Origin of the sequence: Formivibrio citricus, from assembly GCF_900115065.1 — a bacterium.
Classification (GTDB): Bacteria; Pseudomonadota; Gammaproteobacteria; order Burkholderiales; family Chitinibacteraceae; genus Formivibrio; species Formivibrio citricus.
The window spans coordinates 1-57553 of record NZ_FOVE01000021.1; the positions used below are offsets into that span (position 1 = coordinate 1).

Annotated in this window: 55 protein-coding genes (1 of these 55 cut by a window edge); 25 read left to right on the plus strand and 30 right to left on the minus strand. The window is 56.3% G+C overall.

Annotated features, from left to right (window positions below; genetic code table 11):
- From BMZ36_RS12300 to rpmH, 8 genes are all read right to left on the minus strand, one after another.
- Positions 1-260 (minus strand): hypothetical protein (locus BMZ36_RS12300; RefSeq protein ID WP_143086054.1); only part of this gene is annotated, 260 nt, incomplete at its 3' end.
- 126 nt (positions 261-386) lie between these two features.
- On the minus strand, positions 387-1724 hold the full coding sequence (locus BMZ36_RS12305) for an ATP-binding protein (protein ID WP_091197045.1): 1338 nt from the start codon (positions 1722-1724) through the stop codon (positions 387-389).
- Positions 1721-2440: a winged helix-turn-helix domain-containing protein gene (locus BMZ36_RS12310; RefSeq protein ID WP_091197051.1), complete on the minus strand. Its 720-nt coding sequence runs from the start codon at positions 2438-2440 to the stop codon at positions 1721-1723. Before BMZ36_RS12310 ends, BMZ36_RS12305 begins: the two co-directional genes overlap by 4 nt.
- 2 nt (positions 2441-2442) lie before the next feature.
- Entirely contained in the window at positions 2443-3777 is a 1335-nt protein-coding gene (mnmE, locus tag BMZ36_RS12315; RefSeq protein ID WP_091197054.1) for a tRNA uridine-5-carboxymethylaminomethyl(34) synthesis GTPase MnmE, read from the minus strand.
- Between the two features lie 75 nt (positions 3778-3852).
- Positions 3853-5526: a membrane protein insertase YidC gene (yidC, locus tag BMZ36_RS12320; RefSeq protein ID WP_091197058.1), complete on the minus strand. Its 1674-nt coding sequence runs from the start codon at positions 5524-5526 to the stop codon at positions 3853-3855.
- Between the two features lie 17 nt (positions 5527-5543).
- Complete coding sequence (yidD, locus tag BMZ36_RS12325) at positions 5544-5753, minus strand: membrane protein insertion efficiency factor YidD (protein WP_091197062.1); 210 nt, start codon at positions 5751-5753, stop codon at positions 5544-5546.
- On the minus strand, positions 5741-6067 hold the full coding sequence (gene rnpA, locus BMZ36_RS12330; protein WP_091197066.1) for a ribonuclease P protein component: 327 nt from the start codon (positions 6065-6067) through the stop codon (positions 5741-5743). The genes yidD and rnpA overlap by 13 nt, the downstream gene beginning before the upstream one ends.
- A gap of 70 nt (positions 6068-6137) precedes the next feature.
- The gene (rpmH, locus tag BMZ36_RS12335) at positions 6138-6272 is read right to left on the minus strand and encodes a 50S ribosomal protein L34 (protein ID WP_091197070.1); all 135 of its coding nucleotides are present in this window, start codon (positions 6270-6272) and stop codon (positions 6138-6140) included.
- 225 nt (positions 6273-6497) lie between these two features.
- Here rpmH and dnaA point away from each other — a divergent pair, with 225 nt between their 5' ends.
- From dnaA to BMZ36_RS14405, 4 genes are all read left to right on the plus strand, one after another.
- Positions 6498-7895 (plus strand): chromosomal replication initiator protein DnaA, encoded by a 1398-nt coding sequence (gene dnaA / locus BMZ36_RS12340; RefSeq protein WP_091197074.1) that lies wholly within the window; start codon positions 6498-6500, stop codon positions 7893-7895.
- Positions 7896-7975: 80 nt separating this feature from the next.
- Positions 7976-9082 carry a DNA polymerase III subunit beta gene (dnaN, locus tag BMZ36_RS12345; protein ID WP_091197077.1) on the plus strand — a complete coding sequence of 369 codons (1107 nt, stop codon included), beginning with the start codon at positions 7976-7978 and terminating at the stop codon, positions 9080-9082.
- Positions 9083-9168: 86 nt separating this feature from the next.
- The gene (gene gyrB / locus BMZ36_RS12350; RefSeq protein ID WP_091197081.1) at positions 9169-11664 is read left to right on the plus strand and encodes a DNA topoisomerase (ATP-hydrolyzing) subunit B; all 2496 of its coding nucleotides are present in this window, start codon (positions 9169-9171) and stop codon (positions 11662-11664) included.
- Between the two features lie 820 nt (positions 11665-12484).
- Complete coding sequence (locus BMZ36_RS14405) at positions 12485-13159, plus strand: hypothetical protein (protein ID WP_143086055.1); 675 nt, start codon at positions 12485-12487, stop codon at positions 13157-13159.
- 168 nt (positions 13160-13327) lie between these two features.
- Here the strand turns inward: BMZ36_RS14405 and BMZ36_RS14410 are convergent, their stop codons facing one another.
- Positions 13328-13465: a hypothetical protein gene (locus BMZ36_RS14410; protein WP_218142733.1), complete on the minus strand. Its 138-nt coding sequence runs from the start codon at positions 13463-13465 to the stop codon at positions 13328-13330.
- Positions 13466-13657: 192 nt separating this feature from the next.
- On the opposite strand from BMZ36_RS14410, the gene BMZ36_RS12360 reads away from it, so the two are divergent.
- From BMZ36_RS12360 to BMZ36_RS12390, 7 genes are all read left to right on the plus strand, one after another.
- On the plus strand, positions 13658-13882 hold the full coding sequence (locus BMZ36_RS12360) for a DUF2188 domain-containing protein (RefSeq protein WP_091197090.1): 225 nt from the start codon (positions 13658-13660) through the stop codon (positions 13880-13882).
- 6 nt (positions 13883-13888) lie between these two features.
- Positions 13889-14890 carry a CBASS cGAMP-activated phospholipase gene (locus BMZ36_RS12365; protein ID WP_091197093.1) on the plus strand — a complete coding sequence of 334 codons (1002 nt, stop codon included), beginning with the start codon at positions 13889-13891 and terminating at the stop codon, positions 14888-14890.
- Positions 14884-16026: a CBASS cGAMP synthase gene (locus tag BMZ36_RS12370; RefSeq protein ID WP_091197098.1), complete on the plus strand. Its 1143-nt coding sequence runs from the start codon at positions 14884-14886 to the stop codon at positions 16024-16026. The genes BMZ36_RS12365 and BMZ36_RS12370 overlap by 7 nt, the downstream gene beginning before the upstream one ends.
- On the plus strand, positions 16023-17654 hold the full coding sequence (locus tag BMZ36_RS12375; RefSeq protein WP_091197101.1) for a ThiF family adenylyltransferase: 1632 nt from the start codon (positions 16023-16025) through the stop codon (positions 17652-17654). The genes BMZ36_RS12370 and BMZ36_RS12375 overlap by 4 nt, the downstream gene beginning before the upstream one ends.
- Positions 17655-17698: 44 nt before the next feature.
- On the plus strand, positions 17699-18202 hold the full coding sequence (locus BMZ36_RS12380) for a Mov34/MPN/PAD-1 family protein (RefSeq protein WP_281242253.1): 504 nt from the start codon (positions 17699-17701) through the stop codon (positions 18200-18202).
- Between the two features lie 235 nt (positions 18203-18437).
- Complete coding sequence (locus BMZ36_RS12385) at positions 18438-19529, plus strand: hypothetical protein (protein WP_091197112.1); 1092 nt, start codon at positions 18438-18440, stop codon at positions 19527-19529.
- 14 nt (positions 19530-19543) lie between these two features.
- Positions 19544-20410, plus strand: a complete 867-nt coding sequence (locus tag BMZ36_RS12390) for a hypothetical protein (RefSeq protein ID WP_091197116.1) — start codon at positions 19544-19546, stop codon at positions 20408-20410.
- A 66-nt stretch (positions 20411-20476) separates the two neighbouring features.
- On the opposite strand, the gene BMZ36_RS12395 is transcribed toward BMZ36_RS12390, so the two are convergent.
- From BMZ36_RS12395 to BMZ36_RS12415, 5 genes are all read right to left on the minus strand, one after another.
- The gene (locus BMZ36_RS12395) at positions 20477-21013 is read right to left on the minus strand and encodes a 3'-5' exonuclease family protein (RefSeq protein ID WP_091197121.1); all 537 of its coding nucleotides are present in this window, start codon (positions 21011-21013) and stop codon (positions 20477-20479) included.
- A 37-nt stretch (positions 21014-21050) separates the two neighbouring features.
- Positions 21051-21797, minus strand: a complete 747-nt coding sequence (locus BMZ36_RS12400; RefSeq protein WP_091197125.1) for a metallophosphoesterase — start codon at positions 21795-21797, stop codon at positions 21051-21053.
- 2 nt (positions 21798-21799) lie between these two features.
- Complete coding sequence (locus BMZ36_RS12405; RefSeq protein WP_143086056.1) at positions 21800-22288, minus strand: hypothetical protein; 489 nt, start codon at positions 22286-22288, stop codon at positions 21800-21802.
- A gap of 116 nt (positions 22289-22404) precedes the next feature.
- Positions 22405-22869 (minus strand): hypothetical protein, encoded by a 465-nt coding sequence (locus tag BMZ36_RS12410; RefSeq protein WP_143086057.1) that lies wholly within the window; start codon positions 22867-22869, stop codon positions 22405-22407.
- Positions 22870-22962: 93 nt separating this feature from the next.
- Complete coding sequence (locus tag BMZ36_RS12415) at positions 22963-23367, minus strand: outer membrane protein assembly factor BamE domain-containing protein (protein WP_218142732.1); 405 nt, start codon at positions 23365-23367, stop codon at positions 22963-22965.
- A 99-nt stretch (positions 23368-23466) separates the two neighbouring features.
- On the opposite strand from BMZ36_RS12415, the gene BMZ36_RS12420 reads away from it, so the two are divergent.
- The 9 genes from BMZ36_RS12420 to BMZ36_RS12460 all read left to right on the plus strand — a co-directional run bounded on the left by BMZ36_RS12420 (position 23467) and on the right by BMZ36_RS12460 (position 32216).
- Complete coding sequence (locus BMZ36_RS12420; RefSeq protein WP_091197138.1) at positions 23467-23742, plus strand: hypothetical protein; 276 nt, start codon at positions 23467-23469, stop codon at positions 23740-23742.
- Positions 23743-24165: 423 nt separating this feature from the next.
- Entirely contained in the window at positions 24166-24555 is a 390-nt protein-coding gene (locus BMZ36_RS12425) for a helix-turn-helix domain-containing protein (protein WP_091197141.1), read from the plus strand.
- 350 nt (positions 24556-24905) lie between these two features.
- On the plus strand, positions 24906-25466 hold the full coding sequence (locus BMZ36_RS12430) for a TnsA endonuclease N-terminal domain-containing protein (protein WP_177187881.1): 561 nt from the start codon (positions 24906-24908) through the stop codon (positions 25464-25466).
- The gene (locus BMZ36_RS12435; protein ID WP_091197148.1) at positions 25447-27396 is read left to right on the plus strand and encodes a TnsB C-terminal domain-containing protein; all 1950 of its coding nucleotides are present in this window, start codon (positions 25447-25449) and stop codon (positions 27394-27396) included. Before BMZ36_RS12430 ends, BMZ36_RS12435 begins: the two co-directional genes overlap by 20 nt.
- Positions 27397-27398: 2 nt before the next feature.
- The gene (locus BMZ36_RS12440) at positions 27399-28436 is read left to right on the plus strand and encodes a TniB family NTP-binding protein (protein WP_091197152.1); all 1038 of its coding nucleotides are present in this window, start codon (positions 27399-27401) and stop codon (positions 28434-28436) included.
- Entirely contained in the window at positions 28433-30409 is a 1977-nt protein-coding gene (locus BMZ36_RS12445; RefSeq protein WP_091197158.1) for a TniQ family protein, read from the plus strand. The genes BMZ36_RS12440 and BMZ36_RS12445 overlap by 4 nt, the downstream gene beginning before the upstream one ends.
- 516 nt (positions 30410-30925) lie before the next feature.
- Positions 30926-31267 (plus strand): DUF7079 family protein, encoded by a 342-nt coding sequence (locus tag BMZ36_RS12450; RefSeq protein ID WP_091197162.1) that lies wholly within the window; start codon positions 30926-30928, stop codon positions 31265-31267.
- Positions 31268-31345: 78 nt separating this feature from the next.
- Entirely contained in the window at positions 31346-31729 is a 384-nt protein-coding gene (locus tag BMZ36_RS12455) for a hypothetical protein (protein WP_091197166.1), read from the plus strand.
- A 115-nt stretch (positions 31730-31844) separates the two neighbouring features.
- Positions 31845-32216 (plus strand): hypothetical protein, encoded by a 372-nt coding sequence (locus tag BMZ36_RS12460; protein WP_091197170.1) that lies wholly within the window; start codon positions 31845-31847, stop codon positions 32214-32216.
- Positions 32217-32417: 201 nt separating this feature from the next.
- Here the strand turns inward: BMZ36_RS12460 and BMZ36_RS12465 are convergent, their stop codons facing one another.
- The 4 genes from BMZ36_RS12465 to BMZ36_RS12480 form a co-directional block, all read right to left on the minus strand.
- Positions 32418-33728 (minus strand): type II toxin-antitoxin system HipA family toxin, encoded by a 1311-nt coding sequence (locus BMZ36_RS12465; RefSeq protein WP_091197175.1) that lies wholly within the window; start codon positions 33726-33728, stop codon positions 32418-32420.
- Entirely contained in the window at positions 33725-34057 is a 333-nt protein-coding gene (locus BMZ36_RS12470; RefSeq protein WP_091197180.1) for a helix-turn-helix domain-containing protein, read from the minus strand. The genes BMZ36_RS12465 and BMZ36_RS12470 overlap by 4 nt, the downstream gene beginning before the upstream one ends.
- Before the next feature lie 239 nt (positions 34058-34296).
- Positions 34297-37089 (minus strand): bifunctional diguanylate cyclase/phosphodiesterase, encoded by a 2793-nt coding sequence (locus tag BMZ36_RS12475; protein WP_091197183.1) that lies wholly within the window; start codon positions 37087-37089, stop codon positions 34297-34299.
- 239 nt (positions 37090-37328) lie between these two features.
- Positions 37329-38657, minus strand: a complete 1329-nt coding sequence (locus tag BMZ36_RS12480) for a ferredoxin reductase family protein (protein ID WP_091197186.1) — start codon at positions 38655-38657, stop codon at positions 37329-37331.
- 357 nt (positions 38658-39014) lie between these two features.
- On the opposite strand from BMZ36_RS12480, the gene BMZ36_RS12485 reads away from it, so the two are divergent.
- The 5 genes from BMZ36_RS12485 (at position 39015) to BMZ36_RS12505 (ending at position 43762) form a co-directional block, all read left to right on the plus strand.
- Positions 39015-40166, plus strand: coding sequence for an ABC transporter substrate-binding protein (locus tag BMZ36_RS12485; protein WP_091197190.1), 1152 nt, complete (start codon positions 39015-39017; stop codon positions 40164-40166).
- 142 nt (positions 40167-40308) lie between these two features.
- A complete protein-coding gene (locus BMZ36_RS12490) occupies positions 40309-41202 on the plus strand; it encodes a branched-chain amino acid ABC transporter permease (protein ID WP_091197195.1) in 894 nt (297 codons plus the stop codon).
- Positions 41202-42290 (plus strand): branched-chain amino acid ABC transporter permease, encoded by a 1089-nt coding sequence (locus BMZ36_RS12495; RefSeq protein WP_091197200.1) that lies wholly within the window; start codon positions 41202-41204, stop codon positions 42288-42290. Before BMZ36_RS12490 ends, BMZ36_RS12495 begins: the two co-directional genes overlap by 1 nt.
- On the plus strand, positions 42290-43054 hold the full coding sequence (locus BMZ36_RS12500) for an ABC transporter ATP-binding protein (RefSeq protein ID WP_091197204.1): 765 nt from the start codon (positions 42290-42292) through the stop codon (positions 43052-43054). Before BMZ36_RS12495 ends, BMZ36_RS12500 begins: the two co-directional genes overlap by 1 nt.
- On the plus strand, positions 43055-43762 hold the full coding sequence (locus BMZ36_RS12505; RefSeq protein ID WP_091197206.1) for an ABC transporter ATP-binding protein: 708 nt from the start codon (positions 43055-43057) through the stop codon (positions 43760-43762).
- Between the two features lie 87 nt (positions 43763-43849).
- Here the strand turns inward: BMZ36_RS12505 and BMZ36_RS14415 are convergent, their stop codons facing one another.
- The 12 genes from BMZ36_RS14415 to BMZ36_RS12565 form a co-directional block, all read right to left on the minus strand.
- Positions 43850-44134 carry a hypothetical protein gene (locus BMZ36_RS14415; RefSeq protein ID WP_143086058.1) on the minus strand — a complete coding sequence of 95 codons (285 nt, stop codon included), beginning with the start codon at positions 44132-44134 and terminating at the stop codon, positions 43850-43852.
- Between the two features lie 51 nt (positions 44135-44185).
- Positions 44186-44923: a hypothetical protein gene (locus BMZ36_RS12510; RefSeq protein WP_143086059.1), complete on the minus strand. Its 738-nt coding sequence runs from the start codon at positions 44921-44923 to the stop codon at positions 44186-44188.
- Between the two features lie 26 nt (positions 44924-44949).
- Positions 44950-45489, minus strand: coding sequence for a hypothetical protein (locus BMZ36_RS12515; protein ID WP_143086060.1), 540 nt, complete (start codon positions 45487-45489; stop codon positions 44950-44952).
- 1 nt (position 45490) lies between these two features.
- A complete protein-coding gene (locus tag BMZ36_RS12520) occupies positions 45491-46117 on the minus strand; it encodes a hypothetical protein (RefSeq protein ID WP_143086061.1) in 627 nt (208 codons plus the stop codon).
- Positions 46118-46734: 617 nt separating this feature from the next.
- Positions 46735-47817 carry a hypothetical protein gene (locus BMZ36_RS12530; RefSeq protein ID WP_091197223.1) on the minus strand — a complete coding sequence of 361 codons (1083 nt, stop codon included), beginning with the start codon at positions 47815-47817 and terminating at the stop codon, positions 46735-46737.
- Positions 47814-48380, minus strand: coding sequence for a sigma-70 family RNA polymerase sigma factor (locus BMZ36_RS12535; protein WP_091197226.1), 567 nt, complete (start codon positions 48378-48380; stop codon positions 47814-47816). Before BMZ36_RS12535 ends, BMZ36_RS12530 begins: the two co-directional genes overlap by 4 nt.
- Positions 48381-48419: 39 nt before the next feature.
- Complete coding sequence (locus BMZ36_RS12540; RefSeq protein WP_091197230.1) at positions 48420-50090, minus strand: vWA domain-containing protein; 1671 nt, start codon at positions 50088-50090, stop codon at positions 48420-48422.
- A 621-nt stretch (positions 50091-50711) separates the two neighbouring features.
- Positions 50712-51923: an MFS transporter gene (locus BMZ36_RS12545; RefSeq protein WP_091197235.1), complete on the minus strand. Its 1212-nt coding sequence runs from the start codon at positions 51921-51923 to the stop codon at positions 50712-50714.
- Between the two features lie 193 nt (positions 51924-52116).
- Positions 52117-53508 (minus strand): class II fumarate hydratase, encoded by a 1392-nt coding sequence (gene fumC, locus BMZ36_RS12550; protein WP_091197237.1) that lies wholly within the window; start codon positions 53506-53508, stop codon positions 52117-52119.
- Between the two features lie 363 nt (positions 53509-53871).
- Positions 53872-54771 (minus strand): LysR family transcriptional regulator, encoded by a 900-nt coding sequence (locus BMZ36_RS12555; protein ID WP_091197241.1) that lies wholly within the window; start codon positions 54769-54771, stop codon positions 53872-53874.
- A 354-nt stretch (positions 54772-55125) separates the two neighbouring features.
- Positions 55126-55983: a fumarylacetoacetate hydrolase family protein gene (locus tag BMZ36_RS12560; RefSeq protein ID WP_091197245.1), complete on the minus strand. Its 858-nt coding sequence runs from the start codon at positions 55981-55983 to the stop codon at positions 55126-55128.
- Between the two features lie 294 nt (positions 55984-56277).
- Positions 56278-57553: the 3' portion of a pyruvate carboxylase subunit B gene (locus tag BMZ36_RS12565; protein WP_091197247.1), read on the minus strand. The gene runs 74 nt beyond the window's last position; the window shows 1276 of its 1350 coding nt (coding positions 75-1350); its start codon lies beyond the right edge, outside the window; the stop codon is at positions 56278-56280.

A 57553-nucleotide genomic window follows, 5' to 3' on the forward strand; every position in this document is an offset into this window, starting at 1 on the left:
GCGGAAGCCTTCTTGGACTTCTTGGCAGCCTTCTTGGCTTTCTTGGCCGGCTTGGAAGCAGCGGTGGAAGCCTTTTCAGCTTGAGCCTTCTTGGCTACAGCCTTGGAAGCGGTTGCGGACGCCTTGGTCTTCTTGGCGGCCTTCTTCTCAACCTTAACAGCCTTCACGTTGGAAGCCGGAGCGGAAGCCGGAGCAGCAACGGAGAAAGCGGCTGCGGAGGCGAACACACCAGCGACAATCGCGGCGATCAGTTTTTTCATGCTATTTGTCTCCAAAAGAGAGAACACAGAAATTGTGCGTAGCTGGATTATCACGACTACAAGGGCAAGATTCGATGCGGTGATGGTTGCGACGTGTAACGCAATGTACGTATCGCATATTCCCAGTCAGGCCGACATGGGGCGCGCATCGCGCAACGCGGTTGGCCAACGCAGGCTAATGCGCGCCCCGCCTAACGGAGAATCTGCAATCAAAGCGCTCCCGCCATGGGTGCGCATCACAAGGGAAACGATCGCCAACCCCAAGCCGAACCCGCCCGTACGGCGATTCCGGCTCACTTCCAGCCGCTCAAATGGCTGCAGCAAGCGCGCTCGCTCGCTTTCGGGGATGCCCGGACCACTGTCGTCGACATGAAGGGTAGCCCAGCCCCCCTCCCACGTCAGCGTAAGGTGCACCACCACGCCCTCGCCACCATAGCGCAGTGCGTTGCTCATCAGGTTACCCAAGGCACGGCCAAGGTAGAAACTGTCCGCATCCATGACAGGATACTCCAGCCCCGATTGATTGATTACCGCCACCGGGCCAGACTTGAAGTTGAACTCACCGACCTGATGCTGCAACCATGCAACAATTTCCATCGGCTGGCACTCGACCCGCATTTCCGGCTTGTCCAGGCTATTCATGGTCAGCCATTCTTCGATCAGTTCATCGATCTGGTTCAGATCGCGCCCGATGGCATTCAACGTAGCCTCCACGTCACCTCCGCCCCTGATGATTTCAAGGCGGTACCGCAACCTGGCCAGCGGCGTGCGCAAATCGTGGGAAACCGCATCGATCATCGCCTTGCGCGACGAAGTCAACTCCTGCACGTCATGCGCCATGCGGTTGAATGCTGCACCCAGCAGCGCCAGCGCCGAGGTTTGTGGCAAATCCACGCGGGCGCCGAAATCCCCTTCGCCCAGCTTCCGCCCCTGATTGGAGAGCAACAACAAGTCCTGCCACAATGGCCGCAGCCACAGCCAGGCCGGCAAGCCCAGCGAGAGGCACATCAGGAACAAGGCCAGCATGTCCTCGGCATTGATACGATCGGTTCGCGCCAGGAAAGGGATCGGGCCCAGCACCACCATCATCCCGGTGTCATGGATACGATGCAGGTACAGGTCCTCCTCGTACAGCATGATGATGTCGCCTTCGAGCAACCCCTTCTGGTTGACCGGCGACAGTATGTAGCTATCCAGCGGATCAATCTGCACCGGTACCGGCACCTTGCCGGCAATGCGCTGGACTTCGTCATGCCAGAGCGAGTTCGGAATATCGCCAAGCTCACTTTCGATGACTGAAATCGTTGCAGCGAAAATATCGCTCAGATAGCGTTGGTTACCCCGGTCCACCACACGCTTGTAAGCCGCGCCGATCAGAACGGCGGCCACAAGGAAACAGATCGCGACAGTGAAATAAAACCGGATGAAAACCTGCCGCATGCCGCTGTTGCTGAACGGCGTCATTCCTGCCACCAGACATCGGTCGCGAACAAATAGCCGCGGTGCCGGATCGTCTTGATCTTGCGGGGATCTTCAGGATCGTCGCCGAGTTTTTTCCTCAGTCTGGAAATGGCCACATCCATGCTGCGATCCAGGCCGTCGTAATCAATCCCGCGCAGTTTTCTCAGCAAATGATCGCGGGAAAGGATTTCGCCGGCATGGCTGGACAATTCCCACAGCAAATCGAAATCTCCGGTCGACAGATGCAGCGGCTCGCCCCGGTAGTTGGCCGTGCGGTTGCGTGAGTCGATCACGAGCTTGCCAAAATTGAGCGTCGATTTTTCCGCCGGTTTCGCAGCCGGCTGCACCGGTGCGGCCAATCCCTGGCGCAACTGCGCCCGAATCCGCGCCAGCAGCACGGACGGCGGCGTGGTCTTGACCACGTAATCGCTGGCGCCGATCTCGAACCCCAGAATCTGGTTCATGTCGCTGTTGAGCGAGGTCAGCAGGATGATCGGGGCAAAATAGAACTCGCGCAGCTCACGACAAACGGTCAAGCCGTCCTTGCCCGGCAACATGATGTCGAGCAGCACCAGCGCGGGGGGATTGGCGCGCACCGCTTCGACGACACCGATCCCGTCTCGCATCACTTCAACCGTGAACTCGAACGAACGCAGGAAACCGCCGATCAGTTCGGCCAGCTCCGGGTCATCTTCAACAAACAGAATCCGATTCGACATGATTATTTTCCGATGCAAAAACGACTGAATATGACGCCCAGCAGATCGTCCGGCGTGAATTCTCCGGTGATCTCGCCCAGCACATTCTGCGCCAGACGCAACTCTTCGGCCATGATTTCGATTTGCCGGTAGGCCGACAAGGCTGTCCCCAGGTGCACGGCAGCCCGGCGAATGGCATCAAGATGGCGCTCTCGGGCGATGAATGTGCCTTCATCCGCGCCATGCCATCCCACGCGCTCAAGCAGACACTCGCGCAATTGCGGCAATCCCGCTCCGGACTGGGCAGACACATGGAGCTCGCCCATCCCGATCCGGCCGGGATTTTCGCCGGTCAGATCGATCTTGTTGTATACGTGCAAGACCGGCAAGCCGTGTGGCAAGCGCGCCAGGATGGCTTCGTCGTGCGCCGTGACACCTTCACGGGAATCCAGCAGCAAGAGGGCCAGATCGGCCTTTTCCACTGCGCGCCACGTGCGCTCAATCCCGATCTGCTCAACCCGGTCTTCGGTCTCGCGCAGTCCGGCGGTGTCGATCACATGCACAGGCACGCCATCAAGCAGGATCAGCTCGCGTACCGTATCGCGCGTGGTGCCCGCGATCTCGGTCACGATGGCAACTTCTTCGCCGGCCAGCGCGTTCATGAGGCTGGATTTACCCACGTTGGGCTGACCGATAAGCACCACGTGCATGCCCTCGCGCAGCAGCTTGCCTTGCGTGGCCGTATCCAGCACCCGGCTCAGTTGCGCCTGCAGTCCGGTCAGTTGTCCGTGCGCGTCCGCAGCTTCCAAAAAATCGATTTCTTCCTCGGGAAAATCCAGCGTGGCCTCGACCAGCATCCGCAGGTTGATCAGCCCGTCGACCAGCGCGTGAATTTCGCGGGAAAAGGCACCATCGAGCGACTTGAGCGCGGAACGCGCGGCAGCTTCGGATTGCGCATCGATCAGGTCGGCTACGGCTTCAGCCTGCGCCAGATCAAGTTTGCCGTTGAGGAAGGCACGCTTGGTAAATTCACCGGGCTCGGCGTGCCGCGCACCCAGCTCGACACAGCGCGCCAGCAGCATTTTCATGACCACCGGGCCGCCATGCCCCTGCAGCTCAAGCACATCTTCGCCGGTAAAGGAGTGAGGGGCAGGAAAATACAGGGCCAGCCCTTCATCGAGTACCGAACCGTCCGCCGCACGGAAGCGCGCGAAATGTGCATGCCTGGGCAGGAGATCCCGGCCGACAAGCCCGGCAATCAGCGGGGCAATATTTTTGCCCGACACGCGAATCACGCCGACCCCTCCGCGTCCGGGGGCGGTTGCAATCGCCGCAATGGAATCTGGGTAGTAAAGCATAGTCGTCATTGTGCCAAGGGAAGGCCAAAAGAAAAACTGCCGCCCACAGGCGGCAGTTTCAGGAGAGTTCGCAGATCAGGATTTGAGCGAAGCCACGCCTTCCTTGTCAGCGGTCCTGTTGATCATCCACTGCTGGACGATCGACAGCGTGTTGTTGACGATCCAGTAAAGGACCAGGCCTGCCGGGAAAGTCAGGAACATGATGCTGAATACCAGCGGCATTGCCTTCATGATCTTGGCCTGCACCGGATCGGGTGGCGGCGGGGACATGAGCGACTGGACATACATCGAAATCGCCATCAGGATCGGCAGGACGTAGTACGGGTCGCGCACCGAAAGGTCCGTGATCCAGCCCAGCCACGGTGCCTGACGCAGCTCGACCGAAGCCAGCAACGCCCAGTACAGCGCAATGAACACCGGAATCTGCACCAGGATCGGCAGGCAGCCGCCCAACGGATTGATTTTCTCGGTCTTGTACAGCTCCATCATGGCCTGCTGCAACTTGACACGGTCGTCACCGCAACGTTCCTTGAGCTGCTCCATGCGCGGCTGGATCAAGCGCATCTTGGCCATGGAACGGTAGCTGGCTGCCGACAGCGGGTAAAACGCGGCCTTGATCAGGACGGTCAGCACGATGATCGCCCAGCCCCAGTTGCCAAGCACCTGGTGAAGCATGTCCAGCAACATGAAGAGCGGCGAAGCAATGACAGTCACCCAACCGTAGTCCTTGACCAGATCCAGACCCGGCGCAACGTTCTTGATCACGCGGGTTTCTTCCGGACCGAGGAAAAGCGGCATTGTGGCTTCAGACTTGGCGCCGGCGGCCACCTGGGGCAAATCGACGATCACGCCCGCAGAATACAACCCTTCCGGCAGCTTCTTCAGTTCGTAACGGCACTCCTGAACAGCGCAAGCCGAAGCGCCCTGCACGGGAGACACCACCCAGGCCGTAGCGAAATAGTGCTGCAGCATCGCCACCCAGCCATCCTTGGACTGCTGGACATACTTGGCCTTCTTCTTGTCGATATCAGCGAATTCGACTTTCTGGAACTTGCCTTCGGAGGTATAAACAGCCGGTCCGGTAAAGGTACTGGAACCAAACGTACCGCCATCGGTCGTCACGCCATCTCGCAGGAAACGATAATAGGCGCTGGCGCTGACCGGTTTGTCGGAAGCATTGGCAATTTCATACTTCACGTCGACCACATAGCTGCCGCGCTTGAACAGATAGGTCTTGGCGACCTTCACGCCATCCGGGCCGGCGGCTTCCAGGCGCACTGCGAGTTCGTTCTGGCCTTCAGCCAACTGGTAGGCCGTTTTCGCAGCCTTGAACTCGGTCTTGTGTGAGGGCAAGCCATCGCCGATCAGGCCGGTTTGCGCCACATAAGTGCGCTGGCCATCATCCTGCAGCAGGACAAAATTCTTGCCCGGCTCGCCCGATGCACCATGCTTGAGCAGTTCAACGCGCCGCAGGTCGGCGCCGTTGCTGTCGATTTCCGCTGCGAACAGGTCGGTTTTGACGCTCACCCGCTGGCCGCGAGCCAGCGCCGCCCCGTCCTGAACTGCCAGCTTGGCCGAAGCATCGCTCGCACCGCCCTGCACGGCAGGTGCCGACGCGGTAACCGGAGCGGGTGTTTTGGCTCTGGTCGCGCGCTCCGGGAAGACCGTGTTCATCACGTATTCCCAGCCGAAGAACATCGCCACCGCAATGAGGGCGAAGAAAATCAATCGTTTCTTTTCTGTATCCATCTCGAACTCGCAAGGGTTCAGGGAACCGGGTCATAACCGGAACCACCCCAAGGATGGCAACGGCTCAAACGCCGGATTGTAAGCCACAGACCTTTCCAAGCGCCATACCGATCAACGGCTTCAAGCGCATATTGCGAACAGGTCGGGACAAAACGGCAGCGGGGCCCCAGCATGGGGCTGATGACCCACTGATAGAACTTGATAAAAAACTTGATCAGGTACGACATTTGCCAGACCTGTTCAGGAGAACCAGCAAGGCAGCGCGGGCTTGCGCGCGCTCACCGGGCGCAATCGGACGCCGCGCACGCACGACAATATCGAGGCCAACCAAACCTTCCGGATGGGTCCGGAAGGTTTCGCGAACCAGGCGCTTGATGGCATTGCGCCCCACGGCCCGACGGTCGACCTTTTTGCCGACCACCACACCCAAGCGGGCATGCGGCAAGCCGTTGGGCGCGGACAACACCTGAAACCACGCATCGCCGCGCGAGCAACGCAAACTAAAAACGGATGAAAAATCATCCGTTTTCAGCAAACGCATCCCCCGCGGAAAACGATAGCAGGGCGCGTCATTCACAACTTCACTCCCGGTCAAGCCGGTTGCATCGCGATCAGAGGGCGATGCGCTTGCGGCCGCACGCACGGCGTGCGTTCAGCACCTGGCGACCACCACGGGTCTTCATGCGAGCGCGGAAACCATGGGTACGCTTGCGACGGATAACGGAAGGCTGGTAAGTACGCTTCATGATCAATCCCTAAATCTGTATAAAGCTGTTGAGCTGAGAAACGCGCAATTACGCCAGTTAACGAACGCCATGTCAACCCCGACAACACAAAAACACACTCGACTTAATTTGTACAAACGCCCGGCAAGCTGTGGATAAGTTGCACGGCTCAGGGTAGAATGGCTGGCCCTGATTCCTGAAGAGTTAGCGCCAGGCGGTGTTCACGAACCGCTTGATCCAACTACCATGCCCGATATGGAAAACCTCTGGCCCTACTGCCTGCAAGAACTGGAAAAAAGCCTCGGCGCCAGCCAGTTCAACATCTGGATCAAGCCGCTCGCAGCCGAAGCCAGCAGCGACGTACTCACGATTGCCGCCCCCAACCCGGTATTCCTCGACTTCATCCGTGACCGCTATCTCGGCATCATCGAGCAAGCTGCCGCAGCGTATTGCACCGACACTCCGCCGCAAATCCATCTGAAGATCGGCACGGCAAAACGCCCCCCGGCGCCCAAGGCGACTCCGGCAAAAACCGCTGCGCCCGCACAGGCGAATGCCCCGCAACCGGCCGGCGAGAACAAGCCCGCCGAAAGCCGCTTCAGCCGCGGCGCAGCCAACCACGAGACCACACGCCTCAACCCGCTGTTCACGTTCGACACGCTCGTGACCGGCAAGGCCAACCAGCTTGCCCGTGCGGCGGCCGAACAGGTCGCCCGCCATCCCGGCTCCGGCTACAACCCGCTGTTCGTCTACGGCGGCGTCGGCTTGGGCAAGACCCACTTGATCCAGTCGATCGGCAACTTCGTCCACCAGCACAACCCGGAAGCCCGCATCCGCTACATCCAGGCCGAGAAATACATCCAGGACGTGGTGCGCGCCTACCAGCACAAGGGCTTCGACGAATTCAAGCGCTACTATCATTCTCTGGATGTGTTGCTGGTTGATGACATCCAGTTTTTCGTCGGCAAGGACAAAACGCAGGAAGAGTTTTTCTATCTCTTCAATACGCTGGTCGAAGCCGGCAAGCAGATCATCCTGACCTCCGACCGCATCCCCAGCGACATCGACGGCCTGCTGGAGCGCCTGAAATCGCGCTTCTCATGGGGCCTGACCGTCGCCATCGAGCCGCCGGAGCTGGAAATGCGCGTCGCCATTCTGCTGAAGAAAGCCGATGCGCTGCATTTCCACCTCGACGCCAACGTCGCCTTCTTCATCGCCAAGAGCATCCGCTCCAATGTGCGCGAACTCGAAGGCGCGCTGAACCGCGTCATCGCCTACGCACGCTTCACCAACCAGCAGATCAGCATCGAAACCGCGCGCGATGCGCTGCGCGACATCCTCGCTGCCGGCAACCGTCTGGTATCGGTCGAGAACATCCAGAAGACCGTGGCCGATTACTACAAGATCAAGGTCGCGGACATGCACTCCAAGAAGCGCACGCGCGAAATCGCCCGCCCGCGCCAGATCGCCATGGCGCTGACCAAGGAACTGACGCAGATGTCGCTACCCGCAATCGGCGACGCCTTCGGCGGTCGCGACCACACCACCGTTTTGCACGCCTGCCGCACCATCGAAGAAATGCGCCAGAACGATCAGGAAATCGGCACGCAGTACGCCTACCTCCTGCAGATGCTGCGCGGTTGACATCAGGCTTTCCAACACTCCAAACCTGCCTGCGAATCAGGTAGAATTGCCCTCTCAAGAAAACCACCGGAAAAGGCACCATGCAACAGCTCCAAGCAGAACGCGATGCATTGCTGAAACCCCTTGCCACCGTCACCGGCATTGTCGAGCGCAGGCATACCCTGCCCATCCTCTCCAATGTCCTGATCCGCAAGACCGACGACAAACTGACCTTCACCGGCACCGATCTGGAAATCCAGATCACCAGCCAGCAAGCCGAGGGTTTTTCCGGCGGCGAATTTGCGATTACCGTCGCAGCCAAGAAGATTTCCGACATCCTGCGCGCCATTCCCGACAAGACCGTGGTGACGCTTGAAGAAACCGGCGGACGCCTGACGGTCAAGGCCGGCAAGAGCCGCTTCCAGTTGCAGACGCTGCCGGCCGCCGACTTCCCGCAGCTTGCCGTGGACAACACGCTGCGCGCCACCGTGAAGCTGCCGCAAGGCCAGCTCAAGGCGCTGCTCTCCCGCGTGCAGTACGCCATGGCCCACCAGGACATCCGTTACTACCTCAACGGCCTGCTGCTCGTCACCGAAGGCAACCAGCTCAAGCTCGTCGCCACCGACGGCCACCGTCTGGCCTTCGCCTCGGCCGAACTTTCCACGAGCTTCGAGAAGAACGAAGTCATCCTGCCGCGCAAGACCGTGCTGGAACTCTACAAGGCACTGGCCGATTCCGACGAAGAAGTCACCATCGACATCGCCGGCAATCAGGTCAAGTTCAGCTTCGGCGCCGTGGTCATCCACTCCAAGGTCGTCGACGGCAAGTTCCCGGACTATAACCGCGTAATCCCGGTCGCCAACGACAAGCTGCTGGAAATCGAGCGCCAGTTGCTGCTCGCCGCCATGCAGCGCGCAGCCATCCTGTCGAACGAGAAATTCCGCGGCGTGCGCCTCGTGCTCACCCAGGGCCTGCTCAAGATCATCTGCAACAACAACGAGCAGGAAGAAGCCCAGGAAGAGCTGGAAGTCAGCTACGACAATTCCCCGCTCGACGTCGGCTTCAACATCCAGTACCTGCTCGACATCCTGACCAACACCAGCGTGGAAACCCTGCACTTCTCGTTCGGCGAGCTGGGCTCCAGCGTGCTGGTCACCATTCCGGGCAACGAACACTTCAAGTACGTCGTGATGCCGATGCGCATCTGACAAACGCGTGAATACGCAAGGTCGGGGCCTCCCCGACCTTTTGTGCTTTCTGGCACACCCCTGTTTACACGAGATACGGCAAGAAAATGAGCGAACACGATCTGCCCCAAAACGATTCCGCACAGAACGGTAACGACTACGACGAATCCTCGATCCAGCAACTGGAAGGCCTGGAAGCGGTGCGCAAGCGCCCCGGCATGTACATCGGCGATACCTCGGACGGCACCGGCCTGCACCACATGGTGTTCGAAGTGGTCGACAACGCCATCGACGAAGCGCTGGCGGGGCATTGCGACGACATCGTCGTGACGATCCATGCCGACAACTCGATCTCGGTCACCGACAACGGTCGCGGCATCCCGGTGGGCATCAAGTTCGACGACAAGCACGAACCCAAGCGCTCCGCAGCCGAAATCGTCATGTGCGTGCTGCACGCGGGCGGCAAGTTCAACCAGAACAGCTACAAGGTATCCGGCGGCCTGCACGGCGTGGGCGTATCGTGCGTGAACGCGCTTTCGAAATGGCTGCGCCTCATCATCCGCCGCGACGGCAAGAAATATTTCCTGGAATTCAACCAGGGCAAGGTACCCAACCGCGAAATCGAGATCCAGAACGGCGTGGAAGTCTCGCCGCTCAAGGTACTGGGCACCACCGAAAAACGCGGCACCGAAGTGCATTTCATGGCCGACGAAGAAATCTTCGGCAACATCGAATGGCATTTCGAAATCTTCGCCAAGCGCCTGCGCGAGCTCTCCTTCCTCAACAACGGCGTGAAGATTCGCCTGCTCGACCAGCGCACCGGCAAGGAAGAAAACTTCGCCTTCTCCGGCGGCGTAAAGGGCTTTGTCGATTACATCAACCGCAGCAAGTCCGTCCTGCACCCGACCGTGTTCTACGCCGCCGGCACCACGCTGGTCACCACCGGCCAGGTACAGAACGTCGAGCTCACGGTTGAAGTTGCCATGCAGTGGAACGACAGCTACCAGGAACAGGTGCTGTGCTTCACCAACAACATCCCGCAATCGGATGGCGGCACCCACCTCACCGGCCTGCGCGCCGCGATGACGCGCGTCATCAACAAGTACATCGAAGAAAACGAGATCGCCAAGAAGGCCAAGGTCGAAATCAGCGGCGACGACATGCGCGAAGGCCTGGCCTGCGTGCTGTCGGTGAAGATGCCCGATCCGAAGTTCGCCTCGCAGACCAAGATGAAGCTGGTCTCCGGCGAAGCCCGCCCGGCCGTGGAAGAAGTCGTCGCCGGCAAACTCGCCGAATTCCTGCTCGAACACCCGAACGACGCCAAGACCATCTGCGGCAAGATCGTCGAAGCCTCGCGCGCCCGCGAAGCCGCCCGCAAGGCCCGCGAACTCACGCGCCGCAAGGGCGTACTCGACGGGCTGGGCCTGCCCGGCAAACTCGCCGACTGCCAGGAAAAAGACCCGGCGCTCTCCGAACTCTACCTGGTCGAGGGCGATTCCGCCGGCGGCTCCGCCAAGCAGGGCCGCGACCGCAAGTTCCAGGCCATCCTGCCGCTCAAGGGCAAGATTCTCAACGTCGAACGCGCACGTTTCGACAAAATGCTCTCCAGCCAGGAAGTCGGCACGCTGATCACCGCGCTCGGCTGCGGCATCGGCAAGGACGAATTCAACCTGGAAAAGCTGCGCTACCACCGCATCATCATCATGACCGACGCGGACGTGGACGGCTCGCACATCCGCACCCTGCTGCTCACCTTCTTCTACCGCCAGATGCCCGAGCTCGTCGAGCGCGGCTACATCTACATCGCCCAGCCACCGCTGTACAAGGTCAAGCAGGGCAAGAACGAAGCCTACCTGAAGGACGACCAGGAACTGAAGCAACACCTGCTGCGCGCCGCGCTGGCCAATGCCGAGCTGCTACCCGGCAACGGCAAGCCCGGCATCAGCGGCGAAACGCTGGAAACCCTGGCCCGCCAGTACTTCATCGCCGAAGCCGTGATCGAACGCGAAAGCCGCTTCCTCGACCCGATGATCCTCAACGCGCTGCTGGGCATGCCGGCACTGAACCTGGTCAACCTCGCCGCCGCACAGGAAAGCGCAGACAGCCTCGCCAAGGCCGTCAACAACCCGGCCTTCACCTTCATTGCCGAAGAGAACGAAGGCGTTTGCCAGATCAAGATCGAGCGCCACCTGCACGGCGTGGTCAGCATGCAGTACATCGACGAGGAATTCCTGATCTCCGGCGACTACGCGCAGATCCGCAAGACCGCCGACCTGCTGATCGGCCTGCTCGAAGCCGACGCCACCGTGCGCCGGGGCGAAAACACCATGCCGGTACGCACCTTCAAGGACGCCATCGAATGGCTGTTCAACGAAGTCCGCCGCAACATGTACATCCAGCGCTACAAAGGCCTGGGCGAAATGAACCCCGAGCAGCTCTGGGAAACCACCATGGACATCACCGTGCGCCGGCTGCTGAAGGTGAACATCGAAGACGCCATCGCCGCCGATGAAATCTTCACCACCCTCATGGGCGACCAGGTCGAACCCCGCCGCCACTTCATCGAGCAGAACGCGCTGGTGGCGCGGAATTTGGATGTTTGAGGTGTCGGATGTGTAGGATCCCATTGAAGTCTAGATTTTTCTCAAAAGTCTAGATTTCATGGGAATTCGCCACCTTCATCATACGCATCACACCAAGCCCCGCAAGGGGCTTTTTTTGCCAAAGCGGCCTGTCAGCATGCTGGAAATCAACGCCTGGTTTACACAGGATTTCGGACAAACCTGCTGAATACAAAGCGGACGAAAGCCACTTGATGCAATTGCCCTGCGACAGCGAAAACAAGATAATTCATATTGGTTACGTAACTGATACGTACAAATACCCTCCGAGGGCAACGATTGATAGGTCTCGTCAATGAAGCGCCTGTCATCGGGCAAGTAGAATCGCCAAGGTTATTATGTCTGATCTGACTCCCCCGTTTTTATGCATAGAGCTTCTACGTCATCTAACCAAGGAGGTAGAAGACGACTTCTCCGGGGTGGGGTTTATCTGCTATCGCGATCTCTCATGCCTACCACACCTTGCGCTAAGTATTCCGCAAAACGCGACTTGCGCTCTTCCTATCGTAGGGGTGAGCCCCATCGGGTCTTTCCTTGCAAATGCGTCTCGTGCGTCATCGCCGCTTCACGATGGATTTCACCTCATCTCCATTCAGAAATTTGCGCTGACACACATTTGTCATTTCATATCCCCCGGAATACCACTAGACCAATCGGGTCTACTATTTGCCGCCGGGGCAAGGCACATGTCTGCGCAACTAGCCTCGATGGCTCAAGGCATAGAGGCTGCGGCTTTGATAACAAAGGATGGCACAGGTGTCATCTATGAAGCCGGCATCAAAGTATTCGAGGAGAAGTTGCAATGATTCCTTTAAGTATCACTTCGTCTGACTTGGCGCGGCTTGCGAAACTCTCCGTTGCCTTGGGAACCATTGCAGCTGCCTTTGTCGTGGCAGTTCGGTGGAATACGTTTCAACTCTCTCCTGTTTCTGTGCTTGGACAAGCGCTATCTGCAGCTTTTTCCGCTCCGGCACTGGGTATATTGGTAGTACGCAAGATTAATTGGAGATATCCGTGGATTTCGAAGCTCATGGGTCGCCGAATGGTTCACGGACTATGGTGGGGAGAACTTAACTCTGACTATATTGAGACTCCAGGCGCCTCTACACTGCCTCCAATTCCGATTGCCTTCGTCATCAGGCAGACTTATCTGACATTGTCCATCAAGTCCTACACGTCAGCTATACCAGGAGAGTCGATCCTTGAAACGCTCCATGCTCATCCGGTGACAGGGGATGCGAACCTGCGTTATGCCTATCAAATGACCAGAAGGGCTAACGCGGAGAACAAAGCCACCCTCGGGTACGGGGATTTGGTACTTGGAAGTGAAGACAAGGAGCTTTGTGGCGATTATTGGACGAACTCCCCGTCTTCTGGGCGTATACGCCTTACCTTGCTAACACGGGATTGCGACGATGTTCGCTCGTTCACTGATGCTCAAAGGATTAATGATCGTCTGAAGGCGGTATCGGTTTAAGCATAAGAGCCGAGCCAAGGAAGTCCTGAATAAGTCACCAACCAAGCTCTCCATTACTCGTTTTGCTTAAAATTCGGGCCATTTATGCGGCAAATCGTCTCCGATTTTGCCCAAATAGCCAGGGATCCCGGCCTCCTGGCGGATTTATCCCAAGCCAGTAGTCGATGCCTAGCCGGCATTTTTCTCCAGCCCGCGATACCGCACCTTCACATACCCAAACTGACCCTTCTCCACCCGGAACTGGTGCTCGACCTTCACCCGCACACTCGCGAGCAGCTGGTTGAACTGCGACTCATCGTCAGTCAATGACCTAAATCCATTTTACGGTTAAATACAATATGTAGTGGTTGACATATAAATTTACACACCATATAGTAATTTAGCACTCCATGCATTAGAGTGCTAAAACTTGCTATTACTATCGCAAAAACGGTGGGGAGCCATTGACTACCCAGCAGAGTGGCAGGATTCCATTGGCTATATTCAAGGAGATTCACCATGGCAGGTAAGAATCAGCATGTGGTTCCTCACCAAGATCGTTGGGCCGTCAAGGGGGCCGGCAATCGGCGTGCAACCTCCGTGCACAACTCCCAGCAGCAGGCCATTGACGCAGCAAGGAACATTGCACGCAACCAGCAGTCCGAACTCGTCATCCATAGTCAGGATGGCCGTATCCGCGAAAAGGATAGCCACGGCACCGACTACTTTCCGCCGAAGGGGTGAAATGCCTTGACCTGCATCCCTACTTACCATGTGCTTGCCCTGTCAGGAGGCGGCTACCGCGCTTTGTACACTGCAACGGTTCTTGCCGAACTCGAAGCTGTACTGGGCCGCCCTATCGCTTCGCACTTCGACTTGATTTGCGGCACATCCGCAGGAGGGATGCTGGCTTTGGGGCTGGCTGCGGAAATTCCGGCTCAGGAACTCAAAGCGCTGTTTGAAGAAGAAGGCAGCCGTATCTTTGGTTGTCGCGGTCTGGTGCGACGACTTCTGGGATTCTGGCTGACCGCAAAACATGACTCAGCTGGATTACGAGAAGTTCTGACGGAGCGCTTCAAGGGGATCACTATAGGCGATCTGAAGCATCGTGTTCTTGTGCCTACAGTCAACTACTCGACGGGTCTCGGGCAGTTTTTCAAGACCCCACACCATCCGAGCTTTGAACGAGATCACAGGATGAAGATCGTGGACGTGGCGTTGGCGACGGCTGCTGCGCCTGTTTATTTCCCTCTGGCACGCAACGACCGCGGCGTCTTCGCAGACGGGGGATTGGTAGGCAACGCCCCAGGCTTATTCGGTTTACATGAAGTCAAGACCTTCCTGGCGCCGGATCAAGCTGCGCTGATTCGGGTTCTCGCCATCGGCACGATGACCATTGGTGCGACCATTCGCGGTGACGCCAGCCTTGACCGAGGATTTGGCAAGTGGCGCGGAGGGCTCTTCGACCTGGTGATCTCCGCTCAGGAATCGTCCGTGGACTACATGCTGCGGCAGTCTTTGGGGCGTAACTATTTCCAGATCGACGATAAGGCGACACCCGATCAGAGTAAGGACGTGAAAGCGCTGGACAGAGTTTCCATCGGCGCCACGAATACGCTCAAGGATCGCGGCATCCACGCGGCGCAGCGAGCACTTGGCGATCCACTCTTCCAGCCGTTTCGTGCGCACCAGGCCGGCGCCCCCATCTTCTATCACGGCCCCAACAAGAATGTTCTGGAGGCCACATGCTGAATCTGAGCCCGCTTTTCTTTACCACTGCCGATGACGAATCGTGCATGCATGACGAGCTCGATCTGACACCTGAACAACGCGCCTTGATCGCCAGCGCACGCACCGACGTCAGGAATTGCCTACGTACAGGCATCCCCCGCGTGCTGAGGGAAAGCGGCTACGCCGAGGGTGTGCCGCAGCCGCGCTTCTTCACGCAAGGCTCGTGGGCATACAAAACGCTGAACTCGCCAGCTCAACGCCCACAGCAGGCGGACGTGGATGATGGTTGCTATCTACCATTGAGTTTTGTCTCGCAGACGAAGCGCCCCAGCACCGCAACAACAGTGTTCTTTGCCGCGGCGGAAGAAGCCTTGAAGCCGCTGGTCAAGGAAAAGCAGTGGACACTTGTCACCGACAAGCCGACGTGCATCCGCATCGTTATTGCCGCATATGCCCACATTGATATTCCTCTGTACGCCATTCCTGACGAAGAATTTGTCATGCTCGCAAAGGCTTCAATGGAGCAATATGGCTACGACTCGCTGACGGAAGCGGTGAGGTTGGCAGAGCGGGATGCTTGGACAGCGCTGCCCGCTGACGAGGTGCTCCTGGCCCACCGTGAATGCAACTGGATGCGCTCTGATCCCAGACCTGTGAAGGAGTGGTTTCTGGGCGAAGTAGAGGCAAAAGGGGAGCAGTTTCGCCGCGTGGTTCGTTACTTGAAGGCACTCCGCGATTGGCGATGGTCCAGCGGCGGGCCTGCTTCGATCTTGCTAATGACCGCAGCGGCCCCGCTCTTCGAAAAACGCGATCGGCGCGACGATCTTGCCTTGCTGGATGTTGTCGCATTGCTGCCGGCCCGGCTGCGAGCAGGAGTGAATAATCCCGTGGATGAGTCCGAGTCGCTTACTGAGCGGCTTGGTGAAGCGGGTGTCGAAGAAGCGGCGAAGGCGTTCGAAGAATTTGAAAAAGTTCTTCGTGCTGCCACTGATGCCGGCAGCCCTTCACAGGCTTGCATCTGGATGCAAGATGAGTTTGGTCCTCGCTTCCCGAACGCCCCGGATCGGGTCAAGATGGCATCCGTCGCCGACACCATTGCTGCGACCCCAGCCATGGCCGGCCCGAGCGAGCTTATCGGGCGAACGAAAGCTGGATGAGCAGCGCCGCGGGGATCACAGACGTAATTGAAGCCTTCAAGCAGCGAGGCTTTGAGTTCGTTGGCAAGACGGATGACGGCTGGTTCAAGCTTCTCGGGCAGTTGATCCCACCGCAAGCGAAAAAGGGCTGTCCGTGCGAAGTCCAACTGGACCCTACTTTCTTTGACTTTCCTCGCATCCGGCTGCTGGAAATCCCTTCTGAGCTGCCAGCAGCGGTTCCTCATCTTAGCGCAGATGGCGGCCTTTGTTATCTAGCCAAGGGCACCGTCGTTCTAGACATTTACGATCCTGTCGGACAATCGCTCGCATGCCTACATCGCGCGGCTGCTGTGTTCGGGCAGATCATGAAGGGAGAGATGATCGAAGACCTCGCGGAAGAGTTCTTCGCTTATTGGCACGGCTGGCATTGTTTTGTGGATATGCAAGGTGAGGATTTAGGGCAACAAAATTGCATAGTCGGGCAGTCCAATGGAAACACTTTTTGGTTCATTACCGATAATGAAAATCGAACAACTGAGAAGCTGAAGTCGCTCGGCTATCAAATCACCGATAGAACGGTACTGACTTATCGGGTAAAAACCGGTGTTCAACCACGCCCTTTGACCCGCAAGTGGCCTCCTAAAACAGTTGGGGATATCTTGGCGTGGCAAAACACCCTTGATCCTCGGTGCCGTCTTAAGATTCACCAACGCATCAAGGAAGGGGAACGAAAAAAGGCCAGCGGCGTTATGATCGTCATCGAATCCCCGTTGATGACGTATGGCTTTGTAGTTCTCTATAACCGTCAACGTCCGGCTCAAAAAAGCAAGCTTGCTGATCGCAGGGATTCGACCTATGGGCTGAAGGCAATACCCATCTCAATGGACAGAATCGACGATCGCTACCTTGCCCAGCGGAACATTCCTCATTCAAAGACGCTTGCAGGCAAGAACCTGACAGTCGTTGGATGCGGCACAATCGGTGGATATCTATCGGACATGCTGGTCAAGGCCGGGGCGGGGACATGCGGCGGGAAACTCACGTTAGTGGATTCTGACTGCCTTCTCCCGCAAAACATCGGGCGTCATCGCTTGGGATTTCCTGACTTGCTATCGAACAAAGCCGAGGCCATGGCGAAGGAACTCAAGCGCTTGGCGCCAGGCGCTGAGATTCGTGCACTCCCCGTGGATGTCAGGCAGGCCCAATTGGGAGAACTGGACCTGCTCATAGATGCCACCGGGGAAGAATCCCTCGGGCATTGGCTGTGCGGCCACTATCGTCTTCCGACGCCTATGCTTTCGGTATGGATTGAAGGGCCAGGAACGGCGGTCCGTGCTCTCCTGCGGACGAATGCATCTGGTGCGTGCTATCGATGTCTTTGGCATAGCAACAGAAGGGCAGAACTCCGTTCCACCCTTGATCCTCTTCCTGCAATCTTGGCGGGGCATGGATGCGAGGGATTGTACGTGCCATTTCCCGCTTCAGTGTCGGTACATGCTGCCAGTCTTGGGGCTGAGATGGCACTTGATTGGGTCAACGGCATCTTATCCCCTGCGCTGCGTACCAGACTGATTGACCGTTCCCAGCAGCTTGCCACCCCTGATTGCGATCCTCTCCGGGATAGGGAGTGCCCCATATGCAATTCATAAGTTCCTGGGCTGCCGATGACAAGAGAACGCTGCTGCATTTCTCGATGCCCACATTGGAGACTTTTTGTCAGCATATTCAGGCTCGTGAGGTCGACTGCGAAGCTGGTGGGCTTTTGCTCGGCTCGGTTCATGGCGCCCACATGCTCATTGAACAAGCAACGGTTCCTACGGCATGGGACAAACGGTTCCGCCACCTGTTCGAGCGGATGCCGTTTGGTCACGAAGCCATCGCACTGTCTAGATGGACAAAGAGTCAGGGCACCATCCGCTATCTAGGTGAATGGCACACCCATCCAGAAGACCATCCTTATCCATCTGGTATTGATAGATTGGAATGGAACCGTCTATCAGCCGAGCGTAAAGACAGGCGACCAATGCTTGCTGTTATCGTCGGGCGAAAGTCCCTGTACATTGAATTGGTACCAAACGCGGGCTGCGGATTCGTATTTCTTCCTATGGGGGGGGGGGGGGGGGGGGCGGACACTCTCGCCAAGGGTATGCGGCCATGTAAATGCCTAGTTCTAGACTTGGCTGGGTGCACATACTGAAAGCGCCTCCAGAAGCGGACACATGTTAAATTAGTGGCATGTGTGGCCGCTTCGCTCAATGAAGCAGGCGTTAACAATAGCTGTGTGAATAGCCGAAATTCTACCGCTCTCGGCGCCGAGTAGGCGCCCCGTCTATCATGCCCCTTCAATAACATCCTCATCCAGACCGCTTATTGACTGCATGCCTTTGCGTGCTATATTGTAAGACAGCATACCTGATTACAAAGGATCAACAATGGCAGAAAAGCGTCAGTCTAATAGCGACCTAGAGTCCGTCACGATTCGCATCCCCGTGTGGCTCAAGGAAAGCTTGGAGCGCGTCAAAGGTTCCTTTACTGGTGTTTCCACCATGAGCGATGCAGTTCGTTTCGTTATGGAAACCGGGGTCGGTGCGGTCGATCCGTTGCGGGATGCAAACGAATTGCAGGAATTACAGAAGAGCGAACAGCAGGCATTGCAACGGATCGTTGCCAAGTGGCGCCACGGTCACCAGCTCTTTAGCCGCGCAGAGCTGGCCTTCATTGCCCAATGGGCGCATCAGGCATACATGTTCTGCAAGACAAGCAATGTCCAGCGACATCCGGTTTTGGCTAACCTACAGGCGTTCGGTAGCGTCATTGCGCTTCGCAATGAACTGTATAGCTACACAGATAACACTGAAGGGCGAGATCGCTATTACCGGGGAAACCTGGGGGGACAAGGTGGTGACTCGATAAAAGAAAAGCTTGCGTCGGCAACCGCTTCTCTGAAGGAATTCCCCTACTGCAGCTTCGCCGAGTTCGCCAGCCGATGCCTTGAGGTGGCCCTCCGTGACGAGCCGACGTTACCCGCTGATCGCCTCAATGATGTCATGCGACCGCATTTAGCAGCGTTGATAAAGCTTGCTTTACGTGCTTATTTTCAGAGCAAAGGGAAGCCTGCGCTGTCGGTTGAAGAGGGGTTCGGTAGCGGTACAATTAAGTACCCAAGCACTGTTGCCAAAGGACGTATCACCGTCAGCCCCAATCTCATCAGCGATAGCATGACCGTCGGCATCATTTGGGAAGGTGGAAATCTCATCGTCGCCGTGAACAGTTTTATTGAACTGGGGGAGCTAGTAACGCTTGTGGGAGCCGTATGCTCCGAGTACCAAGTTACGGGCAAACGTTTCATACTGACCCAACCCATGGCACCTCTCGCCCAATACGTGATGCGGGTAGGTGGCGTCCAAATCGCATTTCAGGGAACCGAGTTTGACGACCTCCGTGCGGCACTAACCGAGTTGATGGCGCAACCTCTCATGCGATCCGAGTATGAGCGTCTGGCATGGATATATGGCGACATCTAGATATCACACCGGTTATGACCAACAACATTAAAACACTCGACAACCAGGAGGGTGCAGAGAGTATCGCAGCCCTCCCAACGGACGAGCAAATCCATTCACGGTACCTAGAGCTGTGCGACCTACTGAACATTGCTCCACCGGCATTCCAAATCAAGCCCGCCGCGCAGATGCGCAAGAGCCATGGGAAGCATGTTCTTAATAAGGACGGGACCTACAGTATCTTTCTTTCCGATGAGGTCAAATCGCCGGAATATATCGATCACGTTCTCGTCCACGAGTTATCCCATCATGCGCTATGCCTCGCCGGGTACCAAGGCTCCGGGCACGCATGGGTAATGCTGGCTACGGAGCAGCTACTATTCTCGAAAGCCGGTTACGACGTCGACAGCATCATATGGGACGCGAAGAGAAATTGGCCCAAACGTACCTATTGGGGCACTTGGTTACGACATGTTGAGTATGCGTACCAGATTACCAGTCCGCCAGAGTTTGACTCGACATTGCTGTCCAACTCAGCTAAGGCGCTTGCAATATGGGTGCTTAGGCATCGGCCTGAGTTTGAGAAATATCTTGGAGCCAGTGTCCTCGGAAGGAAGTTGCTGGAGAAGCACCACGTCATCATCGCTGATAACCGCTGGGGCCAATTTTTGGCAAAGTGGATTGTGCTGACGCTCCTCTTTGGTAGTTTCTTGCTCTATTCGCTGTCCGATGCTCTGAAGCTCGTTTGGTTGAAGGACGCATCAGCGGTAGTTTTTTCTGCCACGCTATTCACACTGCTGATCGGCTTTATTTTGACAAGCCTTTACCAACAGGCGACTGCATCGGCCAATAGCCTATGGAAACAAGCTCTCAGGATCAAGTCCGTTCTCATAAGAAAGTGACTAATTCCTCGGGCCATCCAGCTTACCAAGACAGGATGCTGACTGCCCCCGTTTATTGGCTTCATTTCAATTATTGCGCATGCCCATGCACAATAAATCCTCAAGCCCCTCAAACTCTTTCCCCCACAACCACGCCCGCCGCAAAGCTTGCGCATCATGCAGCGCATGGTGTTCAGGCTTGTCCGGGGTGAAATAGGCATCTCGGAAGGTGGCGAGTTTTTCCTGATAGCGACCACCCAAGATCAAGCGATCAAACAGCATCGGCGTTTTCGCCAAATTCTGCGGCCACGGGGAGAGCAATGGCTTGAGCATTTGCTCGAAGTCGTAATCCGGGGCATCCGTCACGATGACAGTCTGGCCGGGGATCGCCTCGATCCATGCACAAACTTTCCGAGAAAGTTCTTCCGGACGCATCCGGTAAGACCCTCCCCACAAATGGGGGAGTACGTTTTCCTGCACCCAGTCGCTAGCGCGATGGGTATAGAACGAAGGAGGCAACTCGGCATAGAAGAAATCGCCATCCTCCTTGACCAGCGCAAGACTGATCAGGGATGGGTTCGGTTGATCCAGCCCTGTGAACTCGGTGTCGAGAAACAATAACATCGTTCATTCCTGAAGATATGCGAGCAGGCCTGCGCGCTTACACTTCAACAATCAGGCCAGGATCGAAGTTTGGATTGAGATACGAAGGGTGATAACCACGCGGATTACAAATCACGCGCGTACCGGCGACTTCGTAATCCAGCGAAACATGGATATGGCCATGCACCCAGAGCTGAGCCTTACCCATCAACTCGGTGAGATCACTGACATAGGCGGCGGACAGAATGTCTTTTTCCGAGCCGGGATACAGACTCTTGGGATGCGGACCATGGTGAGTCACCACAACGGTCGGCCCATCGAAGGGTTGATCCAGTTCGTGTTCCAACCAAGCCCGGCTTTGCTGATGTAGCGCCAGCATGTCTTCCGGCAAAAACTCGCGCTTCCCCTCATCGTCGCGGAAAGAGATTTTCCGGCAATCATTCATGGCCGCAACAGCGGCGACCATGGCTTGGGGCTGATTTCCGAATAGCCGGAAATCCGTCCATAACGTACAGCCCAGAAACCGCACCCCCTCAATGACCACAGCGCGATTGTCTAGGTAATGCAGGTTGGGAATGGCCATTTGCTGCAAATCACGGTTCACGACTTGCAGGTTGCTCCCGTAATACTCATGGTTGCCCGCCACGAACAGGATCGGCTTGTTTGGCAGATCATGGGCAATGCGACGAATACCTTTCTTTCCGACGCCGATATCGCCGGCCAGCACGATGACATCGGCCTCTATCTTGGGCAGAGCCATAAGGCCAAACTCAATGTGCAAATCAGAAAGAACATGAATACGCATGGTTACTCTCGGTGTTTATGGGCATCCATCCATGCCATCCATCCTGCTCGGTGGGCATGTGCATCATGGAGGGCATGATGCCAAGGCCGGTCGGGCGTGTGATACCCCATGACTGCGTGGTGAAATACGCTGGTATCGATCAACGGTCGAAGATCGAACCATCCCTGTAGATTGACAGGCAATTCGCCATCAAGCGCATCCGCAAGCAAATCTCGGTCGTGCTGAGAATCGCAGGCCAAGGTGATGCTGCGCGGCAAGCTGGCAAACCAACCCTGCAATCGACAGGCCAACTCAGACTGAATCACCGTTGCGCCTTCAGTCCGGCCCAGCAAAGGCAAGACTGCATCCTGCACGAAAGCATTGCACCTGGATCGGTCAAAGTCGGCCACTTCCAGATACAACGAATGCTGACCATCCTCGCTCACCATGCCGATGCTGATGAGCTCGCAATCTATGAAGTCGGTGAATTCCGTATCCAGAAAGATCAACACGATGCTTTGCCTGAAATGACGACCAACAGGAAATGTACACCGCAAGACCGGGGGCGCCTGTTACCGAATATTTGTCCCGGCTTGGCGAATCCGACATCAAGAAGCAAGCGCATAGATCAGACGATGCTATCCGGCACGTACCATGCAGGAATCTGGCTCGCATCTTTGCGCGGATCTGCAAGACTTGGGTGCTGAGCCAAGAACGCATTTATCTCGGCATCGTAGGCGCGGCTCCGGATTGCGCGAAAATGATAATCCACCTCCTGCGGAGAGCGGCCGGTTAATCTGGACAGTTCATTAACTGCTGCGCTTAGCGCTTGTGTGCCGGCGCCTGCTGAAGCACTTCTTGCGTACGCACAATCCGCCATAACTGCCAACTGCTTGCGCAAATCAGCAATGATATTGTCACGTTGCTTGATCGCGACAGCGGCCACGGTCATTTCCATGATTTTGTCTTCCCGCTCCCAGTCAGCATTTCGTGCCGCCGACCTACCAGCCTCAGACTGAGCATTCTGCGCGCGGCGCTGTGCATCAAACACCGCCATGTCTTCCATGAAGCCCTGAGCGTCGTTTGCGTTCATGAACATCGGGGACCCCTATGTCGAAAAGACTAAATTCCCATGGGCGCACGGAAATCCCGTATGCCACAGGATTTCCGAATTTACGCGACCAACTCAGTTGTACAGCCGGCCTTCGACGGTACCGCCGGTATATTCGTAGTCCTGTACGATGCCGCGCTTATCAAATATCACGGCCAGCGACTTGTTCTCGGACTTGCCTCCGCCGATAAAAAATCCAGCCACGGGAATATAAGACTTCGGGTCAACCTTGGTCTGGGTATGGTCCCAGCGCAACGTTTCCTTGCCTGTGCTGTCCTTCGCTCTGGAGGTTGGCTCACCTAGCTTGGCCAGCACCTGAGCTTTGGTCGTTTTACCCTTTTGGATAAATGCGGTATCGCCTTCCTCGACCTTAACCCCACTGGATGAGCCGCACCCGGTCATCGCTACCGAACCCATCACCAGCGCAACACCCAGAAGCAACGGGCGCATTCCTCGTGCCAAATCACTAATACGTTTCATACCTCTTCTCCCTAAATGGATGGGCGGAACCCGTGGTTTACTCACTGCCTATTTATATCCTATTTTGGGATATTTTTGCACGTATGATGCCATTCGTGGATGAAGAAAAGCATCCACGACGAGCGCTACCGCCTGTTGATCCTTCGACTGATCGAGTTGCGCAAGCAACTTCAGATCACGCAGGTGGCACTTGCTGCTGCACTGGATCGGCCACAGTCCTTTGTGGCGAAAGTGGAAAACTTCGAACGTCGATTGGATTTGGTTGAGCTGGCGGATTGGCTGACCGCTATGAAGGCCGATCCGCAGAAGTTTTTGGCGAGTTTGGATTGGTTTGCTGAGACTGCGTTGGCGCCGACAAAATCTGGCCCGACTTGACCACTGCAAGTGTCACAAACCGTTGGACATCTATCCCGTCTGATAACACCTCATCTTCGACTGCGCAGATATCAATGATCTGCGGATCAGCCTCCTGAGCCATATTTCCTGCTATTCGTACCACGCAATGTATGCCTGCCGCCAAAATACCAGGCACAAAACCAGCTACGCCAACTTATTTCCGCTACTGCTTCAAAAAAATTTCAACTCAATTTGAAAAGAATTTTTATATAAAATATTATGCGCCGCGATAATTTTCGCGCAAAAAATCACCACCCGAACAAAATTAATACAAAATACGCATGAACATCAAAAATAAATAACACGCAAAAAACAAAAAACAATAAATATCCGCGCAACACCCCATTCTTTACTCATTTCACATAGCACGCATTCTTCTTTAAAATCAAAGCAGGAGTTGCTATGAGTCCATTTTCCATTCTATTGAAGCGCCTACGCCTAAGCCGAGGGTACCGCCAGAAAACCTTAGCCCATCACTTAGGCTACGAAGCCAGTTATTTGTCTGCTATTGAACGAAGCGAGAAAGGTCCGCCTCGTCAGGATTTTATTCAACGGCTGATTAAAGGATTGGAACTCAACGAAGATGAAAAACAGGAATTATTCAATGCATTGAATGCATCGCGTCGGCAATTCTCATTACCGGCCAATGCGAGTGCGGAAGAATATGCGTTGATCAGGAAGCTGGAAGTTCAGCTTGGCAAGCTTCAGCCCTTGCCAATTCAGATGATTGAGATGGCGCTGAAGTTTCAAGAATCGCTGACTGGTAGCAACCAACAACCCTCTGAAAACTGAATACGCTGTTTCTGGAAAACAACCGATCAACAAGGAGAAGAAAATGTAAAAAGGGCAAGCACATGGCCTGCCCCCAGGCAGCTGACGCTACCGCACTTGACAAGCCAAGTATCGTCTCCTTCCCTCTGGGGCGTCAAGCCTTATCCCATTGATCCATCGAGAAAACGGTCAGTTTTTAACCTGCCCGCAGGTTTTCTTTTGCCCAAATTCTCAGTCAATTTTTCATATGCGCGGATGGCACAGGGAGACCTGTTGCCAGCCGTCAGGAGCAGACGATGCTAAGCAGAAAAGTCATAACCCGCCGCGGACGCAGGTTCCGCGGCAAATTCCCTTCGACCAAGCTCGGGCGCATGGTCGCTTGGGAATCACTTCTGGAAAAGGATGCGCTTCTTCTTCTGGAACTCTCACCGGGAGTTGTTTCGTACCGGGAGCAACCTACCGTCATCCAGTATTCCGATGGCATCCAGGTTCGCGAGTACTACCCAGATTTTGAGCTGGTCCTGGCTGACGGCTCTATCGTTCATCTCGAAGTCAAACCCAGCGAGGAACTGGCCAAGCCGAAGATACGCAGCAAATACGAACAAATCGCCGCGCACTACCGCGCCCGGCAATTTACGTTCCGGATCATCACGGAACTCGAGATCCGCCGCGAGCCACGATTTTCAAATCTCGAGCTGATCGCCTATCCGCACTCGCACGCTTGGCTATCGCTGCCGGCACATGACGTCCTGGTGGATTTTTTCCACGGCCATGTCAGGTCGTTGCGGGACTGCGACCGCGATCTCGGTGCGGCTTCAACGCGCAGATTGATAGCCAACGGCAAATTGGTCTGCGATCTGGACCAGCCACTCACCGCCAACACCCCTGTCAGTCTTTTTCAGGGAGAGCAAAATGCATCGATTTTGCTTTAAGCGCGGCACAAGGTTTCGCGAAAATCAAACTTTCTGGGAAATGCACCAGCTGTTAGCGACCGGCAAGATCCAGTTCCTGTCCGATACTGGCGAAGTGCTCAATCTGACCCGCGAGGAAGTACTATCCCGCTGGCTGTCCCAAACTTGGCGGGTCGACGAAGAGAGCCTGGGCGAGCTAGGTAAAGCTGTGTACATCGTCACGCCGCGCGACCTGTCGACGTATCCGCCGAAGCTCCAGGAAATTGCTAAACGCCGGTTGTATTACATCCAGGCCGTAGCCCCAGAATCTACGCCATACAATCCGACTCTTTGGGAAAAACTGATCGCGACTGCAGCAGAAGCCTGTAGCGACACAAATCCACCCAGTGCATCTTCCGTCGCCGAATGGTGGCGACGCTATCGGCAAACCAAAAGCATCCTGAAGCTGATTCCGAGCAACAAGCCGGCGAATTCAAAGCGCAAGGGGCAGCAATATAGGATTTTTGAAGAAGTCATCGGTGCCGTCTACCTGACAGAACAGAAACTGCCCAAGCTTGTTGTGGCCGAAAAAATCCACCTCGCAATCCACCAGATCAACAATGGTCTGCCAGCGGAAGAAAAAATCAAACCGCCCGCACGTTCAACCATCTATCGCTGGCTGGAGGACCTCCAGCAGGATATTGTCGATACCGCCAGAGAGGGGGCCGAAGCTGCCCGCATGAAATACCGGGCAGCCATAGGCACGGTCGACGTCAAAGCCGTATTGCGGAGGATCGAGATCGATCATACGTCACTGGATTTACACGTCATCGATCTACAGACGATGTTGCCTCTTGGCCGTCCTTGGCTGACCAAAGCCATAGATCGTCATTCCAGATTGATCGTCGGTTTCTATATTTCATTTTCTCCGCCTTCTACCCACAGTGTTCTGCAATGCCTGCGCCGATCCATCCTTCCCAAGGAAGAATGGCTGGCTCGATATCCGGATATCAAGGAGATCTGGCCCGCTTATGGCATTCCACATCTAATTGCAGTCGACAACGGACCAGACTTGCACTCAGAGGGGGTGGAACTTGCTTGCCTTGATATAGGAATTACGGTTCTTTTCTGTGCTTCAAAAAGCCCTGACCAAAAAGGCAGTATTGAACGATACATCCGGACGATGAACATGGGATTGGTACATCGCCTGCCAGGTACCGTTTTCTCGAATCCAACTGAGCGTGGAGATTACGCAGCAGAAGAGCGGGCAGTCATCGACATGGAAACGCTGATCCATTTGGTCACCAAGTGGATCGTCGAGGTTTATAACGTCACGCCACATCGTGGAGCCGGCGGGCGTCCGCTCGATCTTTGGCTCGACTCCGCAGCCAAAGAGATCATCGAGATGCCGACCGACCCGCAGCAACTTGAGCTTATCGGTGGCATTCCAGCGGAAAGAACTCTTTTCCATTACGGCATAGAACTGGATGGGCTGCACTACAACTCCGAGCAGTTACAGATGATCCGCCGCCGGTTCGGCAAGAACATCAAACTCTCGCTCAAATACTACGCAGACGATGTCGCCCATATTCATGTCCTCGACCCGGAAGACAAAACCTATCTTCGCGTGCCGGCCAAACTGCCCGAGTATGCCCAAGGGCTCGCCCGCGAAGTCCACCGCTTGATCCGCGAACATGCTCGCAAGAAATTCGGCGAACATTGTTTTGCGCCACGCCTGCTTGAAGCCAAACAGGAAATCGAAAACATCGTTGCAGATGCCTTGCGTAGCAAAAAGATGGGGGTGCGCAAAGCCGGGGCAAAAACAGTTTTGCATGACAGCGAAGCTGTCTTGAAAGGCGAAGATCCCTTGGCTAAGGTCCGGCGCCCGATCAAACAGGTCAAAGAGATTCCTCCAGAAGAACTACCGGACGGGCTCAATGACGACCTGCCTAATTTTGGTTCGGAGGGCTGAACATGGATCCGATCCAAATGATGGCGCACTTCGCGCCAGAGGCCGGTTTTACCTCGCCAGAATCGCTGGGCTACAAACTGGTCATCGAGCCGATCCAGCATCGTCGTTACCGCGAGGCGATGTTCCAGATCGCGGAGCTACATCAACGTCGGCGGCTCTACGGCACAGGAGGCGGCCTACTGCTTGTCGGCCCCTCGGGGGCTGGTAAAAGCACTATCGTCCGCGCTTACCATGCAGCCTATCCGCCCGTGTTTGAATCGCAGCGAACGCAGATTCCGGTTTTGTTGGTTTCCGTCCCTTCAGCTCCAACAGTGCGTAGTCTCGCCGGGGCAATTCTGGAGGCCATGGGCGACAAAAAATCGCATCGAGGCACCGCTCCAGAAAAAACCACCAAACTGCGCGATTTTATCCAGGGCTGCGGCGTAGAAATACTGTTGATCGATGAATTCCAGCATCTGTTCTACACCACCAATGTCACGGCGTTCCGGGACGTCACTGACTGGCTGAAAAACCTACTCGAAGACACCGGAATCGGTATGGTCGCCTGCGGCCTGCCGGCCAGTGAACTGGTCATTAACAGTAACGAGCAGCTGGCCAGGCGGTTTTCCCAGCGAATCCGTATTTCTCCTTTCGCGCTGGAAAATGAGGATTTCCGCGAGTACCGCGGCATCCTGAAAGCACTCGAGTCGCACTTGCCTATTCGTCCAGAAACTCCGCTGTACGAGGCCAATCTGGCGCGACGGATTTTCATCGGCAGTTATGGGCTGATCGATTACACGATCAAAATCCTCGAAGGTGCAGTGTCTGCTGCCAACCAGGCCGGTATCGACTGTATCGATCTGCTGGTGTTTGCTGCCGGATTCCGCAATCGGGTCTGGCGCGACGTTCCCGACCGCTTGAATCCGTTCCATCCCGAATCATCGCTACGGCCACTGGATCGACCCGGCGAGGTCTTTTATTTGCACACGAGGCAGGACGGCATGGGATCACCCGTGGCGTCGAAGCTCGGTCTCAAGCTCTCCAAGAAGGACAACCGATGACATCACTACCTATAGATATACCGGTGCCGGATCTGCTCATCCGTCCCCACCCGCATCGTAATGAAGGTCCGCAGGGTTATCTGCTGCGACTGGCCGAAGCCAACTTCATGACGCCCCGGAATTTGGGCGAACTCGGGATCAGTTTTGATGTGGGCGTTTTGCATCGGCAGCGGTTGATGCCAGCCCCTGCCCTTGATCCGGATTTGCATGCGCATGTGAGGCGAGTCGGCCGGCTTTTTCAAGAAATGCGGTGCATCTGGAATCAACAGCATGCGCGGTTCTGCCCGCGCTGCTTGGCGGAAGATCCAACTTGGCAGGCGTCTTGGGAGCTTCTGTTTTTCGATGTTTGCCCCAGGCATGGGCTCTGGCTCGTCGATCAGTGCAGCTCCTGCGGCAAGGCGCTTGGCTGGGGAAGAGACTCGCTGCTTCGTTGTTCTTGCGGCTCAGACTTGCGGCAAGAGCGAGCAGAAGGTGCTCCGTGGTTCGATTCGTTGTTGGCCGAACGCTTGGAAAACCGGCTTCTCAACAAAGAAGACAGTATCGTTCTTGGGACCTATCCTTTTGCCGATCTGAATCTTGAGCAACTGCAGCGACTGATTCGTTATGCCGGCAGCTATCTGGATCCAGCCCGAGGACCCAAGCCCCTGAAAATCCATCATGCCGGAGCCATGGAAGTGTCCTGGCCAGTCACGTCGCTGGCGGCGGAAATCCTGTTCGACTGGCCGCGCGCATTCTATGCAACGCTCGATCAACTGCAGGAGGCGGCACCGGAACACACCTTTGGGTTGAAGGGTAAATTCGACCAGGCCTATAGCTACCCCTACCACGCATTGCGCGAACCTGCATTCGCGCCACTTCGGAAGGCTTTCGAGATCTGGGTATCCGAAAGCTGGAAAGGCGGTACGGCAAAACGTAACCGTCGTCTTTCCCATGACCTGCTCGCCAATATGCAGTGGATTCCGGGTAAAGCTGCAGCAGACAGGCTGGGCATCTCCATGCCCTATCTGCGCCATTTGATTCATGAAGGCGAGCTGGAGGGACAGGAGTCAGTCAAGGCCTCGGGTCGGCGATTCATCATGGTCCGCAAGGATCAGCTGTATGCGATGGATGAAAAACTCGCGAACGAAATCACCATGAAAAAAGCCATGGAGATTCTCGGGATCGGCAAGGTGCGGCTACAGCGGATCTTGATGCTGCTTTTTCCGTCGGCCCGGCGCCTTCAGGACAAGATTTACATGCCTTGGTGCATCCCACGCGGCGAGGTCATGACCTTGGCCGAGGTCGGTTTGGAGTTGCCATTACTCACCGCGCTTGAAGAAAATCAGGTGTCGTTTGCCCATGTGCTGCAATACTGGAACTGGAACGCCGATGAAATCGTTTCGCTGGTAGAGGCCGTCAAATTCGGTAGAATGCCGCCACTTGCGCGACTGGACGGCGCGGTCGGGATCGGGCGCTGGGTTTTCAACCGCGAACAGTTGCGGGTTTGGCATCACAACTTGGAAACCGGTCGGGTAAACTGGATCAGCATTCCCGAACTGGCGACGGTTCTCGGGGTGAAGCAGCAGGTCGCCTACTGGCTCACCCAGAACAGCTACATCCGCTCGGAAAAACTCGGGACGGTAAAAGGCATTGGTTCTCGGATCAAAAAGGTGGAAGTCGAGCGGTTTCTGCGCGAGTACATCTTTGCTACGGAAATCGCGGACCGAATCGGACGTTCGCCACGCAAAGTGATGCACATGCTGCGGGAACTCAGCATCTATCCGCTACGCGGCAACAGCAGTGCTGAACCTTGTCGGCAGCTGGTGTATCGTAGAAGTACAGCACTGGACGGCTTCATACAGCGGCATGAAGTGGCACTGCCGGATAGCCATGAAACCAGGGCCCAGAAGCGCAAAAATGCGTGGGATAGGATTATCTGGAGTTATGAGACAAAACCACCGGACGTTTCCGATTTCAAACTGGAAAGTCCTTGATTTATATAACCCTCATTTCTGAGGATCGATGGGATCCTACAGTTAGGCATCCTACAAACGCACTCGGAGCATCTATGTCCCGCCCATTTCTCGGTCGAGCTGCCATCGTCGATATAATCAAAAGCAAAGAGCGCACAAACGCCATTCAAAAACGAGAAGGGTTAACTGATCATCCCGTTCGGTTTACGGTATGTGGCTGCTCAGATCCAACCTGTGGCGGTTGGCATACCGTTGAAACAGAGCGCACCGTTCCATCGAATGAAGAGTGCGACGCAATCATCAAAGCGGATAACGTGGCGCGAAAATCTAAAAAACCTCGCAAGGGCGCGTAACCAGGATATCGAGTTTGTGTGAAATGCCATTCATTAACGCTATATCTGTCGTGCACGAAAAAATGCCTAACAATTCGGTCGAGAGGACGCCCCGCAAGCGGGGTTCGCTCCCTTCGGTCGCCGCCTCTCACCTCAAACGTTAGAGGGCTCAGTGAAGCCACCGCACGAGGACGTCGAATTCAGAATGCCCGTCTGGCAAGCGCTGGGCGAGTTCTTTTTGGATAACGAACCGAACCTGGAGTATGTCGCTCGGGTATGCGCCGAATCCCCATATTCGCTCGGTGAACTCGATCAAATTCTTTTCAATGAAGTCTGGCCCGCATTAAGTCCAAACCTTGCCTCTATGGCGGGCGAATGGGCCGGATGGGATCGAGAGTGGCTTACCAAAAGGGTATTGGAGAAATACAAGACTGGCTCTTCTAGGGTTTGGTGGCTTAATCCCGCCAAGCTATTCTTCTGTTCAGCGTGGTTCAGTGTTCGCAAAGAAATCGAGCAAAGGCGTACCCGTGAAAATCCCGCCCTCTAACCCTGCGGTCAAAGTCGCTCCCTCCGGTCGCTGGACGTCCCGTATGCGGGCCGCCCTTTACCTACAACGTTGGGCGTCATGAAGATCAGACCATTTGAAGCCGTAGGTGACGTCACATTCGGCATGAGCTGCGATGCTGTAACAAATACGCTCGGCTTGCCTGTTCGTGATGGCTTATCTCGCAAAGCGGAGATGGAGCTTCATTACCCAAACGCTTGTTATCGCTTCGACTCCAACAGCACATTAGTAGAGGTCACAGTCGACGCCACCGTAATTGAGTTTGGGGCAATATCGGTACCATTCAAAGTCTTGGTTCCTTTCCTGAAACAACAAGACGCCACGGTATTTGAAAAAGTTGGCTTTGTCGTCAGCCCCGAGCTTGGTATTGCCCTAGATCCGGCTTTCTCCTCATGGGTTACAGTTTTTTCACGTCAGAGACTTCAGCAATGGCAGGGTATCTGATGGCTCTGCCGCCCAACCCAGCAGTCGAGAGGGACAGCCCAAAAGCTGCGCTTTTGGGTACCCTCCGCGCTTCGCGCTCCGGCTGCCCCTCACTTCTACGTTATGCCTCTTTACTATGACCGCCATCTCTAATCTTCCGTGGGCGTCGGGTCCAGGCGAAATTCTTCGGCACGGCCTTTCGCTCTTAAAGAAGGACTGCGATACCAACCGTCGCCTTGCGATGATTAGTATCGACAATGCAGTCGAGCTAATGATTAAGACCTACCTTGGGTTACCAAAGCGCATTACTGGATTGGTGATAACTCGAAAGGAATTCGCCGAGCTTTCAGAAGGCTTCCCCTCCCTCATCGATGGTCTGGAGCAACACGCTCCAGACAAGCTAGACGGAATCGATCTTGGAACCATTGAGTGGTATCACAGGCTAAGGAACGAGCTCTATCACCAAGGAAACGGCCTCACGGTGGAACCGACGTACCCCCAAGATTGAGTAGCACGAGGAATTAGAATCCAGCCCAGCTTGGACATGAAGGGTTAAAGGGGCCAAGCTCGAATTTAGCCTTCGGCAATTGTGACTTGGCGGGCTGCCGCTTTGCGGCGAGGCCGCCCTACCATGGGCCAGCCATTCCATCTGGCGCAACAGGTTCGGCGGCATGCCGGTATTGCTGCCGCGGGCTCCCGAGGGCGGGCCTTATCGCTCCTTGTGCGAAAAACCACCTGCCGGATTGGCGTAGCTGCGCGGTGCTTTTTTTGGATTGGCCTCGTCGGACAGTTTGAGCTTTTCGAGGATGGTCTTGTCTTTCTGCAGCCGTTTCCTGGCATTTTCCTGAATGTCGAGCTTTCCGCTTTCCCATTCGATTGCCATCCGTTTTGCCGTTTCACGGAAGTACGGGTATCGCTCTGCCATCTCCCCCAACAGGGGCAGGGTTGCATCGATGGCGGCAATGATTGCAGCCTGCGCTTCGTCCTTTTCGGCTGCGGTCAGCGTCATCCGGTTCGAGGCCAGCAATCGCATCTGTTTGCCTGCCCACCACACCTTGCGCCCCTGCAGCGTGAGTGCCGGCATGTCGTCCATGGCCGGGTAGGCCGAGGTGGTCACCAGATCGTAGACCGGCGCCAGCACGGCATCGTCGGGGTGGGTGTAGACGAGTGCATAGTTCTTGAGATGCGCATCGCCATTGTGGAGGGCATAGTTCAACAACATCAGCCGGTACAGTTGGCGGGCGCTGCGTTGCCGATTCCGGGCCGAGACATAGGCAGTGTGCAGATGTGTGATTTCCTCGATCGATCCCTTGTATTTGTGGACCGGATCGAGGGCGCTGAGCGAGCAAAAATCCTCTACGGCCACAGGCTGACCGTCGCGGCGGTCAAACCGCGCCACGGCAAGCACCTTGCCATCTTCCGACAATACTGTCTTGGGCACGTCCAGCCCTGCATTTCTGGCCACCTCAAGGCAGAGATATTCGTTGATGGCGAGGCCGGGAATGTCTTCCGTGCCGGTCTTGAGAATGTAATCGTCAGTCCAGAGCGTTGCCTTGTCGGTTTCGTGCATGGCCTTGGGCATCACCCCTGAAATCCCTTCAAGGACGCCATCGTTGAGGTGTTTCAGCAAAACGGACTGCGAATCCTCGCTGGCGAGAACGGCGGACATGTCCAGATGGACATCATTGGTGGAAAGAGGCATCCCGGCAGGGACTACCCGCACCCGGCCAATCGGCATCCGCCCGGTCAGCGCCAGCATCCCCCAATCCGAAACATCCGCGTGCGGCCCCAGCCGTTCCCGTATCACCTGCTTCTGGAAGCCTTCCGGCAAATTCTGCATGAAGAAGGGAAAAAGGCCGCGCTTCCAGACATAGCTTTCCGCCCGTACCGGCATGGTCAGCGACACCAGGTAGTCTTCTGGCACGCCGTGCAGATAGGTGAAGACGTACTGGTCAAAATCATCGACCAGATGGCCGACCAAGGTATCCAGCACATAGACATCCAGCACGGCGCCTTTCATGGCTTGGCCTTCTTCGCGGAAACACGCACACGTTGCCGGATTTGCAGCGAATCAGGCTCCGGGCGCTGCCCGCTCATGCCGAGCGTTGACGCCCCCGCCGCCACGTCGTCCAGCGTTCGGCGCCGCCCTGCAGGCCGGGGCTGAAGCTCAAGGCCCACCAGGGCAAATAGCTGCAACAGCTTGACCACCCCGATTTCCGAGAGCGTTCCACGCTCCAGACCCGAGATCGTCGACACGCTCACGCCAGTCCGCTCGGCAAGCTCTTGCTGGGTGATGGATTGGTTGATTCGCGCCGCCTTCAGCGCCTGGCCAAGCTCATAGAGATTCATAACTGGTTTTCCGCCACCATTTACAGACTTTCATTCGTTTTTCTGGTTACATACTGCAAGTTATAGCACGGACCTCAACCACACGCAACTAGCTATTAACTACCAGTTACAGGCATTTAAGACATTAATTTGCTGTTTATAACCAGTTACGAACACAGGGCGCGACTGGTGCTTGAACGTGAATGCCCCTGCTGCTTTCGCAGAGGCCATCAATCTTGATCATTTCAAACGGGGAATCGTCACTCGCTCTTACCCATGCTCTCCTGCACCAGCAGGGCAAAGGCGTCGGCCGGGATGGGGCGGCTGATGATGTAGCCCTGGACGGTATCGCAGCCGTTTTTGCGCAGGAATTCCAGTTGCTCTTCCTTCTCCACGCCTTCGGCGATGACGGTCAAGCGCAGGCTGTGGGCCATGGCGATGACCGCCTGGGAGATGGCGATGTCGTCTTCGTTGTCCGGCAGGCCGTCAACGAAGGATTTATCAAGCTTCAGCGAGTCGATGGGGAACTGCTTGAGGTAGCTCAGTGACGAGTACCCGGTGCCGAAATCGTCCACGTCGATGTGCAGAATGCCCTTGTTGCGAATCTGCATGAGCAGGTCGACTGCGCACTGCGGATCGTGCATCAGCATGCTTTCGGTAACTTCCAGTTCCAGAAAACTGGGATCCAGCCCGGTTTCTTCAAGAATGCCGGCGATGGTCGTGGAAAGGTTGCTGCGCTGCAATTGCCGCCCGGACAGATTCACCGCGACGATCAAAGGGGGCAGGACGCCGGCATCCTGCCAGGCGCGCATCTGGGCGCATACGGTTTTCAGCACCCAAGCGCCGACCTGTTCGATCAGGCCGGTTTCTTCCAGGATGGGGATGAATTCGCTCGGCGGGACCAGCCCCCTGGTGGGGTGCTTCCAGCGCAGCAACGCTTCGGCTCCGGTGATGATGCCGCTGGCAAGATTGAGCTTGGGCTGGTAATAAACCATGAACTCGTCCCGCTCGAGCGCATGGCGCAGGCCACTTTCAATTTCCAGCCGGTCGGTCGTCATCGACCCCATTTCCGCAGCAAAGAAGCGGTAGCCGTTGCCGCCCTCCTCCTTGGCCCGGTACATGGCAAAGTCGGCATTCTTGAGCAGATGGTCGGCGCTGTTGCCGTCCACGGGGTAAATGGTGATACCGATGCTGGGCGAAACAAAGGCTTCCTGATCGCGCAACAGGATGGGGGACGTAGCGAGCATTTCGATGATCTTTCCGGCAACCGCGGCAGCGTCGCCCGGTTTGTTGATCTGCTCGAGAATCAGCGTGAATTCGTCGCCCCCGAGGCGGGCAACCGTATCCGCCTCGCGAACACACAGGCGCAGCCGCTCCGAGACTTCGCGCAGCAGTTGGTCGCCGGAATCATGCCCCAAGGTATCGTTGATCGCCTTGAAGCGGTCCAGGTCCAGGAACATCAGCGCCACCATGTTCTTGCCCCGTTCGGCACGGGCCAGCGCCTGGTTGAGGCGGTCGTGGAACAGTACGCGGTTGGGCAGGAGGGTCAGGGCATCGTAATGCGCCATGACTTTCAGCCGTTCCTCTGCCTGCCGGCGCTCGATGGCGATACTGGCCAGGTTGGCGGCCACCTGCATCAGCTCGCGATCATGGGGCGGCTGTTTGGCCGGGTTGCGGTAATGCGCGACGATGACGCCAAGCGGGGCACCCGCCGTGGAATAAATCGGCACGGCAAAGCAGGCCTTGATGGCATGCCTGGCGACCAGCGCGCAATAATCCTCCCAGACCGGGTTGCTGCCGAGCCCTTCGATAACGTCGCCGAATCCGCCGGCCGGTTCCTGCGCCAGAAGATCGGGCTGCTCAGTCAGGGCGGCAAACACCCCATCCAGGGCGTCTTGCCCGTAATAGACGATGTTGTCGACGACGCTGTTCGGCAAACAGTGGCCCGAGGCGCACACGATTCCGCTCTCTTCACCGATTTTCCGGAACAGGATCGCGCAGAACATTTCTCCGGAAAGCGTCTCGACATGACTGGCCAGTACGCCCAGGGCCGTTTTCAGCGCATTGCCGCAAACGACCATTTCCAGCACGTCTTTCTCGATCGCCAGCAGCGCCTCGGCCCGCCCCCGCTCGCTGATGTCGCGAAAGCTCGAAACGCGTCCCACGATCTGGCCGTTCACGAACTGGGGCTGGGAATTCCACTCGAACCGGCGACCGTCCTGCAATTCGAGAACGGAGCCGTGGTTGGCCTCGGCGTGAGCGGTCAACTCCTTGAGCGTTGCTGAAAACGCAACCGGGTCCTGCAACTGGTCTCCCAACGCGGCCAGCGTTTCATAGTTCGCCGCCAAGGGACTATCCGACCTGCCCAGCTTCCACATTTCGCGGAAACGCTGATTGCTCACGACCTCGCGTCCTGCGGTATCCGTAACGAAAATGCCATCGGCCGTGGCTTCCAGCGTGGCGGAAAAAATGGACAAGGATTTGGCCAGTTTTTCTTCCGTGGCCTTGCGGCTGGCGATCTCCTGCAAGGTTCGGTGCAGGACGCGCATCGGCAAATCCCGGAGCGAGATGAAGACGATCACGCCGAGCATCAGCCCCGGAAACAGCATGAAGAGCGCATAAAGCAGGAGAGACTGCAGGGAACGACTCAACTCCACCTGACCGATCTCGTCCTCCCCCAGGCTCACGGGGATGGTCCGGGTCAGGACGGGGAAGGCAAGATCGGCTTTCTTTTCGGCCACCGGCAACTTGGCCGCATTGGTGATGCGGATGCTGTTTTTCCCTTCCAGCCAGCCCAGCGATGCCATGACCTCCTGAGGCGAAAGGACTCTTCCCTTTTTGCCCTGCGGCAGGCGAGACTGTTCCACGGCCTTGTGGACTCCGGCCTGCAAGGCCGATTCCATGCGGGCAACTTCGCTCTGGTAGCCGGCGATCAGAAAAATCAGGGGGAGCAGCAAGGTTACGAGCAAGCCGCCACCCCAGGCAAGATGAGCAACCGCCTTGGGCAACTCGGGCGGCAGCTCTTGAGGAGAGGGTGAAAACTCGGATGTCATGGCTTGGAACCCGTTCTTGGTCTTGCGCGAGGCGGCGGCCCCGGTTCAGGTACCGTTGACCCTTAGCCACGCATGCAAGGGGATCAGGGCAGCAGGAGGCCTCTCCCCCACGAGGTTAACTGTAGATAGGCGGGTATTGAAGCACAAGCGAAAGCCGCGCACAGGTTGATGCAAGGCAGCACGCCTGACATCCCGGCACAACGCCATGCGGGCAGCGCCTCACCTTCCTGCATGCGTATTCAGCGCATCTCGAACAGTTCGTAGCGGAAACGCTCGCCGGGCAGCCCCCGCGCCACCAGATCGCGCTGCAAGCTTTGCCCGAAAAGTACCGGTCCGCAGAACCAGAAATCGGCAGACTGCCATTGCGGTGCTTCCCGGCACAGGCGCTCGGCATCGAGCACGCCGTCTTTTGCCAGCACCAGCAAATGCAGGCGCACACCGGCCTGCCCGGTCAGCGTCCTGATATGGCCAATGAAACCTTCGTCGGGCATGCGGGTGCAGTAGAAAAGGTCGACGTTCTTGTCTCCGGGCTTTTGCGCCAGCTCCTCCAGCCGGGCGAGGTAGGAGGCGATGCCGATGCCGCCCGCCACCCAGATCTGGGCCGGCTGCGCTCCCGCAAAGTCAAAACAGCCATAGGGGCCTTCGATCCTGACCGGGGCGCCAGCCTTCAACGTATCGGGCAGGGTTCGCGTGTAATCGCCCAGCGCCTTGATATGGAAATCCAGCTTTCCGTCACCACGCCAAACCGATGAAATCGTGAAAGGATGCGGGCCCTCATCCGGATCGAAGGTCACGAAGGCAAATTGCCCGGTCTTGTGGCCCGGCCAGTTGCCCTTCAGAGCGACCCGTGCCTTGAGTACGCAATTGTCCCGGTAATACACAAGTTCTGCGATCTCACCGGCCACCTGGCGACGGCGGCCAACCCCGCGAAACAGCACGATGAACGCCGCGACTGTTCCGGCCGCCATCAAGGCGACGACAACCCAGCCGACAGGCTGGCTCCAGTAACCAAACCGCATCAATACCAGCGAATGGAAAACCAGGAAAAGGTAGGTAATTGCCAGCAGGCGGTGGGTCTTGAAGAAAAGCCGGTAGGGAAAGCGCTTCAACAACGCCAGTACGAGCAGCACGGCCGCCACATAGAAGGCCCATTCGCCGATCTGCTCCGCCAACCCACGCTGGCTCTGAAAAAACCTGAACATCGCCACGGTTTGCTCGGCTGCCGGCCGTCTCGCCGGCCGGGTCAACCAGCCCCAGCCCACCATCCACTTGGGCGCCTTGGCCCAAAGCCAGTGGGCGACGGCGAACGCCAGCGCGGCAATGCCCAGCCATTTGTGCAGCCGGTATGTCTTGTCCAGCCCGTCAAGGAATGCCTCCACCCGCGCCGACCTGAGCGCCAGAATCATGCAGACGCTCATCGCACCGATGGCGACGATCCCGGTGTAATTGACCAGCGCTGCACGTAATGCGAAGAAGGCATAACCCGCCGTGAACACGTTATCCGCCCACAGCCATAGGGCCGAAAGGCCCACGAGAAAAACCACAAAAGTCCGTTTGATGATTGTCATTTTTTGTTGTAAAGACCTGATTTACAAGGGAAGATGATATTGGTCCGATTGTTTTTTACACAGCATAAAGCCCGCAAGGCAGCTTGCTTGACCAGAACAACCGGCATTGGTTAACGTCCGGCTACACATTCAGTTGACGCTTGTGCCAATATAAGCGCTTGCGCCCCGTCAGAGCGTGATATTTACCAGCTTAATCAGACGCACCCAAGGGATTACCCTTATGGCCCGGAACGGGTGCCTAAGGGAAAATCCCGATAAAAAACAACAATACATAATGACCATCACTTTGACAGCATTCAGTAATCGACTAGCCGCATCGGTCGACTCGAGACAGTTCACTACAATTCGGAGGCTTTCGTGAAAAAAAGATTTTCCCTGTTGACCCTCGCTGCCATGATGGCTGCGGGCATTTCCCTTGTTGGCTGCTCCGGTTCCGGCAGCACTGACAAGAATGTGATCAAGATCGGCGTATTCCAGCCGCTGACGGGCGCCAACGGTGCAGGTGGTGCAGCCGAATACGAAGGTACCAAGCTGGCCAACAAGCTGTTCCCGGAAGTTCTCGGCAAGAAAATTCAGCTTGTCGTAGTCGACAACAAGTCCGACAAGGTTGAAGCCGCCAACGCCGCAACCGTGCTGGCTCAGAAGGAAAAAGTCAATGCAGTGATCGGCTCGTGGGGTAGCTCCCTGTCGATGTCCGGCGGCCCGATCTTTGCAGAAGCCAAGATTCCGGCCGTGGCTGTTTCCGCCACCAACCCGAACGTCACCAAGGGCAACGAATTCTATTTCCGCGTCTGCTTCCTTGATCCGTTCCAGGGCACCGTGGGCGCCGCCTATGCCTTCAACACCCTGAAGGCCAAGAAGGTTGCCATCATCCGCGAAGTTTCCAACGACTATTCCGTGGGTCTGGCCAAGTTCTTCGTTGACGAATTCGTCAAGTTGAGCGGCAACAAGAATGCGATCGTGGCCACCGCCGACTACAACACCGGCGACCAGGATTTCAGCGCCCAGCTGACCAACCTCAAGCAGTTCGAACCCGATGTGATCTTCGCTCCGGGCAACTACACCGAATCCGCACTGATCATCAAGCAGGCTCGTGCGCTTGGCATCAAAGCACAATTCATCGGTGGCGATACCTGGGATGAAAGCTCCTTCCTGACCGTGGGTGGTTCCGCTGTCGAAGGCGCCGTCTTCTCGACCTTCTTTGCCAATGACAAGCCGATCAACAAGACCTCCGAGGCTTTCCTGAAGGCCTATCGTGAAGAGTTCAAGAAGGAACCGGCTGCCGGCTCCGCCTTGGGTTACGATGCCTATCTGGTGATCCTGGACGCCATCAAACGCGCCAACTCCGCCGAGCCGCAGAAGATTCGCGATGCGCTGGCCAAGACCAAGGGTTTTGAAGGCTCCGCCGGCGAGATCACCATCAACGCCGAACGCAACGCCGACAAGGCTGCGGTGTTCAAGACCGTGAAGGATGGCAAGTTCGTCTTCCTGACCACCGTCAAGCCCTGATGAAACCTCTGCGGAGCCCGGCTCCGCAGAAAATGAAAATCCGAATGTGCCGCACAGCCCTGCTGTTGCCTCATTCGGATTTTCGCTTGATTGGGCTGCGGGTTTTTTAACCCTTTCTGACGCAGCAACACGAAGGAATCTCATGGATTTTCAGACTTTCCTGCAGCAGTTTGTCAATGCGCTGTCACTGGGCAGCCTTTACGCATTGATCGCCATCGGCTACACGATGGTGTATGGCATTCTGCGGCTGATCAACTTCGCTCATGGCGACGTTTTCATGGTGGGCGGCTACCTGGCCTTTTTCGGGATCAGCTCCTTTCTCATTCCCTGGTGGCTGGCGTTTGCGCTTGCCATCGTCCTGACCACGGCATTCGGCGTCGGCCTTGAGCGGGTGGCCTATCGCCCGCTGCGCGATTCGCCACGCATCTCGATCATGATCAGCGCCATCGGCGCCTCGTTCCTGATCGAGAACCTCGCCATCGTGCTGTTCGACGCACGTCCCAAGGCTTTCCCGGTTGCCGAATTCTTCGCCAAGAACTACGTCATCGGCGGGGTCTACGTCGCCGGTATCAGCCTGCTCATCCCGATCGTGACCGCCGTCCTGCTGGCCGTCCTGCTGTGGATCGTGAACCGCACCAAGACCGGCATGGCAATGCGCGCCGTTTCCACCGACATCGACGCCGCCCGTCTCATGGCCATCGACGTCAATCGCATCGTTTCGATCACCTTCGCCATCGGCAGCGCACTGGCAGCCATCGGCGGCATCATGTGGGCGCTCAAGTATCCGCGACTTGAGCCGCTGATGGGCATCATGCCGGGCCTCAAGTGCTTCATTGCCGCAGTTGTCGGCGGCATCGGCAGCATTGCCGGCGCCGTACTGGGCGGGCTGCTGCTGGGCATGGTCGAATTGATGACGGTTGCGTTCCTGCCGGAACTCACCGGCTACAAGGACGCCTTTGCCTTCATCCTGCTGATCGTGGTCTTGCTGGTCAAACCGACCGGCCTCTTGGGCAAGAACCAGGGAGAAAAGGTCTGATGAATACCCTTCTGACACAAAACGACACCCAGCGTCGCGACCGAATGCTGACGCTCGGAGCCGCTGTAATCGGCCTCGGGCTACTCTTCGCTTTCGATTCGATGTTCGACCGCTTCACCATGCAGATCTTCAAGCTCTGCGCGATCAACGTCATCCTCGCTCTGTCTCTCAACCTGATCAACGGCTTTACCGGCCTGTTCAGTCTCGGTCATGCCGGCTTCATGGCGGTGGGCGCCTATACCTGCGCCATTCTCTCCATGTCTCCGGAGCAGAAAGAAGCCAACTTCGTACTGCAGCCGATCATGCCGGTATTGCTCAACGTGCAAATGCCTTTCCTGCCCTCGCTGCTGATCGGCGGGCTTCTTGCCGGCTTCATCGGCTGGGTGCTGGGCGTGGTCACGCTGCGTCTGCGTGATGACTATCTGGCCATTGCCACCCTGGGCTTTTCGGAAATCATCCGGGTGGTCCTGACCAACGCACAGACGATCACCAACGGTTCACTCGGTCTCAAGGGCTTGCCCCGCTTCACAACCATGTGGTGGGCCTGGGGCTCTGCGATCGTTATCACGCTCTTTCTGGTGCTCCTGATCAAGTCGACCTACGGCCGCGCATTCAAGTCGATCCGCGACAACGAAATCGCTGCCGAGGCCATGGGGATCGACGTCCTCAACATGAAAGTGCTGTCGTTCACGATTTCGAGCGCGCTCGCCGGGATCGCCGGTGGCCTGTTGGCACACTACCTGACGACCATCGATCCGAAGCAGTTCATCTTCCTCAAGACCTTCGACATCCTGCTGATCGTCGTGCTCGGCGGCATCGGTTCGATCACCGGCTCGATCGTTTCGGCCATCGTCGTCACCGTCCTGATGGAAGCATTGCGTTTCCTCGATGGCCCGCTGAATCTCGGCTTCATGGTTACCAACGGCATTCCCGGGCTGCGCATGGTGTTCTTCTCCGCACTGCTGATGATCGTGGTCATCTTCCGTCAACAGGGGCTGATGGGCACGGCCGAATTCAGCTGGAATTCGCTGGCCAGAATCGGGCTGCTGCCGAAACGCGGCCAGAAATCCGGGAAAGGGGTTGAGTAATGAGTTCCCTGCTGCAAACCATTGATGTCAACAAGAAATTCGGCGGTCTTTCCGCCGTCACCTCGCTCAACATGGACGTCGGCGCCGGCGATATCATCGGCCTGATCGGTCCCAACGGCGCGGGCAAGACGACCTCGTTCAACCTCATCACCGGCGTTTACACCCCGACCAGCGGAAAAGTCATTTTCAACGGCCAGGACATCACCGGCATGAAGCCGCACGCCATCACCCATCTCGGGGTGGCGCGCACCTTCCAGAACATCCGCCTGTTCAAGGAAATGAGCGTGCTGGAAAACGTGCTCGTTGCACAGCACATGCGCATGGGCGCGAACATCTTCGAAGCCACGCTGCGCCTGCCTTCCTACCTGAAAAAGGAAAAGCACGTCCACGAACGCGCCTACGCCCTGCTGGAGGAAGTTGATCTCGTCGAGCACGCACACGCCAAAGCCACCAGCCTTTCCTACGGCAAGCAACGCCGCCTGGAAATCGCCCGCGCCCTGGCTACAGAGCCCAAACTCTTGTTCCTCGACGAACCCGCTGCCGGCATGAACCCGCAGGAATCGGTCGAACTGATGGACTTCATCCTGAAGATCCGCGATCAGTTCAATCTGACCATCGTACTCATCGAACACCACATGCAGTTGGTGATGGGGGTGTGCAAGCGCATGTACGTGCTGGATTACGGCGTGACCATCGCGCACGGCACACCGGAAGAAATCCAGAAAGATCCCAAGGTCATCGAAGCCTACCTGGGGGTGGAATAAATGTTATCGATCAAAAATCTCTCCGTTCACTATGGCGGCATCCACGCCCTGCACGGCATCAGCCTGGACGTCCCGGCCGGCCAGATCGTCACGCTGATCGGCGCCAACGGCGCGGGAAAAAGCACCACGCTTAACTCCATCATGGGGCTGGTCAAGGCGGACGGCGGCTCGGTCAGCTGGAACGGCCAGGAAATCCTCGGTGCCAAGACCAAAACGATCGTCGAATCCGGCATCGTGCTGGTGCCTGAAGGCCGCCGTGTATTCCCCAACCTGAGCATCGACGAAAACCTGACGCTGGGCGCCTATGCGCGCCACAACAAGGCGGAAATCGAAGCGGACCGCGAGCATGTTTTCAGCCTGTTCCCGCGCCTGAAAGAGCGCCACAAGCAGAAAGCCGGCACGCTCTCGGGCGGCGAACAGCAGATGCTGGCAGTCGGCCGCGCACTGATGTCCAAGCCCAAGGTACTGATGATGGACGAGCCCTCGCTGGGCTTGGCGCCGCTGATCGTCGGCATGATTTTCGACATCATCCGCAAGATCAACGAGGAAGGCGTCACCGTGCTGCTGGTCGAGCAGAACGCAAAGGCCGCACTTGAAGTGGCCAATACCGGCTACGTCATGGAAACCGGCTCCATCAGCTTCTCCGGCAGCGGCAAGGAGCTGCTCGCGGACGACCGTGTGCGCAAGGCCTATCTCGGCGAAATGTGAAGGTCATCGCCACAATCCGGGCCTGAACGGCTCGATGACAAAAGGCCGCATTCGCGGCCTTTTGTCATTTGGGGCAAGAACAGGGGATTAATTGCAAATTTCTGTTGTTTTAGTACAGTATTTTTCCTGTTCGTGGCAAACAACGCCTCGCTGCGGAAAATTCTGGCAAACCTTCTCCGTACCGCAAACCGCCCGAATTGCCACCGTTCTGCAAGTTTTGGCTTTGGGCGCTTGGTAGGCTGGCTTTTTTGAACCATCCACCGGCGTTGGCGGAGGCGGCTCCGGGATATTCTGTGCAAGAGCGATCATGGGGAATGCCATCATCAAGATCAAGGCACAGAACAAACTGCGCTTACGGGCTTTGACTCTCATAACCATACTCCTCGCCCTTTTGAAGGGCTGTTTCGCACAAAAAATCACTTGTTACAGTTTCGCATAAAACGAGGAAGTCACTCTTTGAAAAACGGGGAGGAATTCCTGAAAGTTTTCCGCATGCGCAGAGTAGCGCAGCGCATAGAAACCCGACTTTGCTGCGAGCACCACAAACCGCTCCCTGACGGGAACCGGCTTAGCCATCATTTCTCGCCTGTCATACACTTTTGGATCGTTCACCGAGGGGCGCCCGGGGGGCTCAACCTTGTTTTCAATTGGCCTGAATTCGTTTTGGATACGCTCAAAAACCCTGCCCTCCCGACCCGAGACCGTTACCGTTTCCACCAGACCGTAACGGCTTTCTTCTGGCTCGCCTCTCGACGAGGTCGAAGAGAATAGCCGGACATAATGATCGGCGGATTTGTAGAGCGGATCATGTTCCGCATAGTAGTGGATCGATATCCTGACAGGAATTTCACCTCGCCACGGCCCGTCCAGCGTAATGCCATGAACTTTCTTTTCTTCAGCGTAAAGTCCGGGCTGCTGCCATTCCCGCGGAATGTCACAGGAGAAATAATCTCCTACCGTCAATGACTTGAAGTCCTCGTCGGGGGGCGCATTCACTCCGGGATGATGGGGTCTGGTTTGCGACGAAGATGTATCACCAGGGGAAAGCCTGTTTGCCCCATGACCCGGCGCGCTACTGGTACACGCGCAGATAAAAATCGCAGACCATGTAAAAACAAAACGATAATTGCGCAACCTTATCAACTCAACCAGGCGCTTCAACGTCAACTCCTTGGGAATAAATCAAGTTACTGCTGACCGGCCGCCGTTTTGCGTTCGAAACAAAAAAATTCGTACAGCGGTTTGCGATTGGCATAGATCACAAAGGTTCGCTCCGGAGTTCCCGTTCCCAAGCTGGCGCCAATTTTCGTGAGGACCTCACGCATCGCGTAGCCATCCTGACTGACCAACGGAGAGATGCCTGCATAAGCGCCAACCAGGAAAGGCTCAATTGTATAGGGCGTCGCGTCATGACTGCCGAGCCCACGACATTCCGAGGCGAACCAGTCACTGAAATTGCTGCCATCCTTGAGCGTCCTGGCGCACTCCTTGAACGTCATATCCTTGCTGGCCGCCGCAATATGAATACGAGCCTTGACCAGACCAGTATCCTGACCCTGTGCGTGTTCCAGAGTCATTTCGACGTACTCGCTGGCATCGCGCTGATGCCTTCCGCTGTCGAGGGTACGCACCCGATCGCAACGGTAGGTCACAATTTCCATGGATGGATCGGACGCCATGGCTAGTCCACCAGATATAAACAGCAAGCTTGCAAGCAGTGTTTTCATGTTATTTGGCCTTGTCCAACTCAGAGGTGCGGTCTTTGGCTCGATACAATCGATACAAATATTCCGGTGTATCAGCAGGCATAACCAGCTGTTGTGGCGCAACCCAGGCATTTTCCAGTGGAAGATAACACCATGTTTCTGGCGTCCCGGCTCGAAGGGGGCCTTGATAGCGCCCATTTTTCAGCATTGCGGGGGTTATCGGATCAGACGTTGTACTGATCCGGGAGTCCGGCATAGGAAACCACCCCTGAGGATCCCATAAACGATCGGACGTCATGTAGTGGTAAGAGCCAATGGGCGTCTTGATTTGACCAATGCCAGGCTGGAAAGCTTGCCCCTTGTAGTGCAATTTTCCACGCACCCCTGCGGATTTTGAGCCGGGATTATCGATGGTTTGCGTGTAAGAAAATCCGATTGCTGATTTTATGGGATTAGCCTCATCGGGCTGTATTTTCTGTTTCTCCGTCTTGGAGCCTCTTCCGATCAAGTGCTCGCTGCCAGGCAAGTCTTCGGCCTCTACGGCGCTAAGGAAGTTCAAACCCAAAACCGCAAACAAGCACACGCGGATAATCCGGCACGCAAAAAACCTATGGAGGCCCGGCTTTGCGGGTGTATCTTTGCAATTCATTTTGCGCCTCAAAATAAGAATTCAGCATCAACGTCAAGGCCGCCACGAACACGAGAGCCCCCAGTATTCGAAGCCTGCCCTTCCCCCAAAACAGCGGGGCCAGACAGAAAACGGCACACAACCCCATCAAGAACGATTGAGCCATAGGCGCCGGCACCATGGCGCCGACAACCAGCATAATCACAGCCAGCCAAGTCAGCGAACGCACTGTATCAGGACTCATCGGTTGACCTTTTACTAGGTTCTGTTGACGTTAGTTACAAATCTGCGCTGGGTCGGAAAAACGCCAGTCACAAGGCATGCGACGCAGACAATAACCGGTTATTTTCAAGGCGCATAACGCGGTGAATGGCGTTTTTCCGGCCCAGCCCTTCGGGTTTGGGGTATTTCGAGCGGCTTTCTGCGTTGCAAATCGCTTGCAATACCCGTATTGCGGCGCGCTTTGCGCCTTGAAATCCATCTCGAACTACCCCAAACGCAGTTTTGTAACTAACGTCAACAGAACCTAAACGAGCCGAGGAGAGAAACGGGGTTAATTCTCATGAAAAAAATTTGGCAATATGCCGATTTAGACATTGCAGACATTTACCGGTTGACGCCACGCCGCAAACCGCAATTCAAGGACAAATCAACACAATACGATCCGGCTCCATATCCACCCTGGGCTGCAGGGTCAACCGGGTTCCCGGAGGCAAGGCCGCTCGCAGTCGCTCGACCCAGCTTTGTACAGCAGGTGATTGCGGATCTGCCGCTTGCACAATCAAGGCTTGCCTTGCCCAATCCGGCGACAAACCATGCGCCACTTCTGCGGGATCCTCGGTCAACAAGACAATGCGACGAGGGGATGCCAAAGCGGTTGTTCGCGCAGCCTCTAGCATGGGAGCCGGTGCGGGTATTGCCGCCTTGAGCGGTTGACGCTCCAACTCTTGAGGCATCCGCGCTGAAAATTCAGCGTTCCTAGAATAACTGCGTTCCTGCACCACCATCGCCGGAGAATCCATGACAGCGACCTGCTTGTTTTCCTCCCCTTTCACCCGCTCCCCCGTTGGGGCTACCGCCGTCAGAGGCGGATTGACCTCTTGACCCAGAGAAGAGGGCTGTGTTTTCGCTCGCCGCGGCATGACAGGGGGAGGCGCAATGCGAGACAAAACAGCCTTTTCCTCGCGCTTGGCCAATTGTTGAGGGGCCCTCACTTGAGGTGCAGACGCATGACTGTTGATCGCGACGTGCGCCTGCTGCGCGGGCTGGGGCGGAAAGAAAAATTGCATGCCCACGACCGCAATCATCGTTCCTGCGAACACCAGTCCGCCCAACTCCCACCAACGCGAACGGGGGCGTGGCGATGCCGAAGCCGGAACGGCAACAGGAGAAGGTTGCTGCTCAGTGATCCAGGCCTGTGTTGCACCACTGACCGGATGTCCAAGAAGCTCAGTGATCGCTTCGCCCGCTTGAAGGCGAGACAACAAAGCATCGCGGCGCGGTGCCTGTGCTTGCTGCGCCGCATGCATTTCTTGCAAAAAAACGGCTTCCATGCGAGCAGGCGGTTCGAACTCAAAATCTTGCGATGCAACAGGCGAAAGATTTGAAATCGCAGCCAGCAGCCGGGCTTCCTGATCGGCGCTAGGCTCAAACGCCGGCTGGGCACGAATCAGGCGCGCCAAGGCATCTTCACCGGCAAGAAACCGCTCAAAGGCACTCATGACAGCGCCTCCAGCTCGCTCCGCAATCTGCCGTAGGCATAGCGCAACCGGCTTTTGACGGTTTCAAATCCTTCTCCAACCGTTGCTGCAATCTCTTCCAGGCTCATCTCATGGAAGAAACGCAGCACGATGGCTTCCCGCTGAGGTACAGGCAAATTCAGAATCGCCTGCCGAACGCCCTGCACATTCTGCCGGAGCACCAATTCAGCCTCCGGGCTGAGATCCTCCGAAGGCACATCCGGCAATTCCTCGGCATTCACCTTCCCCACCTCCCATGCGCTCTTGCGACCATCGAGCCAGATGTTGCGGGCGATCTGGATCAGATAAGTGCGAAACGCGGCTTGCGGACGGTAGTCGGCGCAACGGGTCAGAATGCGTAGCCAGGTTTTCTGGGTAACATCCTCAGCTTCGTGCGTATTGCCACCGCACAGCCAGGCCAGATAGTTGAACAGGGGTTTGTTGTGCCGGCGAAACAGCTCGGCCGCAGGCGGTTCGATCAATCCGCCTGCGACCAGCAGCATCAGGTCTTCATCCGGCAATTCGGCAAGGTTCGGTTTAGTCATGCCGCGGAGTATACACACGGCATGCTCACTGGCGACACATCACCTGGCAACCGGCGTACTCTGGGCCTTGGCCAGATCGATCAAGCGCAGGAATTCGCCACGATAGCCAAACCGGTCGCGGCCGACACTGTCCGCAGCCAGCCGGCGTGCGTCATCATAGCCCCACGAACCGGTGTACTGGCCACCGCGAAGAATCTGGCCAAAACCGGCCACTGCAGCGGCAAAGCGGAATTCAGTACTGGTCTGGTGCAATGTACGGATAGCACTGCGCTCGACAGGGAAGCTCATCAGCTGGCTGGCACCCTGCCCCGGCTGCTTGTAGCGCAGTTTGACAAAGGCCAGTTCCTTGCTGCTACCCTGCCCTTCCTTGCGGGCCTGATAACGCAGCGCATCCACCAAGCCCTTGCCATCGGCAAGCGTCAGCTCGTACAACGCCGTCACGGTATGGCCTGCGCCGATATCACCGGCATCTACCTTGTCGTTATTGAAGTCTTCGCGCTTGAGCAGGCGGTTTTCATAGCCGATCAGACGGTACTCCTTGACTGTGGCCGGATTGAACTCAACCTGAATCTTCACATCCTTGGCAATCGTGGCCAGTGACGAAGTCATCTCGTTTACCAGAACCTTGTGGCCTTCCATCAGGTTGTCGATGTAGGAATACGCCCCGTCGCCTGCATCGGCCAGCTGTTCCATCAGGCGTTCGTTATAGTTGCCGGTACCAAAACCCAGCGTCGACAGCGATACACCGGATTTGCGCTTCTCCTCGACCATCTGCTTGAGCTGACCGAAATCGGTGACACCTACATTAAAATCACCATCGGTCGCCAGCAGGATACGGTTGATGCCCCCCTTGATAAAGCTCTGCTGCGCCATCTGGTAGGCCAGTTGAATACCGGAAGCGCCTGCCGTACTCCCGCCGGCCTGCAGGCGGTCAATCGCGTTCAACAACGCAGCCTTGTTGTCGCCTTGAGTCGGCGGCAGCATCACCTCCGTCTGACCGGCATAGGTCACCAGCGTAACCTTGTCTTGCGCCCGCAATTCATTGATCAGGAGCTTGAGCGATGATTTCAGCAGGGGCAGCTTGTCCTTGGACGACATCGATCCAGACACGTCAACGAGGAAGATCAGGTTGGCTGGCGGCAAGTTGGCCTTGGCGACATCTTGCCCCTTGATGCCGACTCGCAGCAGCACGTTGCCCTTGTTCCACGGAGCCGGAGCCAACTCCGTATGCACGGCAAAGGGATCTCGTCCTGTCGGCAACGCATAGTCATAGGGGAAGTAATTGATCAACTCCTCAACGCGAACCGCATCTACCGGCGGCAGACGGCCTTCGTTCAGCAAACGGCGCACATTGCTGTAGCTTCCGGTATCCACATCAATACTGAAGGTGGAAACCGGATTCTGCGCCACCAACTGTACCGGGTTTGATGGAGTGGATTGATAACGCTCGCGATCCTGCCCCTGCGCAGGGACAGGCATCCATTGCTGAGGCGCGATTTTCGCCATGCCAGCAGGGGGCATCCGCGAAGGCATCCGCACCTGCTCCCCTTCAAAAGGAAGGGATTTCGTCTCCTGCCTGGAAGCAGACTGACCGGCAGATTGAGCTTGTGAAGGCTGGGAACTTACAGGATTCGGGGAGGGCTTTTCCTGCTGATGGTTGGCACAGGCCACCAGCACCGTAGCCAGTAACAGGGCAATGAATTTGTTCATGATTTCCTCGTCACAAAATGGGGAAAAAGTACTTCATGCACATGAAACGAACCAGACCGGGAAATCAGGGTTAAATTTTCTGAAAAATCGCTCACATGGCTTTTCGGAGCCGCGCGGCGGGCCTCCCCCGTTTCGGTCCTGGTCCGTGTTCACCGACTCATTTGCTTACCGGAGAGGCGGCGGGGGAGTTGTACGGATGCTGCGTCCCTCATACGGAGAATAAGGGTTCGTCCCATTGGAATTTCGCAGCAAGCCTGGCGTCTTGCCCGTACCCAGATTGGCGGATATGTTTGCAGGCGCCTTGGTGTCATACCCTGAGCTGGCTCCAGCCCTCGCGCCTTCTTTTGTAGTCTGGTGGACAGCCCGTTGATTTTGGCCTGCTACATTACTCAGTTGATCTCTGGCATTTTGTGCGAGCGCTGGCATTACGCACAGCGCAAACAATGAACCGAGCAGAATTTCATGTTTCATGTTTGTCACCTTTTTTGTTGAGTTGCTGAGATTGAGCCAAGTTTTGGAACCCAAACCCGAGCGCTCCGTGACCATGAAACGAGCGGATAACAGAAGTGGGGTTAAAAAGTCCCCCATTTCATGAGAATGGACATGTTCGCTACCTTCTTGCTATGGCCTGGCTAACGAAGCGGAAGGCGGATTGCGGTACCCGATCCACGCGATGGTTGCGGCCAGCATCTGAACCAGAAAAATGGAAAGCACGGAACGGCCCCAGCCGCCGGACTCATAAGCGATTCCCACAATCCACGAACCAGCCGCACCGCCGGCGTAGTAGCTCATGTAGTACAGCCCGGTCGCCAGCGAACGCCCTTCCACCACGTTGCTGGCAATCAGGCTCAGGCTCGTCGACTGGCAAATGAACACCCCCGAGGCGCAAACCGTCAGCCCTGCAATGATGACGGCAACCTGCGGCGCAAGCGTGCAGAACAAGCCCAGCGCGGAAACCGCCAGCGCGATGATCATCGTGTTGCGGAAGCCGAAGCGCAGAATGACGCGCCCGGAAAACGGCGTCATCACGCCGCCGACCAGATAAACCATGAAGACGTTGGCCAGCGCCGAGGCAGAAAAATTGAACGGCGCGCCCGCCAGATGCAGGTTGATGTAGGTAAAGGTGCCCACCAGGGAAAAAAGAACACAGAACCCGACCGCACAGGCCGCCAGCAAGCGCGGGCGGCGCAGGTGGCTCCGCAGGATATGCAAGGCACTGCGCACATTGCGATTGGCCACGAAATGGCGCGAGGGCGGCAGCAGCCAAAGCACCAGCAACGCCCCCGCCAGGGTCAGGGCCGCGAGCACGATGAACGCGGGGCGCCAGCCGAAGAACTCGCTGATATGGCCGGTCATGAAACGACCGCAAAATCCGCCGATGACGGTTCCGCCGACATAGGCCGTGGTCATTCTGGCGATGCTTTCCCGTTCAAACTCTTCCGAGATATAGGCCAAGATGGCAACAACCATGCCCGGGATGGCCAAGCCCTGAAGAAAACGCAGACCGATGATCGCAGCGAACCCGCTTGTCGCCGGAATCAAACAGGTTGGAACCGTCAGCGCGAACAGGGAAAAACACAGAACCTTCTTGCGCCCCACCGCATCGGAAAGGATGCCCATGAACGGGGATGCAATGGCCACAGCCAGGACCGTAGCCCCAACCATGAACCCGGCCTGCACCGGCGATGCGTTGAAATCCCGCATGACCAGCGGCAGGACCGACTGCATCGAATAGACATTCAGGAAGGCAAAGAAGCCGATCAGCCAGGTAATGAATTTGGAGGCTTGTTTGCGGGTTTCCGGCTGGGGCGAGTTGGGAGGCAAATCAGGCATCGGTCGCTTTGTGTGAGGCAGTCTGCGCGCCGCCAGGGTGGTGGGCTGTCAGATACGATCGGAACGCAGAGATTATCCCGCCGCAGGGCGACGACTGCATAGCCAAAATCCGCACGAAAGGCACAAACGGGCGTTTGCAATTGGATCGCACAACGCCCACGCCATGCTCCTGTCGTGCGGTTGCCATGCCCAATTACTTCGGACCAATCATCTCTTCGGGCCGAACCCAGCGGTCGAAATCTTCTGCACTGATAACACCTAGCGCCAAGGCCGCCTCTTTCAGGGTGAGCCCTTCCCTGTGCGCCTTCTTGGCGATCTTGGCGGAGTTGTCATAGCCGATATGGGGATTGAGGGCAGTTACCAGCATCAGGGAGCGATCCAGCAGCTCCTGAATACGGTCGTGATTGACCGCGATGCCCTTGGCGCAATGCTCTTCGAAGCTCGCCATACCGTCGGCAAGCAAGCGGACACTTTGCAGGAAATTATGAATGATCATCGGCTTGAAAACATTCAGCTCGAAGTTGCCCGATGCGCCGCCGATATTGATCGCAACGTCATTGCCCATCACTTGCGCACACAACATGGTCAGCGCTTCGCACTGCGTCGGGTTGACCTTGCCCGGCATGATCGAGCTGCCCGGCTCGTTTTCCGGAATACTGATTTCCCCCAAACCGGAACGCGGACCGGAAGCCAGCCAGCGAACGTCATTGGCAATCTTCATGAGGGAGGCCGCCAGCGTTTTCAAAGCGCCATGCGCATGGACCAGCGCATCATGCGCCGCAAGCGCCTCGAACTTGTTGGGCGCGGTGACAAAACCGAATCCGGTGCTGCGCGCAATTTCCTTTGCGACCCTTTCGGCGAATTCCGGATGGGCATTCAGGCCGGTTCCCACCGCCGTACCGCCCAAGGCTAGCTCGCACAGATGCGGCAAAGCGGCCTCGATGTGCGACTGCCCATGCGCCAGTTGCGCGACCCAGCCCGAAATTTCCTGGCCCAGAGTCAGGGGCGTGGCATCCTGCAAATGGGTTCGGCCGATTTTGACGACATCGGAAAATTCGGTGGCTTTTCCTGCCAGAGTAACCAACAACCGTTTCAGCGATGGCAGCAGTTGCTCGTGGATGGCAACCACTGCAGCCACGCTCATGGCGGTCGGGAAAACATCGTTCGACGATTGGCCTTTGTTCACGTCGTCATTCGGATGAACCAGCCGGCCATTCCCCACCGGCCCGCCCAGATATTGCGAAGCCCGGTTGGCAAGGACTTCGTTCATGTTCATGTTGGATTGGGTTCCGGAGCCGGTTTGCCAAACGGCCAGCGGGAACTCGGTCTGGTGATCTCCGGAAATGATTTCCTCCGCCGCAACGCAGATTGCCTTGGCCTTGTTCGAATCCAAAACGCCCAATTCATGGTTGACCAGCGCACAGCAACGCTTCACCTGCGCCAGAGCCAAAATCAGCTCGCGCGGCATCTTTTCCGTGGATATCCTGAAAAAATTCAACGAGCGTTGCGTTTGCGCGCCCCACAAATGATCAGCGGGTACAGCGATATCCCCAAAGGTGTCTCGTTCCAGGCGATGTTGTGTCATGGCGATGCCCCATTCAACTTATTGACACCCCTTCAAGCCAGCCATGACTTGCGGGATGCGCGAATTCGAACGAGTCCATTCTACTTTTACCGACCAAGCGTGGCTGTGATTTTTTCAGGGGAAAGGTGAAATCAGGGGCAAAAAAAAGCGGACACCGTTTGGTGTCCGTTTTCTTGTAACTGGCGTCCCCACGGGGACTCCCTGATTATCTAACTCATTTAGGGGTCAGTCTGGCATAGAAACGGGGCTGCCGGCACTTCTCTCTGCGTACTTTTGCACGCGAAGCTCATGTCCTTCCCGCAGCTCAATTCCAGGCACACCATCTTTCCGGAAAGATCCCGACTTTCGCCGGGATCTGCAATATTACGTTTTACGCCGGGACGTTGCCAACGCCCTAAGCAAACGATGAACATGCAGAATCAAGGGGGTGGGATTCTTGCTCGATGACGTTGCGAGGCATAAAGTACTAGTTAGCATTGGATTCAATATTGGACTTAGCGAAAAATGTTCCGGCTCCCCATTTACGGCCAAGGAGGAGCGCGGTAATACAGCGTATCCATGCTTTGCTTGAACCAAATTCAAAATGGACGTGATACTTGATATTTCCCAAGCAACCTGTAGCTTGATACCTGCCAGCGCAGATTGTGTTTCAAGCAATTTACGCATTGCATGAGTACGCTCAGGAAGAATCAATGGCAGAGTTGTCAGATCCTTAAATTCTATACCGCCCGTTTTATCTTCCAAGCTTCCCGCAACGCCAACTAGACAGACTGGCTCTTCAAGGATTGGCTGAATATCCAATGCAGGATTAGGATCTGGATTCACAAGAATCGCTAGGTCAGCTCTTCCTGTTGCAATCCACTCCGCCAAGTGTGCGGATAATCCCTCCACAATGGAAAGACGCGCTTTTAACAAAGAATCCTTAAACTCCTGCACTAGAGGCAGAGTGAATAACCGCCCGTAACTTGGTGGCAACCCCACAACAATCCTTCCACTCGGCATGTTGCGATTTGCTTCGATATCATCTCTGGCACACGACATCAGCTGCAGTATACCGATGCTATGGTCGAACAAACGTTTACCCGCGTCTGTGAGCATTACACCTCGACCGTTGCGAATCAGTAGTGCTGTTCGCAATTCTGTTTCCAAAAGTCGGACATGACGTGACAAGGCTGGCTGTGCAATATCGAGCACAATGGATGCTTTACTAAAGCTTCCAAGCTCTGCAACACTTACGAAATACTCAAGTTGTTTAAGGTTCATTGGAGCTTTCTTGTTCTGCCCCGGATTCCGTGGAGGCTGCTTGGTTTAAGTTAGGCCTTGGCAGCGACCTGATTGGAGGGGTGCCAATAGGCAAAAGCTGCCTGTTGCAATTAACCAATGATACCCTTCCTACTGTAGCCTATCCAAAACCAGAACAAAAGAACGCGGGCAAAACCCGGACAACTACCCTATTTGGCCGACTTTACCCAATTGAATAGGCCGATCTTAAGAGTGAAAAGCTGCTGGACGGCTTCGGCTCGAAGTTCCGGAGCGTAAATTCCGTTTAGCATGCGTTTCGTTGATGTCCGCCGTTCGTAAATTCTACGGCACGGGGACTCTTTGGATTTCAGCCAGTCAGCGTCCGAATTTTTCTTCAGAGGCCACAGGGCTAATCAAGCGCCCCACGCTTTCGATCTCAACTTCGATTAGATCTCCCGCCTTGAGAAACAAAGGGGGGGTGCGCTTCATTCCTACTCCGCCCGGCGATCCCGTGATGATTACATCTCCCGGCGAAAGCGAGCTGAAGGCACTGATGTAGGCAATCAATTCCGGAACGGAGCGCACCATGTTTGCGGTGTTGTCATCCTGAACCATTTGACCGTTCAGATAAGTATGTATGGCTAGTCGGTTGGGCTCAGGAATTTCATCTGCAGTAATCAACCAAGGTCCAAAAGCGCCAGTGTGTGACCAATTCTTGCCTGCCGTAAACCAGGCAAATTGCATATCGCGTGCAGTACCATCCATGAAGCAGCTGTACCCGGCCACATACGAAAGCGCACTCTCCTTGCCCACGGCACGAGCCGGTTTGCCGATCACTACTGCCAGCTCGCCTTCATAATCGAATTGATCACTCAGCGTCGGCCTCACGACGGGGCAGCCTTGCCCGGTTAGGGAGTCAGCAAAGCGAATAAACAGGGTGGGCGCATCGATCTTTTCCTCGAACTCCTGACGCTTAGCGGCGTAGTTCATGCCCACGCAAAAAATCTTGTGCGGCTGTTCAATGACCGGTAGAAACGTCAAATCACTCAGGTGATAGTCTGCCGGCTGATTGGCAAAAGCTGCCAGAGCAGGTAAGGCCTGCGCTTCCAGCGCAGCCTTGATATCTGGAAAACGCCAGCCAATACGCAAACCAAGATCGATGACCCCATCGCCATCAACCAGGCCAAAGCTCTTGTGTTGGCTTTCTGGAAGAAAATAACTTGTTAATTTCATGACGATTCACTCCGGCGCATCCAAGAAAGGGGCAAGTAACAAGGTTTTTGCTGCCTTCTTTAAATTTGGGTTACAGCAGTGGTGTTCTAAAGCTATTCGGTGGTGCAGCAACCGGAGATAGCTCCACTATCCGAAATTCATTACCGACCGTTCCTGAGTTGTGTTGACCACTTCGCGAGTCTTTTCCTGCATGGCAAGCCCCCAATAAGACTCTACAAAGGCCACCTACGAGCAAAATATTGCTCGCGAAGAGCCAAAACAGGCGATCGAAATCCGCCGTAAGGAAACCAATGCTCACCTCATCTCAAAAAATTTAAGCGCAACTTCCGGGAACAGCGCATAGGACAGCACGTCTTCTATGTTTGGGTTGGTATAGCCAGCATCGATCAGACGTGCACGCACATTATCCATCTGCGGCGGAATGTCATCGGCTGGGCGGCCGGCGATGATTTTGTCTTCCGGGTCGAGAATTTTGGCCAAAATCGCAGGATCAACCGGAGCCGGGGTGCGGCCGTATTTGCCGCGAGCCAAGTCCTTGACTTCCGTTGGCACCATTTCGTAACGGCCAAGCATGACGTTGAACACCGCCATGGTTCCGACGATCTGGCTGGTCGGAGTAACGAGCGGAGGGAAGCCAAGCTCGGCACGAACACGCGGCATTTCCTCGATCACCTCAGGGAAACGATCACCCATGCCTTGTTCCTTCATCTGGTTCAGCATGTTGGAAAGCATGCCTCCCGGAATCTGGAAGGTCAGTACCTTGGTATCAATCTCGATGTTGGTGTTGAGCTTGAACGATTCGGCCAATTCCTTCTTCACGCCACGGAAGTAGTCGGCAATCGGATAGAGGTTTTCTTTCTTGATGCCGGTGTCTCGCAGCTGGCCTTCCAGCGCGGCGACCATGGCCTCGGTGGCCGGTTGCGAGCTGGCCATGGCAAACGGCGACAGCGAGCAATCAATGACATCAACTCCGGCCTCGATTGCCTTGAGGTAGGCCATCGAGGCCATGCCGCTGGTGTAGTGGCTGTGAATTTGGACCGGCACAGCGAGATTGGTCTTGAGCGCCTTGACCAAATCTTCTGCTACGTACGGCAACAGTAGACCGGCCATATCCTTGATGCAGATTGAATCGGCACCGAGTTCGACGAGTTCCCTGGCGTACTTCAGGAAGTTCTCGGTGGTATGGACCGGGCTGATGGTGTAGCCGATAGCGCCTTGCATGTGAGCACCAGCACGCTTGCCGGCCTTCATGACAACTTCTAGGTTGCGTGCATCGTTCAGGGCATCGAAAACACGGATCACGGCCACTCCGTTGTCGACGGAGCGATTGACGAACTCGGTCACGACATCGTCCGCGTAATGGCTGTATCCCAGAAGGTTCTGACCACGCAGCAACATCTGGATCGGGGTTTTCTTCAGGGCCTTCTTGATCGTGCGCAGGCGTTCCCATGGATCTTCATTCAGGAAACGCAAGCAACTGTCAAAAGTGGCGCCTCCCCAAGCTTCCAGCGAAAAATATCCCACTTCATCCAATTGTTCCAAGACGGGAAGCATGTCGCTGATGCGCATG

Bases quoted from the DNA above. Each gene is read 5' to 3' on its own strand.
- rnpA (WP_091197066.1), bottom strand. From the start codon at position 6,067: ATGCGTTTGCTGAAAACGGATGATTTTTCATCCGTTTTTAGTTTGCGT.
- BMZ36_RS12360 (WP_091197090.1), top strand. From the start codon at position 13,658: ATGGCAGGTAAGAATCAGCATGTGGTTCCTCACCAAGATCGTTGGGCC.
- BMZ36_RS12500 (WP_091197204.1), top strand. From the start codon at position 42,290: ATGAGTTCCCTGCTGCAAACCATTGATGTCAACAAGAAATTCGGCGGT.
- BMZ36_RS12310 (WP_091197051.1), bottom strand. From the start codon at position 2,440: ATGTCGAATCGGATTCTGTTTGTTGAAGATGACCCGGAGCTGGCCGAA.
- BMZ36_RS12400 (WP_091197125.1), bottom strand. From the start codon at position 21,797: ATGCGTATTCATGTTCTTTCTGATTTGCACATTGAGTTTGGCCTTATG.
- yidC (WP_091197058.1), bottom strand. From the start codon at position 5,526: ATGGATACAGAAAAGAAACGATTGATTTTCTTCGCCCTCATTGCGGTG.
- BMZ36_RS12530 (WP_091197223.1), bottom strand. From the start codon at position 47,817: ATGAGTGCCTTTGAGCGGTTTCTTGCCGGTGAAGATGCCTTGGCGCGC.
- BMZ36_RS12390 (WP_091197116.1), top strand. From the start codon at position 19,544: ATGACCAACAACATTAAAACACTCGACAACCAGGAGGGTGCAGAGAGT.
- mnmE (WP_091197054.1), bottom strand. From the start codon at position 3,777: ATGCTTTACTACCCAGATTCCATTGCGGCGATTGCAACCGCCCCCGGA.
- BMZ36_RS12370 (WP_091197098.1), top strand. From the start codon at position 14,884: ATGCTGAATCTGAGCCCGCTTTTCTTTACCACTGCCGATGACGAATCG.
- BMZ36_RS12520 (WP_143086061.1), bottom strand. From the start codon at position 46,117: ATGAATTGCAAAGATACACCCGCAAAGCCGGGCCTCCATAGGTTTTTT.
- BMZ36_RS12305 (WP_091197045.1), bottom strand. From the start codon at position 1,724: ATGACGCCGTTCAGCAACAGCGGCATGCGGCAGGTTTTCATCCGGTTT.
- dnaA (WP_091197074.1), top strand. From the start codon at position 6,498: ATGCCCGATATGGAAAACCTCTGGCCCTACTGCCTGCAAGAACTGGAA.
- BMZ36_RS12430 (WP_177187881.1), top strand. From the start codon at position 24,906: ATGGTCGCTTGGGAATCACTTCTGGAAAAGGATGCGCTTCTTCTTCTG.
- BMZ36_RS12450 (WP_091197162.1), top strand. From the start codon at position 30,926: ATGCCCGTCTGGCAAGCGCTGGGCGAGTTCTTTTTGGATAACGAACCG.
- BMZ36_RS12515 (WP_143086060.1), bottom strand. From the start codon at position 45,489: ATGAAAACACTGCTTGCAAGCTTGCTGTTTATATCTGGTGGACTAGCC.
- BMZ36_RS12410 (WP_143086057.1), bottom strand. From the start codon at position 22,869: ATGAACGCAAACGACGCTCAGGGCTTCATGGAAGACATGGCGGTGTTT.
- BMZ36_RS14405 (WP_143086055.1), top strand. From the start codon at position 12,485: ATGATTCCTTTAAGTATCACTTCGTCTGACTTGGCGCGGCTTGCGAAA.
- rpmH (WP_091197070.1), bottom strand. From the start codon at position 6,272: ATGAAGCGTACTTACCAGCCTTCCGTTATCCGTCGCAAGCGTACCCAT.
- yidD (WP_091197062.1), bottom strand. From the start codon at position 5,753: ATGTCGTACCTGATCAAGTTTTTTATCAAGTTCTATCAGTGGGTCATC.
- BMZ36_RS12440 (WP_091197152.1), top strand. From the start codon at position 27,399: ATGGATCCGATCCAAATGATGGCGCACTTCGCGCCAGAGGCCGGTTTT.
- BMZ36_RS12555 (WP_091197241.1), bottom strand. From the start codon at position 54,771: ATGAACCTTAAACAACTTGAGTATTTCGTAAGTGTTGCAGAGCTTGGA.
- BMZ36_RS12385 (WP_091197112.1), top strand. From the start codon at position 18,438: ATGGCAGAAAAGCGTCAGTCTAATAGCGACCTAGAGTCCGTCACGATT.
- BMZ36_RS12435 (WP_091197148.1), top strand. From the start codon at position 25,447: ATGCATCGATTTTGCTTTAAGCGCGGCACAAGGTTTCGCGAAAATCAA.
- BMZ36_RS12480 (WP_091197186.1), bottom strand. From the start codon at position 38,657: ATGACAATCATCAAACGGACTTTTGTGGTTTTTCTCGTGGGCCTTTCG.
- BMZ36_RS12495 (WP_091197200.1), top strand. From the start codon at position 41,202: ATGAATACCCTTCTGACACAAAACGACACCCAGCGTCGCGACCGAATG.
- BMZ36_RS12445 (WP_091197158.1), top strand. From the start codon at position 28,433: ATGACATCACTACCTATAGATATACCGGTGCCGGATCTGCTCATCCGT.
- gyrB (WP_091197081.1), top strand. From the start codon at position 9,169: ATGAGCGAACACGATCTGCCCCAAAACGATTCCGCACAGAACGGTAAC.
- BMZ36_RS12420 (WP_091197138.1), top strand. From the start codon at position 23,467: ATGAAGAAAAGCATCCACGACGAGCGCTACCGCCTGTTGATCCTTCGA.
- BMZ36_RS12425 (WP_091197141.1), top strand. From the start codon at position 24,166: ATGAGTCCATTTTCCATTCTATTGAAGCGCCTACGCCTAAGCCGAGGG.
- BMZ36_RS12455 (WP_091197166.1), top strand. From the start codon at position 31,346: ATGAAGATCAGACCATTTGAAGCCGTAGGTGACGTCACATTCGGCATG.
- BMZ36_RS12475 (WP_091197183.1), bottom strand. From the start codon at position 37,089: ATGACATCCGAGTTTTCACCCTCTCCTCAAGAGCTGCCGCCCGAGTTG.
- BMZ36_RS12380 (WP_281242253.1), top strand. From the start codon at position 17,699: ATGCCCACATTGGAGACTTTTTGTCAGCATATTCAGGCTCGTGAGGTC.
- BMZ36_RS12460 (WP_091197170.1), top strand. From the start codon at position 31,845: ATGACCGCCATCTCTAATCTTCCGTGGGCGTCGGGTCCAGGCGAAATT.
- dnaN (WP_091197077.1), top strand. From the start codon at position 7,976: ATGCAACAGCTCCAAGCAGAACGCGATGCATTGCTGAAACCCCTTGCC.
- BMZ36_RS12505 (WP_091197206.1), top strand. From the start codon at position 43,055: ATGTTATCGATCAAAAATCTCTCCGTTCACTATGGCGGCATCCACGCC.
- BMZ36_RS12545 (WP_091197235.1), bottom strand. From the start codon at position 51,923: ATGCCTGATTTGCCTCCCAACTCGCCCCAGCCGGAAACCCGCAAACAA.
- fumC (WP_091197237.1), bottom strand. From the start codon at position 53,508: ATGACACAACATCGCCTGGAACGAGACACCTTTGGGGATATCGCTGTA.
- BMZ36_RS12560 (WP_091197245.1), bottom strand. From the start codon at position 55,983: ATGAAATTAACAAGTTATTTTCTTCCAGAAAGCCAACACAAGAGCTTT.
- BMZ36_RS12375 (WP_091197101.1), top strand. From the start codon at position 16,023: ATGAGCAGCGCCGCGGGGATCACAGACGTAATTGAAGCCTTCAAGCAG.
- BMZ36_RS12465 (WP_091197175.1), bottom strand. From the start codon at position 33,728: ATGAAAGGCGCCGTGCTGGATGTCTATGTGCTGGATACCTTGGTCGGC.
- BMZ36_RS14415 (WP_143086058.1), bottom strand. From the start codon at position 44,134: ATGAGAGTCAAAGCCCGTAAGCGCAGTTTGTTCTGTGCCTTGATCTTG.
- BMZ36_RS12470 (WP_091197180.1), bottom strand. From the start codon at position 34,057: ATGAATCTCTATGAGCTTGGCCAGGCGCTGAAGGCGGCGCGAATCAAC.
- BMZ36_RS12415 (WP_218142732.1), bottom strand. From the start codon at position 23,367: ATGAAACGTATTAGTGATTTGGCACGAGGAATGCGCCCGTTGCTTCTG.
- BMZ36_RS12540 (WP_091197230.1), bottom strand. From the start codon at position 50,090: ATGAACAAATTCATTGCCCTGTTACTGGCTACGGTGCTGGTGGCCTGT.
- BMZ36_RS12535 (WP_091197226.1), bottom strand. From the start codon at position 48,380: ATGACTAAACCGAACCTTGCCGAATTGCCGGATGAAGACCTGATGCTG.
- BMZ36_RS12395 (WP_091197121.1), bottom strand. From the start codon at position 21,013: ATGTTATTGTTTCTCGACACCGAGTTCACAGGGCTGGATCAACCGAAC.
- BMZ36_RS12490 (WP_091197195.1), top strand. From the start codon at position 40,309: ATGGATTTTCAGACTTTCCTGCAGCAGTTTGTCAATGCGCTGTCACTG.